Source organism: Halosaccharopolyspora lacisalsi (assembly GCF_014137975.1).
Taxonomy (GTDB): Bacteria; Actinomycetota; Actinomycetes; order Mycobacteriales; family Pseudonocardiaceae; genus Halosaccharopolyspora; species Halosaccharopolyspora lacisalsi.
This window is the reverse complement of sequence record NZ_JACGWZ010000010.1, coordinates 1-57,671: the sequence shown is the minus strand read 5'-3', so window position 1 is coordinate 57,671 and position 57,671 is coordinate 1. Positions and strand designations below refer to the sequence as shown.

Below are 57,671 nucleotides of genomic sequence, written 5' to 3'. Positions count from 1 at the left end.
CGGCCAAGGCGAGGACCGGCTCGTTGGGCCCGCTGACGTGATCCATCCGCAGTGCGCTGGTCAGACGTTTTTGCGCCCGCATCGCCGCCAGCAGCTGCTGATCGGCGAGGTTTTGCTTGCGTTGGCGAGCCTCGAGGACGACGTGATCGATGCCGGTCTGTTCGAGCTCAGCCAGCAGGCGCTGCAGACACAGACGTCGACGGCGTTCACTGCGTTCTCCGTCGAGGCCGCCGAGGCGAACGACGACCAGGTGCAGCACGTCGAACTCGGCCACGGCCGTGGCCAGCTGCGCCCGTCGCTCGGCCGACTCGTTGTGCCAGTGCAACTTGCGTTGCCCCGGCAGGCACCAGGATCTCACAGCTGTGGTGAGGGACTCGTGTTGTGCCTGTTCGACCAAGGCCGCGGCCAGCAGATACACGCCGGGATCGTCGTGGCGAGCGGGTTCGGACTCGTCGACATAGGCCGTCCAGCGGCTCATCCTCGCTCCTCCGGTTCCGCCGACGTGTTCTCTGCGGGCAGGGCCAAGAATCGATCCCGGACCGCAGCGGCATCGCCGAGGCGATCGGTCAGTTTCTTCAATCGCTGGTCCGGGCCGCGCACGAGCAGGCGACTGCCGGACTGGGACCACGCCGCAGCCAGCGGCGGCAGCGTTGCTCCCTGCTCCCGTGCGGCGACCAGCAGCCAGTCGGCCAGCCACCCCAGGTCCCGGCTTGCCCGGCGCACCTCGGCCAGCTCGGCGACGACCGCCGCGCCGTCGCACTCGCCGGATTCGATCCGGGCTTGCAGTTCGAGGACCCACTGGTGGAGTCGTTCCCGTCGCGGGACGGGGGAGTTGGGAAATGCCACCATGGCCCGGTTTATAGCAGTTATAAACATATTGGGGTGCAGGCGCACGGATTACGCATGCTGATCGGGATGATCCCTCTCGGGACTACCGGTGAGGGTACTGACCAGTTCCTGCTGCACGCGGCGGTGTTCGCGTCGGCGGCGCCGGGTTTGCCATCCGGTGTGGGCGGCTCCGAGGGCAAGGCCGAGGGCGGTCACCGTGTAGATCACGGACTGGAAGCGGTCTTGGACGGCGAACCACGGTTGAGGCCAGGCCTGCCACAGCACCCCGTAGCCAGCGGTGAAGGTGATCAGCATCGTGCCGACGAGCCAGAGCACAGCGATCCCCCAGGGCGGGATCATGCGCTTGGGCACCGGCAGTGCCAACTGCACGTCCCGCTGTCGGGCCTGCTCGGTTTCCCAGCCCTGGGTGATCCGGGCGGCCAGGAAGAACGCTGCGGCCGGGACGCAGAGCCCCCAGAAGGCGGTCAGCACCGCCCAGCGCGGGGGCTCGGGAAGGAGCAAAACGGCGAAGAGGGTCACCAGCCCCACGCCGGTCAGCCCGAGTCCAGCGGCCTCATACCGGGCCGACCGCGTCCGGTCGGCCCGGCAGCGCCAGATGCGCCACTGGGTGCGGGTTCCGGCCCCGAGCAGAGTCATGAAGAAGGCCGTGAACAGGGTGAAGGCCAGAATATGGGGCAGATCCATGCGCGGTACCTCGGATCAATCGGTGCCGGTGTTCGGGGTGTCGGTAAGGGTCGTGTCACCAGGTGCAGACGGGCCTGTGGAACCTGGTGACACGACCCTTACCGACACCCCTGTTCCGATGGCCGAACCCGAAGTGCAGCGCGGTCAGCGTGTCGCCGGCGCCGTCCTCGGCTGCGGTAGTCATGGGCAGTACAACCGCCGGATTTCGTTCGAATGTTCCTCACGTCCGGGGCGGTGGCTAAACCTGGGTACTCCCGCATAGTGGTGGGGCGCCGTGCTGGCGATGGAACGCTCGGGGATCGACGGCCGCGCCGTCGACGTTGATTTGGTAGTGCAGGTGCGGCCCGGTGGATTGGCCGCGGTTGCCGCGGGTGGCGATGACCTGACCGGCGCGGACGTGCTGGCCGGGGTCGACGGTGGCGTGGTGGATGTGGCCGTAGATGGTCACCACACCGCCGGGATGTTGGAGTTTGACCCACTGGCCGTAGCCGGAGGCGGGGCCCGCCTCGAGGACGGTTCCGGCCGCGGCGGCGGTGATGGGGGTGCCGACGGGTCCGGCGATGTCTTGGCCCTGGTGGAATTCGCCCCAGCGGCTCCCGTAGCCGCTGGAACACGTGCCGGGCACAGGGGTGGTCCAGCCCTGGTTGGGAGAGCGGTGGGGAGCGGGTTGGGCCAGGGTGCGCGCGAGGCCGCGGATGCGGCGCACGTACTGCTGGGTTTGCTGATACGGCGGGATGCCCTGGTACTCCAGCACGGGGCCGAGCCCAGCGTTGTAGGCGGCCAGCGCCAGGGTGATGTGGTCGCCGGGTAGGCCCGCCTGGCGGACCTGGGTCAGCTGGCGGCACATGTAGGCGGCCTGGGTCGGGATGGCGTCGCCGGGTTCCATGGGTGAGGTCGCGCCGTTGCCGTTGTAGTCGCGTCCGACGGCATCCCAGGTGGCGGGCATGAACTGGGCGATGCCGTGGGCGCGGGTTCCCAGGTAGGTCACGGGCCCGATGGCGTCGGGCTCCCAGTTGGACTCGGTCTGGATCTGGGCGGCCAACAGGGGCGCGGTGATCGCGGGGCAGGTGGTCGCGGCCTGTTGGATCAACCCCACGTAGCGCTGCGGGATCGTGCCGGGTTTGAGTTGCCCGGACAGGCCCACGGTGCCGGTGTTGGCGTTGTTGCCGCTGGTCACGATCACGATGAGTAGCCCGAGCAGGGCCACGACCGGGCCGATGATCACTACGACGACTGCGGTCAGGAGGCGGGCCGGGCTCATGCGGGGGCCTCGCCGAGGTCGGTGTCGACGTCGTCGACGCGCCACTGGCCCTGGTGGCGGGTCAGGGTGCAGTACACCGTCACCGGGGCCAGTTCGGCCCGCGTCTGCGGGCCGACGGCGGTGCGGGCCACGGTCGCGGCCGCGAACGCCTGCTCGGCGGTGTCGGCGGGAGGCGGGGTGCCGATGTAGGGCTGTGGGTGGGGCTGGATGTGGACGTGCTGCTGCCATTGGGCCCACTGCTCCGGCGGGCGCTTCGGCTGTCGGGTCAGCCGGTCCTGCAGGGCGGGAGTGCCGAGGTCGGTGGCGGCGCGGCGGCGGGCGTCCTGCGGGCTGCTGTCGCGGCGGGTGTCGACGGCGACCCAGGTGGCAGCGAACGCGCGGCACACGGACTTCGCGGGAACCGTGGAGGCCCGCGTGGGCCCCGTGGGGTTTGGGGCCACGACAGTGGGCTGACGGGGCGGGGGCGCCGGTGGGGCCGAGTGGGGGTGAGCGCCGAGCCAGTAGGCACCGACGGCTAGCCCGGCCAGCCCGAGTCCCGAGGTCAGGAGCGCGGCCAGCACGCGAGAGGGCATGAGGTTCCTTGGAGCGGAGACGGAGTGTCTCCGTGATCGTCACGCACACGCGTCGCTTCGGGGAGTCCTTCCGGGGCGTTAACCGCGATAGTCACTAGGTCAAGTCTTCCGCCAGCCCGTGGCGGCATCCAAGCTCAAAGGGCCCCAGGGGGATATCGGGGTTCCGCGCACATCGGTGCAGCCATGCGGGAGGACAGTGCCAGTGCGGCAGCCATGGGTGGCCGGCGTGGCCGGCGGGGTGGGTACCTCCACCGTGGCCGGTGCGTTGCAGGCCGCTGATCTGGGGGTGTATCGCGGCGGCCCGGTCGACGCGGTGGTCTGCCGCGACACCGTGTCGTCATTGGGGCGGTCCCACCAAGCCGTTCAGCACGCCGGGACGTCGCCGGTGCTGCTGGTGGTGGCCACCAGCCGGGCACCGACGAGTAAGCCCGCCGCGGCGCGGATCACCATGGTGCGTCCGTATGTGGGCGCGGTCGTGGCGGTGCCGTGGGTGGGCCGGTGGTGCGAGCTGGTGGACCCGTGGACCCAGGCCGCCCAGGTGTTGGCCACGGCTCAGCCGGACAAGCATCTGCAGCCGTTCGCCGCGGCGATGCGCCAGGCCCACCGCGAGTTGGTGGCCCAGCTGCGCGCCACGACACCGGTGGCCGCCGCAGCGCCCCCGGTCTCCCCGGCGCGGGGAACCGCCTCGCCCGTGGCCGGTGCTGACCGACCGTCGTAACCGAGAAAGGACGTCTCTGTGCTGGTGCACACGGCCACCGAGGTGCTGGCCCAACAGGCCCCCGTGATCCCGAATCCGTCTCCGGGAGTGCCTAGGGAGCTGCAGGATTTCGGTAACACGGTGGTGGCCGCGCTGAAATGGTTGCTGCTCGTGTCCGGCGTCGGTGGGCTGCTGGCCTGCTCGATCATGATCGCGATCGGACGGCGTAACCGCAACCAATTGGCGCAGCAGGGCATTTTCGACGCTGGGTTCGTCCTGATCGGCCTCGCGTTGGGGTCGATGGCTGCCACCCTGGTCGGGATTTTCGCGATCTAGAGCAGGAGGCGTCATGTCCTATGTAGTCAGTGAGACCACCGGTGCGGCGCGACGGCGGCGGTGGCCGTGGGTGGTGGCGGCCGTGGTGGTGCTGCTGCTGGTGGCGACCACGGCGTTCTGGTTGGGGCGCAGCAACAGCCAGCCTGCGGCCCGGCCGACGTCGCCTGCTCCCTCGCCGAGCGAGCAGCAGGGCCCGTGGGGGCCGCTGCAGTGGCGCCCGGTGGCGGATTCCCCGCTGCCGTTTTCGGCCGAGCACGGACCGCGCACGGTCACCGACGGCCTGGCGCGCGGGTTTTCCCACGACAAGGCCGGGGCGGTGTTGGCGGCGCTGCACATCAGTACTCGGGCATCGAGCGCGGCCGGGCCGCGGACCTACCGGGCGGTGGTCCGCGAGCAGACCTACGGCGACAAGCAGGCGCAGTTGTCGCAGTTGTCGCGGCAGTCCTCGTCGGCCTCGGCCGCGGCGACCCGGCCGCAGCAGTGGTGGTATGCCATCACCGGTGGTGATCCCCGGGGCGATTTGGTGCAGGTCTCGCTGGTGGCCTCCAGTGAACAGTCCCGGCAGATGGGCGGCTATGCGCACCTGACTCGCACGTTGTCCTGGCGCAACGGGGACTGGCGTCTGCAGGTGCCCACACCGGCGCCGGAGCTGAGGACCTCGACCGCCGGGCACACTCGCATCGGAGGGCCCTAGTGGCCGACTGCAACCCCATCAACCTGGCCTGCCAGGGCAGGCAGGCCATCGCCAATGGAATCCACAGTGGATTCGAAGAAATCGCGGAGTGGTCCAGCAAGTTCGCCGGCGACTTGTTGGTCGATTCCATGTTGTGGTGGCTGTATACGCCCACCATCAACCCGAACACCGAGGGTGTGCGGAACGCGCAGTCCTACCTGACCCCGGTCATCGCGCTCATTCTGATGTGTTCGGTGCTGGCTCAGTGCATCCGCATCGTGCTGCAGCGCAAACTGCAGCCGTTGTTGGATGTCGGGCTCGGCGTCGGCCGGTATGTGTTGGTCACCACGATGGGGCTGATGCTGCTGGCCGGGGCCGTCTCCGCGGGAGACGCGTTCACCACCTGGGTGTTGGACAGCCAGAAAACCACCGTCTCCGCAGCCTTGCAAAGCGTCCTGAACATCACGGGCACGAACAATCCGATGGGGGTGCTGTTCTTTTCGCTGGTCCTGGCGGTGTTGGGGTTCGTCCAGTGGGTGCTGGGGTTCATCCGTCAAGCCGGGATCGCGGTGTTGGCGGTGATGCTGCCGCTGGCCGCGGCCGGGACGGTGTCGCAGTGGGGCAAAGAATGGCTGACCAAGATCCTTCCGTGGCTGATCGCGCTGGTGGCGTACAAGCCGCTGGCGGCGATGCTGTATGTCATCGGGTTCCAGTTCATGGGCTCCGGTAACTCGTCGCCGTCGGGAGAGGTCGATCAGGACTGGAATGTCGCGATGGTGGGCATCATGGTGGTGTTTTTGGCCATTATCGCGCTGCCGGCGCTGATGAAGTTCTTCAGCTGGGCGGGAGTGTCGATGCCCTCCGGTGGGGGCGGGGGCTCGGCGTTGAGCAGCCTCGGACAAATGTCCGGAGGCGGGGGCGGGCCCTCCCCGAGCGGGGCCGCCCCGCGCTCGTCCGGCGAGCAGCAGGCCAACTACGTGGACGCGACCGGGCCCGGCAGCGGCCCGTCCGGATCCGGGCCTGAAGGCCCCGACTCGGGCTCCGAGAATCGCGGCCCGTCCGGATCCGGTGGGCCTGGCCAGGGCGGCCCGTCGAGCTCTCCGCCGCAGGCCAGCCCCACCGGACAGGGGAAGCAGGCCGCGCCCGTCGGGCAAGGGCAGCAGGCCGCGCCCGTCGGGCAGGGTCAGCAGGTCGCGAGCGCGGGTCAAACCACCGGTGCGGTGGGCACTGGTGTCGGCATGGGGCTCGCGGCGACCGGCGAGGCCTACACGCAGACCAGGGACACCGCCGCAGACATCGGCGGAGAGGAGCCGACGTCGTGAGTACCAGCAGCAGTCCGGACGGCCCGCGGTTGTACGGCAACTGGCGCCGTGCGCGGGGTTTCGGCATCGCGAACTGGTCGCCGGGCCAAACGCTGACCCTGTTCGTCACGATCGTGACCGCGATCGCGGCGTTCTACATCGGCGTGGTGGTCGGGCTGGTCGTGGTCGGGATCGGTGTGCTCGTGGCGGCCAGTGTGCTCATTCCCGTCGGCGGCAGCTCGCTGTGGCAGGCCCTGGCCCGCACGCTGCGGTTTTCCACCGCCCGGCGGCGCGGCTGGACCGCCTATTCCGGCGGGGTGCTCACCGACCATCCGCGCCAGCACGACCTGCCCGGGCCGATGGCGCCGTTGGTGCCGCTGAACACCGACGACGGGCGCGGCGGCAAGCAGGGCCTGCTGTGGGACCGGAGGAGCGGGCTGATCACCGTGGTGCTGCGGTGCTCTCCGGTGGGGCTGGATCTGGCCGATCAGGACCAGGCCGACCAGTGGGTGGCCTCGTGGGGGGCGTGGCTGGCGGATCTGGGCTATCAACCGATGGTGCGCTGGATCAGCGTGACCGTGGAGACCGCCCCCACCGGGGGCACGACGATCCGTGACTACACCCACCAGCGCCGCAGCCCGCACTCGCCGCAGGTGGCCAGCCAGGTCATGGACGAGCTTCTCGCCGAGACCCCGGCGGTCACCGCCGATGTGGACACCCGTGTGTCGATCACGTTCGATCCGTCGCGGGCCAATCCGCAGCCGCCGGACCTGCTGGCGGCGGTGGCCGAGGTGTCGCGCTGGATCCCCGGGCTGGAGCAGGGGCTGGCCTCATGCGGGGTGTCGGTGCTGGGGCGGGCCACTGTGCCGCAGCTGATCACCCGGCTGCGTACCGCCTACGATCCGGCCAGTCGCGGCGAGGTCGCCGTGCTCGACGCGCAGCAGCAGGTGCTGGCCTGGCGGGATGCCGCTCCCGTGTCGGCCCGCGAGGACTGGGACGCCTGGCACCACGACTCGGGGATCTCGGTGTCCTGGGCGATGCGGGAGGCCCCGCGGCAGGCGGTGACCGAGCGCGTGCTCGTGCCGCTGCTGGCGCCGGGCCCGCACCCGCGGCGGGTGACGCTGCTGTACGAGCCGCTCGGGGCCGATGCCGCCGCGGCGGCCGTCGAGTCCGAGATCAGCAACCTGGCGGTGCGTCAGGAGTGGGCGAAGCGCACCAAACGCGATACGACGCAGCGCGATCGCGACGATGCCGCGCACGCGCAGCAGGCCGCCCGGGAGGAGTCCCAGGGTGCCGGGGTCGGCACGTTTTCGCTGTATGTGACCACCACCGTGGCCGCCGCCGAGCAGATCCCGGCGGCGGTGGCCGATGTCGAGCTGCGCGCCGGTCAGGCCAAAACCCGGCTGCGCCGGTTGCGTGGGGCCCAGGCGTCGGGGTTCGCCGCGAGCTTGGGCATGGGCATCAATCCGCGTGAGCTGGAGACCCGTCATGGCTACTGACTCCCCCACTGCCGCCTCCGCCGGGCCGGATCCGGCCGGACAGGCCCGGAACCGGCCCGCGCCCCGGTCGTGGGGCTGGACCACCCCCGGCGGGGGCCGGGCGGCCACCGTCCAAGCCGGGGTGGGCTATCAGGGCACCACCAGTCAGGTGTGCGGGCTGTACCCGTACGCGGTCTCCTCGGGCGCGGCCCCGCGTGGGGTGCCGATCGGGCGGCACATGCACACCGCCGAACCGGTCGGGCTGGACCCGAGCGAGTGGCTGCACCAGGGTTTGGTGACGAATACCGGCTTGTGGGTCCAGGGGCAGCCCGGCGTCGGCAAAAGCACGATCATCAAACGGCTCATGACCGGGTTGACCTCATTCGGCTTTCTCGGGGTCGTGCCCGGCGACGTCAAGGGCGAGTACTCGCCGCTGGTCGAGTCGCTCGGCGGCACCGTGTGGCGCGTCGGCCGCGGGCTGGCCCGGCTCAACCCGCTGGACATCGGCCCGCTGCGTCAAGCGGTGGCCGCGGCCACCGGCCAGGCCCGGGCGCAGCTGCTGGAGACCGTCCGGGCCCGGCAGCTGTCGCTGCTGGAAGCGCTGATCACGATCGTGCGGCGCCAGCAGTCCCACCCGGAGATCACCACCACCGAGCGGCGCCTGCTGGGCCGGGCGCTGGATCTGGCGACCACGGCCGATCCCACTGGCGAACCGGTCATCCCGGATCTGCTGCGTATCCTCGAGCAGGCGCCCGAGGCCGTGCAGCAGCTGACCGCCTCGGCCGACGAGCGCCAGTTCCGCCGTGATGCCCGCGAACTCATCAACTCCCTCGGGGTGCTCTGCGAAGGCGCGATCCGGGGGATGTTTGACCAGCGCTCCACGGTGGCGGCCCCGCTGGATACCCCGGCCATGAGTTTGGATATCTCCGCGCTGCACCGCGATGACGACGAGGTCGTGGCCGCGGCGATGCTGTCGTCCTGGGCCTGGAGCGCGGCCGCGATCGACGCGACCCAAGCCGTCGGCCAGCGCCGCAACGTGTTCCGGCCCATGGACGAGCTGTGGCGGGCGCTGCGGGTGGCGCCGGGCCTGGTGGAGTACGCCGACCGGCTTACGCGTTTGAACCGCCACGAGGGCGAGGTCACCGCCCAATCCACCCACTCCTTCGATGATTTGGAGGCGCTGCCGAACCCGGCCGATGTGGCCAAGGCGCGCGGCATGGCCGCCCGCAACGGAGTGCTCGTCCTCGGCGGACTCGACAACAAAGAAATCGAGGCGATCTCACGGATCGCCCCGTTGACCAGCGGCGAAACGTCGCTGTTGACCTCCTGGGCGGCCCCGCCGACGTGGGTGGCCGGGATGAGCCACCCGGGCCGAGGCAAATACCTCATCAAAAGCGGGGAACGGCTCGGGCTGCCGGTGGCGATGAGCCTGACCGCCACGGAACGGTCGCTGTATGACACCGACACCGCCTGGCACACCAACACCGCCTGGCCCGATCAGGACCCGCAGTCGCCGCAGCAGGGGGTGGCGGCATGAGCGGGGCGGCTCCGGCGTCGAACGAGAAGACCACCCTGGCCATCGCCGGATCGGTGCTCGCTGCCGCCGTGGCGGCCTACGCCGACATCTGGGTGGCCACCGGTCTGTGTGGACTCCTGGCCACCGGGTCCTGGGCCCGCCCGGGCATGGCGGTCCCGCAGCTCGTCGAGACCCTGACCACGGTCGGCCCGGCCGGGCTGGTGCCCGGGGTCTCGCCGGTGCTGTTCTGGGTGTTGGTGGCGGTGTTGGCCATTGCCGAACTCGTCGGCGGCGTCCTGGGCGGGCTTGCCCTCGCGGACCGGTTGGCCGGGGGCCACGATCCGGCCCGGCTGGCCCGCAAACGCGACCTCGGCGACCTGACCGGCAAGCAGGCCGCGCAGAAAGCCCGCGGGCTGCGGCCTTCGCTGCAGCACGCGCAGGAGCTGGGCCGCGATGTCGGTATCCGGCTGATGCAGGTCGCCGGGATGGATGTGTACATGTCCTGGGAGGACGTGGCGCTGATCCTCATGGGCCCGCGCAGCAACAAGACCAGCGCGATTGCGGTGCCCACGATCCTGTCGGCCAACGGTCCGGTCGTCGTGACCAGTAACAAGACCGACGTGTGGGCGCTGACCAGGTCCCTGCGCGCGCAGGCCGGGCGGGTGTTCACGTTCGACCCGCAGCAGATCGCCTACGTGGACCAGACCTGGTACTGGGACCCCATCGCCGCGATCCGCCAAACCCCGCAGCACCGGCAGCTGGAGGCCGCCTCCCGGTTGACCGCCCACTTCACCGGCACCATCTCCGGCGAACGCGCCGACCCGTTCTTCTCCCAGGCCGCCGAGCGGGTGCTGTCCGGCTCGATCCTGGCCGCGGCGGCCAACCCCGACGGCACGTTCCGCGATGTGCTGCGGTATCTGCGCGACCAGCGCCGCGACGCCGTCGACGCGCTCGATAACCACGGGGCCACCGTCGACGCCGAAGAACTCGAATCGACCCTCGGCGGGGCCGACGTCACCACCGAAGGCATCTACGAAACCGCCCGTACGGCGGTGAAATGCCTGCGCAGTGAGGCGCTGCTGCGGTGGGTCACCCCACCGTCGACCTGGTCGAGCCCGCCGGAGCACGAGCTGGCCAGCTTCGACCCGTGGGAGCTGGTCGCCGGCGGCGCCGACACGGTGTATCTGCTGTCCAAAGAGGGCGGCTCCTCCTCGGCACCGGTGGTGACCGCGCTGGTCGACCGCATCACCGAAGTCGCCGAGTACGCCGCCCAGGCCCGCGGCGGCCGGCTGGACCCGTCGTTGGTGCTCATGCTCGATGAGGCCGCCAACATCTGCCCCCTGAGCAGCCTACCGAGCCAGTACTCGCACTGGGGCTCACGCGGGATCCAGGCGCTGACGATCCTGCAGTCCTACAAGCAGGGCGCGCGCGTGTGGGGCCGCGAGGGCATGGACAGTCTGTGGAGCGCGGCCACGGTCAAAATCGCCGGAGCCGGTCTCGACGACGTGGACTTTCTGGGATGGCTGTCCCAACTCATCGGCGAACACTGGGTGCGCCAGCCCGTGTCCGTCTCGACGAGCTCCTCGGGCAGGTCCGACCAGTACAGCGCCACCAAGGAATCGATCATGCCGGTGGCCCGGCTTCGGGCGCTGGCCAAAACCGAAGCTCTGCTGATCAACCCGGGCCGTCCGGTCGCCCACGGCACGCTGCTGCCCTGGTACCGCGAGTCCGAGCAGGCCGACGACATCAGCGCGGCCGGCGACGCCTCCGTCCAGCAGGTCCAGCACGCCGCAGCCGCCTACCTCGGTCCCGACAACCCCGTGGCCGCCCGCCTGAACCGGGGCGACGATTCGCCATGAGCTTCGACTTCTTCCCCACCGCCGCGGACACCGCCCCGGCCGAGGAGGCCGTCCCCGGCGGCGAGCCCGTCCCGGACGAGCAACCCCCCGCCGCCGAGACCGGCGACGAGTCGGCCGTGGACATGGACGAGCTCCTCGGCTGGGTCCACGGCCTCGTGATCCCGCTGTATCAACGCAGCCTCAAATACGCGACCTGGTGCCCGGCGTGGTTCGAACACCCCGAGGCCGTGTTTCGGCTGGAACTGGTACGGCGCGCGTGGGAGGAAGCCGTCGTCGCCGACGAGGGCTCGGCCATGTCGACGTGGATGCTGCACCACCTCGACCCGCACATGAGCGTGCTGACCAGCCCGACCGGGCCGTTCGGCGAGTGCGAGTACAGCCAGCGGCACGGGTTCAAACACACCGGGCACGGCAGCCGGGTGGAGCTGCCCGTCCTCGATCCCGACACCCACCATGCCGATACCGAATCCGAGTGAGGAGATCGTATGCCGCAGACCGACCCCACTGCCTATCTCACCGCCGTTGCCGCCGCGCTGCAGGCCGACGAGATCGCCGTGCTGAACCAAGAGATCGACAGCCAGCCGCCGCGCTGTGGGCGCATCCGCCTCGACTGCGACACCGACGAGATCGCCGGCACCGACCTGGAGTCGGTCACCGTGGACTGGAGTGAGGACACCGGATGGTCGGTGACCGTGCGGTATCAGGCCGACATCGACATCGTGCCGGACCCGATCGAGCGAGGTCTGGATCTCGTGCCGACACCGGAGGTCGTGGCGGCCTGGGTCGGTCTCGTGCTGACCAGCCCCGAGGCGATGCCCAGTCGCCCGGCCGCGGCGTTGCCAGCCACCACCACCGGGAGCGATCTCGACACCGCGTTGCAGCGCTACGCCACTCACCACGACTGACCTGATCCGCATCGTGTGTTCAGCAGGGGGATTGCATGTCCAGCGAAACCAGCACGCCAGAGCCACCGGGACCGCCGCGGGGAGAGATCAGTCGAGCCCGCGCCGGGATCGCCGCGCTGCAGACCGCCCAGCGCCTGTCCCAGCTCGGGGCCACCAGTACCGCCGAGGACTGGGCCGCATTGCGCACCTGGCCCGGCTGGGGACCGTTGGCCAAGGCCCTGTCCCCGGAACCGTCGGGCACCTGGGCCGATCTGCAGGGCGAACTGCTGGGGCTGCTGTCGCCACACGAGTACCAAGAAGGCTTCTATGCCACCCCGAACGCCTTCTACACCCCACCGGTGGTGGCCGATGCGATGCACCGGCTACTCGGCGATCTCGGCTTCGACGGGGGGCGGGTGCTCGAACCAGGCTGCGGAGCCGGGCAGTTCCTGGCCCGCAGCCCCGAGGGCACCGACATCGACTGGGTCGGCATCGAGCGCGACCCCTCCACGGCCCGCATCGCCGCGTTGCTGCATCCCCACGCCACGATCCGCAACAGCCCGCTGGAAGAGACCGCGCTGCCACTGGCCGAGGCCGCCCTCGGCAACGTGCCGTTCGAAAACACTCGAGTCCATGATCCGAATCCGCAGGTGCCCCAGCACGTCAAACGCAACCTGCACAACTATGTGCTCTGGCGCACTGTGGAGGCGTTACGGCCCGGCGGGGTCGCCGTCCTGCTGACCTCGCGGTACACCCTGGATGCTCAAGCTCGGAACGGGCGCGCGGCGCTGGCGATGCAAGCCGATTTGCTCGGCGCGATTCGGCTACCGAGTGGGGCCTTGGCCGACGGGGGCACCGACGCGATCACCGACGTCATGGTGCTGCGCAAACGCCTGCCGACCGAGCCCACTCCCACCGACCCTGACGAAGTGCCGTGGCTGCACGCTGAGACGCATCCACAGCTGGATCAGCCCGTCAACCGGATCTTTCTCGACCACCCCGAGTGGGTGCTCGGGGAGATGACCACCACCCATGGTCACAAGTACGGCCAGACCCTGCACGTGGAACCGCACGCGGACTCTGACCTGGCCAGTCAGTTGTCCCAGGTCAGCACCCAGATCGTTGCCCAGTCCCGGAAAGCCGGGATGACCTTTCAGGCAGCCCGTCATGATCCCGCCGCCGAGCTGGCCTCGGTGCCGCTGGCCGATGCCGACGGGCGCCCGGAGGGCTCGTTCCACGTCTTCGATGGCACCGCCTACCAGGTCACCGGGGGTGCGCTGGCCCCGGTGATGATTCAAGATCAGAAAGCCAGCAAGGAAGCCACCCAGCAGGCCAAACAGCAAGCCCGCGACCACGGCCAGGACCCTCAGGCGGTGGCCGAGGTGCGCATCGACAAGGGACCGTTGTCCGGCAAACCCTTGCGGGAACTGGCCACCCTGACCGAGCTGCGCGATGCCACGGTGGAACTGCTGGAAGCCGAGGCCGACCACAGTCGCTCGGACGAGGAACTGGTGCCGCTGCGCGCACGACTCAACGAGCGCTATGACGCCTACGTCGCCGAGTTCGGCTACCTCAACCGGGCCACCGTCACCACCACAACCACCTCACCCAAATCGGCCTCCGCCGGCGAGGAGACCGCGGACGGGCAAACCGGGCTGCCCAAGGTCACCCGCAAGCGCCCGTACATGGGGGGATTCGCCGCCGATCCGGACTATCCGGCGGTGCTGGCCCTGGAAGATTTCGACGATGCCACCAACACCGGCCAGAAAGCCGCGATCTTTCACCGGCGCCTGAATGTGCCGCCACGGCGAGCCGAACACGCCGACTCGCCGGACGAGGCGGTGCGGATCAGTCTGGACGAGACCGGACAGGTTGATCTCGACCGTATCGGCGGGCTGCTGGATTGTCCCACCGAACAGGTCCCCGGCCGGCTCGGTGAGCTGGTCTACTACGACCCCGCCCTCCAACGCTGGATGGCCCGGGAGGACTATCTCGCCGGGGACGTGGTCACCAAGCTCGAACAGGCCCGGGCCGCGGCCGAACAGGCCCCCGAGCACTACGACCGCAACGTCGCCGCGCTGGAGCACGCCCAACCGCGGGCGTTGACCCCGGAGGAAATCACCGCCCCTCTGGGCGCTCCCTGGATCCCCCCGGACGTGGTCACCCAGTTCTGCGCCGACGTCCTCGACGAGAACGTCGAGATCACCTACACCCCTGAGCTGGCCAAGTGGCAACTTACCCGCCGGGATGCGCAGCGCAGCGTGGCCGCCACCTTCGAGTGGGGCACCGATCGAGTCGATGGGGTGCGGCTGGTGGAGTTGGCCCTGGACGGCAAAACTCCCACCGTCAAAGACGACGGGCCCGATCCCGACAGCAAACCGGTCACCAACCAGGGCGCGACCCAGGCTGCCCAGGCCAAGCAGGTCGAGATCGGCGAGCGCTTCTCCGACTGGGTTTGGCAGGACCCCGCCCGCGCCGAACGGCTGGTCACGCGCTACAATCGCCGGTTCAACTCCTATGTCAACCGCGTCTACTCCGGCCAGCATCTGACCTTCACCGGCCTGGACGCCGACTTCCATCCCTACGATCACCAGCGCGAGATGGTGCATCGCATCCTGGCCAATCCCACCGCGCTGTGCGGGCACGCCGTCGGTGGCGGCAAGACCGCCACCATGTATTTGTCCGCGTTAAAGATGCGCGAGCAGGGCCTGGCCCACAAGCCGCTGATCGTGGTGCCCAACCACCTGCTGGAGCAGGTCACCCGCGACGGCAAGCGCTTCTTCCCCGGCGCGAAGATCCTCATGGCCGGTGAGCAACAGCTCGGCACGAAAAACGATCTCTCCCAGCGCAAACTGTTCGCCGCGCGGTGCGCCACCGGTGACTGGGACGCGATCGTGATGACCCACACCGCGTTCGAGTCCATCCCGGTCTCACCCGAGACCCAGTCGCGCTACCTCGCCGAGAGCACCGCCGAGCTCGAAGACGCGCTGCGCGCCCACGGCGGCGAGGAATCCAAACAGGCCAAGGCCCTGGCCAAGGCCCTCAAGCGCAAAACGACCACGCTGAAAGACAACCTCGCCGCCAGCCGCTCGGATACCGGCATCACCCTGGAGATGCTCGGGGTCGACTATCTGCTGCTCGACGAGGCCCACTACTTCAAAAACCTGCACCTGAGTGCCTCCGACCGGGAGATCTCGCTGCCCAAGGGCTCCAACCGGGCCACCGACCTCGACAACAAGCTCGCCCACCTCCGCCGCACCAACCCCACCGGCCGGGTGGCGACGTTTTTCACCGGCACCCCGTTGTCGAACAACCTCGTCGAGATCTACGTGATGCAGCACTATCTGCAGCCTGAGCGGCTCAAACAGATGGGCGTGGGGCAGCTGGACCCGTGGCTGCGCACCTTCGTCCGCGTCGAGCCCCGACTGGAGATCGGGCTCGACGGGGTCTCGTTTCGGCAGAAGAACCGGCCCGTGGGGTTTCACAATCCGGCCGACCTCATGGCGGTGTTCAACGAGATCGGCGACGTGCGCGGCCAGGACGATTTGGGGCTCAAACGTCCTGAGGCGCGTTCGGAAACCGTGGTGGTCGAGCCCAGTGACCGGTTGACGGGCTATGTCGCCGGGATCGCCGAGCGCATCGATAAGATGTCGAGCACGTCGCCTGATGTGGACAACATGCTCAAGGTCTGCAGCGACGGCCGCAAGGCCGCCGTCGACCTCGACCTGGTGGGCGTGTCCGACCCGGAACCGGGCAAGGTCGAATCCGTGGTCTCCCGGATGGCCGCGATCTATCACCGCACCAAAGACCAAGTCTTTCCCAACGGTCAGCGCGGCGGGCTGCAGCTCGGGTTCTGCGACCTCGGAACACCGAATCAACAGCGCGGCGACCAGGTCTACGGCAAGATCCGCGACGGGCTCGTCACCGCCGGGGTACCCGCCAACAAGATCCGGTTCATCCACGAGGCCACCACCGATGGCCAAAAGGCCACCCTGTTTGCCCAGGCCCGCTCCGGCGAGGTGGCCGTGCTGCTGGGCTCGACCGACAAGATGGGGGTGGGCACCAACGTCCAGGACCTCATCGTGGCCATGCACCACATCGACGCTCCGTGGCGTCCGGCCGACATCGAACAACGCAACGGCCGCGGGCTGCGGGTGGGCAACCAGATGCTCGAGCTCGACCAGCCCGTCGAGGTCCTCAAGTTCGTCGCCGAGGGCTCATTCGACTCCTACATGTGGCAAACCTTGGAGCGCAAAGCCTGGGCAGTGACCCAACTGTTCGGCGGTAACCCCGGTCGTGAAGACCTCGATATCGACCTCGACGACACCGTCATGGACATGTCGGAGGCCAAAGCCCTGGCCACCGGCAACCCCCTGCTGGAGCGTCACGCTAAGGCCAAGCAAGAACTCACGCGGCTGCAACGACTCTCGACCAGCCACGCGCGCACCCAAGCCGACCTGGAACACAACATTGAGACCTGGCAGCAGCAAAGCCAGGAACTGTCCCGGCGGGTCCGCCGGTTGCGTACTCTCGCCGAGACCGCCGAGGCCAGCACCCACCACTGGGTGCATCAGGACAGCGCCCTACCCGACGACAAGACCGTCAACGAGACCCTGGGCGGCATCCTCACCCGCGCTATGGCCGGGACCTCCCGGTATCACGGCAGGCTGTCCTACCGCGATGTCCGTGTCGAGATCCGCGCCCGCCAAGACCTGTCTGCGTGGCGACTGGAGGCCACCCTCGGTGGATCCGAGACCGTGTCGTTGAAAAACGAATGGGTCTCGGCAACCAACCAATACTGGCGCATCACCCAGGCCATCACCGACCACATCGACCAAGCCCGCGACCATACCGCCGAGCTGCAAAGCAACGTCGACGACCTTCAAAACCGCATCGACTCCGGCCGTGGCCAGCTCGGCGCCCCGTTTCCCCAAGCTGAGGAACTCCGCCAAGCCCGTGTCCAGCTCACCCAAATCGAAGCGGACATGGACAACGTCGAGACCGACACAGGCACCTCGGCCGCCCCTACCGAACACGACCCCCCGGGCGATTCTGACCACACGGTCATCGACGCCACCGCAGACGGCGATGCCGCCCCCATTGCCCGCGAGCAGCCGGCCGGCGCGGCCACACCGGGTCAGGACCGCCCCGGCGAGATCATCGGGGTGGCCATCGGCGCTGACGGCAGTTCCCGCCGTGTCGATGTGGCGGAAGCCATGTCGACCCCCGAGCAAGCCACCGAGCAGGCACCCGAGGCTGGCGAGTCTTCCGCGGCGGTGATGAGCGCCGAACACGCGCAACGGCTGGCTGAGGACCTGATCGTGGAGGATCTGGTGCCCGCCGAGAGTGCGGGCCCGCTGCGGCAGGCGGCGTGGTGGCTGCTCATCGACGCCGAACTGACCCGCCTGGCTCGCGAGGACACCGGCGAGCAGGACCTGGCCAGCGCAGTCCAGGCCCAGACCCGCCAGTACCTGAGCCAACTCCGCGACGATGCCGACTCGCAGCTGCTCAGGCCGCTGCTCCGCGATGAGGACTTCCGCAACCAGGTCCTCGACCGGCTGACCCGATTCACCATCGGTCACTTGCGCCCGACCCTGGCGGTCGAGGATCCGTCCACACCGGATACCGCCACACTGGTGGAACATCCGCTGCACGCGCCGATCACCCGGCTACTCGACCAGCACCAAATCACCGCCTCCGAGACCGACCTCGCAGGTCTGCTGCGCGGACTGGACCAGCTCACCGAACAACCCCGCATCATTCAAGCCGCCCGAGCCAACGCCCTCGACAACTACGGCGACGTGATAGGCAAGTGGGTCAAGGACCTGATCGTCGACATCATCGAGGCCGCCGAGCCCGAGGGGCCCTCCACGGCCTTCCTGGCCCACTGGATCAACGACAGCGCGCTGTTGCAGCAGCTGACCATCCTGTACCAGCGGCACTCCCACGCCGTCCTCAACGCTCCGCCTGACGAGACAGACGCCCGTGCCTCCGCCCCAGCAGGTACGGCCAGCCCCTTCTCCGGGGAGGCGCCCGGAACGCCTCACGAGACGCAGCAGGAGCAGGCAGCAGCACATGCCGCGACCGCGGAGGCATCCCCCAGCCCGGCCGTCGAGACCACGCCCGGTGAGCAGGCTGGTCCTGGAGGTGCTGATGCGGGTCCGGCGGAGACCAGCGCGGAAGCTCCTGCTGCGGTCGGAAACGACGCGTCCACGGCCACGACACCCCCTTCCGGGGGCGGTAATGAGACAGGCGACGTCGCGGTCACCACCACGGCCGAGCACTTGTCCGGCAACGCAGCACGGCTGCGGGAGCTGGCCGACACACTGGACCAGCTCGCCGAGACCGCCGCCGGCGCTGCCGAAGACGGTTTCTACGACCGTGACGGCATCCTCATCCCGGAAGAAGAGACCCTGAATGGGGTCGCTGGCGACGGTGGCCGCAAACGCCCGTTTTTCTGGCGCGGTCTGCAGATCAGCACCGTGAGCTATGCCGGGTCCCGCTGCCAAGCAGTTATCAGCCTCCCGCACGGCGATCACAGCACCAGCGTGCTCTTCGACGCGGGCTGGCTGCGTACGGGGCAACAACCTGTGCTGCGCCAGGCGCTGACCGCGTGGCTGGCGACCCTGCCGAACACCGCCGCCCAGGCCCGCACCGACGCCGACCAGCATGACCAGGCCGATCTGGTCATCGCCCACGACGAGACGGGCACGGCCGTGCGGGGCACACAGCGCGGTGACCGACAGCTCACCGAGACCTTGAAACGGCACAGCTTCCGTTTCTCCACACGCCAGCAACTGTGGTATCTGCCCCGACCGTGGAAATACCCCACGCGCTCCAATCGGGTTCGCGACCTCACCCGCGACCTGCAGGACCAACAACGTCTGTTCCGTCTCGACGACGGCCAGCCTGGCCCGGCCCCGACGAGCTCGCCCGAGAAGGGTGCTGACCCCACGACAGAGCCTGCACAGCAGCCGGTCACCGACACCGACGCACAGTCGGATGTCCGGAACGCGGACACCGCCAGCGCCACGTTCTCGGACTGGGCCAATGATGCGCCGGAAACCGGCGTGATGACCACGCTGCGGCAGCTGGCCGACGAGCACGGGCTGCAACAGTCGGTGCTCCAGCTGGACGGGGTCCGGTATGTGACGCTGTCCGAGCCGGGCGCGGCGGCGATGCCGCTGGTCAGCTACAGCGGCGGCGAGTCCGTGACCGTCGCTCGCGGTGACCACGAGCTTGCCATCCAGCATCTGGCCGCGACGGTGGGACTGTACCGGGACGCGGTTCGCCCTGGCGTGTTCACCCTGGATACGACCGTGCCGCAGTGGCCGCTACGGGTGGCGCAACTGGCCGCCCACACCCAAAACGGCCCGCACTTTCACCGCGCGGTCCGCGACGAGCTCAACACCGCGATCCGCCTGGCCGGCCAGGGCCGTAGCGAGGAGGCGCAACGGTGGCTGTCCCAGGCCGAACAGTCCGCACCACCACTGGTGGTGATGCCGCACCGTGCCGCGCAGCTGCGCCAGAGCCTGACCGGCCTCATCGAGCAGGGTGACGTGCCGACCGTGGCATCCGCCGCCGAGCGGGTCGCAACGGAGACCGGAACGGCGGTCACCGAACGGGAACAACCGACCCTGGTCGAACTCGTCACCCAACACACCTCCGCCAACCCGGAACTACGGGAAGCCACCCAGGAAGCGTCACGACAGGACCGGCCAGGCGACGGCACTCCTGCGGAGGATCCTGCTTCCGCCGACAACACCGACGCCGAGATGCCGTCGGTGGCGGCGTTGCCGACCGCCGAGCCCTACACCAGCACTTCGCAGGCCCTCGACGATCTGCACCAGGCCGGGCGCGCTCGCAGCGACATGGACCGAACGGCAGCGGGGCAACGCTTGTCGCCGTCGCGGTCGGATGTGTCCGCGCTGTGGGAAGCCGAACGGGACGCTCGTGGTCTGCGGAAGGCTTCTGCGGGTGAGTCGGTGGCCGGGTATGCCCGGTGGGCGCAGGCCGCTCGCATGCTGGCGGCCAATCTGGAAGCCGAGGGCCTGCGGGCTCCGGCGTTCTGGCCACTGCTGACGCGTTACGTGGAGACGGTGCAGCGTCTGGCCGCCCGGACCAAGGCCACCAGCGAGCAGGTTTCTCTGTCTGAGGAGCCGAGCACCCGCAATAGTGACCGCGATCCCGACTCCCGCACAATGGTCCCGGACAGCAGCGAGACTCCTCAGGCCGAGGACCCTGATCAGACCGTCACGACGGCCGCCAGTGCGGCTCCTGGCGACGTGCCCACCACCCCTGCTCCGGCCGAGGAAGAGCTGTTCGCGGTCATCCCCGAAACACCGCAGCGGTTTTCCGGAGTGCCGACCATGGCGGCGCTGACCACGACGCTGCAGCAGGCACTGCCGAATGCGGGCACTCCCAGCGGGATCACGAACACAGTGACGGATCCGGCGACGGCGCGGGGGGTGTTGTCTCGTATTTGGGCTGCCTCCGTGGATTCGCGTTTTGCGGCTGCGGCCGACTCGGCGCACACGCTGCTGGTCAGCGACACGGCTGTGTCCCCCTATGACCGCGGTCGGCGCCTGCGCGCGGATTCCTCGCTGTCTCGGCAGGAGTTCGAGTACCGGCTCCGGGTGGCCGAAGCGGTTGCCGAGGTCCTGGACGCCGAGAGCGTGGGGGAGGCGGCCACGGTCCGCGCCACGGGGCGGGGCGCTGCCGGGGAGACGCTCAGCGCCAGTGTGCGCGCCATGGTCGCCGCCGCTCGCGGCACTGTTCCCGCCGAGCAGGCACCGTCCGAGAAGAAGACGGCGCAGCAGTCCGCCACGGACAGCGACGCAGAGCACGCTGTCACCGACGAGCACGGGCAAACTATCGCGGATAGGCTACGGGCCACCCGGCTTCGTCACAAGCAGACGGGAAGCCCGCCGGTGTGGACCGCTCCCGCACCGCAGGTCCGTGGGGACATCACCGTCACCGCCGCCGAGAACGTCCGGATCGGGCAGGTGGTCTCCTATTCCCCGGTCTCACGGGCCGTTGAGGACTCCGAACCCGACCAGCAGGCGCCAGCGGGGCGTCGGGCCGCGGCGGCACTGCTCGACGACGCCCGTGCCGAGTTGGCCGAGAGGTCTCCGGCTGCGGCCCAGGCGCTGCAGCAACGCACTACCGGCACCGGACTCGCTGCCTCCCAGCAACACACGACGACAGCCGGTGCGCCGGAGCAGCGCGAGACCGTCGAGCGCACCAGCGCTGGCGACGGCGAAATCCCTGGTCAGATGGCTATCCCGGTACCTGGGGAGTCTGCGGGCACGGCAATCCCCGGGGAGGCTCCTGCGGAGGCGCCCGCCTCTGAGGCCGTCGACGCGACGGCCGGGCAGACCAGCGGCCAGCCGGTCAGCACGGTCCTCGCTTCGCCCGCTCCGGTGCGGGCCGACGTGCTCGTGGCCGGGTCCGCACGCGGCCCGATCGCGACGGTGGCCGCGTACACACGGCTGCAGACTCCAGACTCCGTGCCCGGAACCCGGGCGGACACGGTCCCGGTCGAGGACGAGGAACCCACCCCGGAGCCGCTGACTGACCAAGACATCGCCGAAACGCTGTTCCGGCTGGCTCCGCATGATCTCGTCGATCTGGTGGCCACGCTGGATGTCAAGCACACGCAGCGCCGCATCACCGCCGGGTGGGGCCACCACAGCTGGCGTCCGGCGACCGCACCGGATGCCGGAGCCAATGAGGTCATCCAAGCCGACCGGACCGGACTGCACATCCGGGTCAGCACCCCCACCTTTATCCGGCAGGGTCACCGCAGCTGGACCGAACTCCAGACGTGGCTGCGCTCCGGCCTGACCCCGGGCCGCGAACGCGTGCTGCTGCACACGGCCAGAACACTGCAGCGCTACGAACAAAACCGCCTCGGGTTCACGATCACCGACCAGAAAGACGCCTGCACACACATCCTGCGCGGGCTGGCTGCCCAGCAATCCTCGACGATCACCGCGATCGTCGAAGCGGCGCTGTCCTCGCGCCAGCGGGGAGAGCCCACCCCGGCGCGACCGACCAGCAGCAGTCAGGAGGCGGGACTGTTCGACGTCGCTGACGTCGCCATCAGTGAGCACGAGGCGGCCCTGCTGGCCCGTCTCGACCAGCTCGCCACCGTCCTGCCCGCCACCTCGACCTCCCACGTGGCGATATCGCAGCTGCAGCCCGGATGGGTGCTCACCCGGGGGCAACTCGGCCTCTCCAACCCGCTCACGGTCACCGAGCCCGCCGAAGATCACGGCGACTATCTGGCTCTCCACGGCCAGTATCTCGGGGGCCTCAGCACGGAACCTCGCACCAAACACGTCTACAAAAACGGCCGCACCGAACCCCCGGTCGCGGTCGTCAATCACCCCGGGCGTCTCGACGCGCTCACCACCACCGAGACCAGCCCCGCCTCCGCCCAGGACCGGCCCGTCACCGCCGCCGAACGCGACGCCAACGACACCCCCTCGGCACCGGCCGAATCGGCTCAGCAGGACCACCAACCACGTCCGGAAACAACCCCGCCGGAGCGGCCGGACTTTGCCACCGTCACCCGCACCGACACCGTCCTCGCCATCGCCCCGGCACATCCCCGGGACGTGTCGGTCCGCGTGAGCCGCACGGGGGCGGGCCCCGCACGGGCCGACCTGGTCAGCTACGTCCGTCATGCGGCCACCACCCCAGCGGTCGCAGAGCACCGCTCGGTCGTCGTGGCGGATCCGGGCGTGCCACGCGGCGAGATTCGGATGGGCGACTCCCCGCGGGAGGCCGGTCCCGTGCCGGCGGTCTCGGGCTATGTTCGGCTGTCGTCCTCGCTCGGCGGCACGGATCAACCCGCCACGGCCCCGGGCACGGAAGCGGAGCAGGTGGGCTTGTTCGCCGCCCCCGAGCCCGCCCGGTGGCCCCTCATCTCTCCGACTCCCGGGGTGCAACCGGCTCCTGCGGCGGAACGGGCACACGCCGCGGACCTGCTGGCGCTGTCGGACGACGAGGTGATCGCACGGTGGGAGAGGCTGCTGGAGCTGGCCGACCAGCGCGGATTCGCGGTCTGGCGCACCGGTGGCGGCAATCCCGTGCCCGAGCCCGGGGTGCTCGACGTAGCCTACGGTTTGACCAATCGGGCCTCGGTGGCCGACCTCGAAAGACTGTTGGCCTGGCAGGAAGCCGGAACCGAGCAGCGCCAGTTGGACCAGGTGCCGCGTGCACTCGCCCAGGGCAGTCTGCCGCCGCTGCAACTGGCCACCGCCGACGGGCAGGCAAACCTGCCGTCGCGGGAGGACCCCGACGCCCTGATCAACTGGGTCGTCGAGCTGTTGGACTACACCTGGCAGCCGAGAACGACCCGCTCAATCACCACCCCCTGGGGCCTGCACCGGGCGCTACAACTGGGCATGGCCCGCACCGGCTACGAGGTCTATCTCCACCGCCGGCCGAACATCGTCGTCGACGAGGCCACCGGCGAGATCACCCTGCCGAGACGGGACGAATCCCCGGACGGGGAAGCCACCCAGATCGTCGAGCTCGCCGAAACCCTCGTCGACCGCCTGCGCAAGCGGCGCAGCGCCCTGGCGAACCAGGCCGCCGACGCCACCAGCGCGAGTATCGAACCGCTCCTCGCGCGCCACCGGGCGCGCAAGGAGGCCTTAGCTGACCATGCCCCCGGCCACGACCGCGAGCACGCTGCCGAGTCCACCGGCGACGGTGCTGCCCCACAGCCCCACGCCGAGTCGGGACCAGACACCGCCGCCCCCACGGAAGGATTTCCGCCGGAACCGACGGCGGTGCAGGTGCGCTACACCCGCCAGCGCGGGGTCGAGCTGCTCGGCGCCCAGCAACTACAGCTGCCGCAGGATCTGTCCCGCCCGAGCGAATACAGCACGCTCACCGACCACGATATCGGGGAGTGGGACTGGATTCCGCCCCAGCAGGGCGATCCGGGCCGGTGGCGGATGCGCGGCACCCAAGGGGCCGCCCTCGATGAGCAGCAGGTGCTGCGGCTGGTGCGGTGCTGGCACGGACTGCAGTTCGGCGACCTGGATACCGACCCGCCCCAGGTCACGATCTCCGACTTCGCCGATACCCAAGCGCGCTCGACCTACCTGTCGCTGGTGCACGAGCCGCCCGCCCCCGTCGACGGGCCCGCACCATCGGGGACGGGCACCGGCACCCTGGCCGAGACCGATGTCGCCATGGCTCTGGTGTTCCTGCACCAGCAGGGAGCAGGCACGTTTGCCACGCTGCTGCGGTCGCGGCAGGACGAGCAGGCCCGCACGGACCTGACCCAGCAGCGCGGTGAGGGACCGGCCCGGCAACACCCGCAGGGCTTTCCCGACGAAGGGGCGTTGAGCCGGGTCGATCTGCGCGGTCGGGGACTGGGCATCACTGTGGCCACCCCCGACGGGGCGGTGCGGGCGGGCGAGCGCACGTGGGCTCAGCTGCGGACGTTCCTGCAGCCGGTCACCGACGGCCAGCAGCAGCTGTTCGAGGCCGTGTCCGCACTCGCGCAGCGCTGGCAGTCCTCGGAGGTCGCCGGTCCGGACGATCCGCAGTGGCACCACCGGCGGCACGACGTCCACGCGCTGCACGCCCGGGTCGTGCGGTTTCTGATCGGCACCGCCCTGTACCCCCCCGCCGACAGCGACACGACCCCGAGGAACTGGGAAACGCAGGCCTGGAACCAGCTTCGAGAGCTCGACGCGCTCCTGCCAACCACCGCCACCCCGGAGGAGACCACGGCGGAAGGGGCTACAGCGCCTGAGCGCGGCGAGGACACTGAGCAGACCCTGCTCACCGACCCCGACAGCCCACAGGACCCCGCGGCGGCACCCCCCGCCGCGGAACTCGAGGACACCGAAACCACCGCGCTGCCTGCCTCCACGACGAAGGACACCGCCACGGGCGACGAGACGGCACACCCGCCCGTCGACCAGCTCGGGCTCACTGACACTCGCGCCGGTGAGCACACCGGGGTGCCTGTCGAGCAGGAGTGGCAGGCGTGGGCCGACGCGGAAGAGCCTGACTCGGCAGCCCAGGAGCCCCTCACCGGGCAGGAATCGAACGAGCACGGCGAGACCGCAGCACCGGCACAAGCCCGCCCATCCGGGTGGGTACTGGCCGGGCCACCCCCACACCCGCCCCGCGACGTTCGGGTTGGTGCCCCGCACGCTGACAGCCCCGGGCAGGTGGCCGACTACGTGCGTCTGACCACCGGACAGCCAGTCCCGCAGGCCCTCGACGTCGACCTCGCGACACGGCGCGCCCACCCCGCCACGTCGTTGCCCCAGCCGAGAGGGTTCATCGTGGGCCGACCGGGATCACCGGCCACTACCCGGGCGATCGGCGAGCCGGTGCCATCGCGCGACCAGCCTCCAGCCGCCGAGGCTGCCGCGTCCCCGCCAGCACCCGTCACAACGGCTCCCCCCGCGACCACAGCCCCGGCCGAGCAGACGGCGCCGCCGGACGAGCCGACCTCGACCAAGGCGAACACGGCCACCACGGTCTGGCCCGCACCGGCCACCGGCGAGCCCGAGCTGGACCGGCTGGCCGCGGTGAACACGCTCGCGGCCGCGTGGTTTGCCGACCAGCTCGACCAGTCCCGGCGCGTCCAGACCTACCTGGCCAGCAACACGCGGTTGGGCAGCCACGAGGCGGTCGCGGCCGTCCGTGAGCGGACCCTCGTCGGCTACGGACCCCGCGACTGGACGGGGCTGATCGAGCATCTGCGCCAGGCCGGGTTCTCCGAGGACGACATGCTCGACGCCGGGGTGGCCACCCGCTCGTCCCGCACCGGTGATGTGATCACCGCCTTCTACGACCGGATCACCTTCGGCATCCGCGACGAGTCCGGGCGTCTGGCCGGGTTCACCGGCCGCGACGTGTCCGGGCGTGCCTCGGCGAAGTACCGCAACACCAGCACCACCGCCTTGTTCCACAAGGGACAGTTGTTGTTCGGTGCTGTCGAGCAGCGCCAGCAGCTGGCTCGTGCCGAGCGGGTCGTAGTGTGTGAGGGGCCGTTCGACGCGGCCGCGATCACCGCCACCGCCGCGCTGGCCGGGCGCAGTGATCTCGTGGCGGTGGCCGCCTGCGGCACCGCGGTCACCACCGCGCATCTGCAACAGCTCCAGCGGGTGATGGATCCGCAGGCCACGCTGGTCATCGGTGCCGACAACGACGCCAACAACGCCGGCCGCCAGGCCGGGCTGGCCACCGTCGAGCAGGCCCTGCTGGTCACCAGCCTGTCGGTCGACTACGCCCAGCCTCCCGAGCGGGGCCACGACCCGGCCTCGTGGGCCCTGCGCAAGGGGGGCGAGTCGCTGCGGCTGTACACCACCGACGCCCAGCACGGGCTGGACGTGCTCATCGAGGAGCGGGTCCGCGGCCGCGAGCGTGCCGACGCGAACGCCTCGGTGGAGGACTCGGTCGCCGCCGCCCACGCGGTGGCCACGTTCGCCGCCCAGTTCGATCTCACCGCGGGGCCACGCCGCAGCGAGCTGATCGTGGCCACGATGCAGGCGGCCCACCGCACCCTGGTTGATCCCACCACCATGCCGGAGCTCATCGCCCACTACCAAGCTCCGGAAGCCCCCGCTGCTGCGCAGCCATCCCCACAGCCCGTCGAAACCGCCTCCCCGGCCGCCTCGCCGCCGGACAGCACCTCGGGCACCGCCGTCGACCACGCTTCCCCGGCACCCGAGACCCCTGCGGGCTCCTCGGAGGCGGAGGCTGTGCCGGACAGCCAGTCTGCGCAGGCAGCCACACCGCCCCCGCCCGAGCCGGAACCGACTCCCGCCGCGGATCAGCAGCCCGTGGCGGCCTACAGTCAGGCCCTGGCCACGATCACCCCAGCCGCGGTGCGCCAGTACCTACAGGAGACCGGTTGGGCCGACACCGGCGCCACCACCAGCGGCGCGGCCGCGGTGTTCACCCGCGTCGTCGACGGCCAGCCCTGCGACGTGCTGGTGCCCAGCAGCAACCAGCAGCGCGACTGGCCCCGTCGGATCAGTGAGCTGCTGTCCACGCTGGAGGAGGCCGAAACACCCCAGGGCCGGGACTGGCGCGTCATCCTGCGCGAGCTCGCCGAGGCCGACACCACCCCCTCCGCGGCCGAACCGGGCGCTGCCACCACCGAGCACACTCCCGTACCTGCCGCCGCCGAGGCCGGGCAACAAGCCCCTGCCGAGCCCACCAGCACCAGCACGGACCCGTCCCCGGCCGGGGGGAACGCCTCGGGGCCCGAGTTCGCGCCGCAGCCCACCCACGCGGCGACACCGGCCTCGGCCGACGGAACACGGCAGCTGGTGCTGCACCACTCCCGCCACCACGGGCTGCTGCTGTACGGCACCCAGAACTCCGACCACATCGGCGACCTACTGCATCTGCAGCGGCTCCGCGGCCACGCCATCGGCCAGTGGCGCTGGGACCCCAGCAAACCCACCCCCGACGGCGGGCACGGGGCCTGGCACGTGTCCGGCAGCGCCGGACGGCTCGCCACCCCCGCCACGGTCCACGCGCTGCACCACGTGCAACAGACCCTGACCGAGACGGGTCTGCAGGCCCGTATCGACCTCGCCGAGACCGACGCCGATCCCGACGCCTGGACCCAGCACACCGCCGACCAGGCCCCGGCCGACGAGACCCCCAACACCGCGACCACCACGCCCGAAGACGAGCCGGTGGCCCGCTGCTGGACCAGCAGCGAGACACACCAGTGGAGTCAGAGCCGCCTCACCAGCTACACCAGCGCCGACCGCACCACCCGCGTCGACCTCGCCGAACTGGACGGCCGGTGGGCCCTGCAGGTCTCCACGGAGCTGGACGGTCACCAGCTACAGATACGCACGAGCCTGCGCGACCGGGAACGCGCCGACGGCGTCTCCCGCCAGGCGACCACCCAACCGGCCAAAATTCCCCAGCTGGCCCGGGACACGGTCACCGTCGGCGCCGCCGACGTCTGGGTCGACGACACGCCACTGCCCAGCCACAACCCGCTGCAGACGCTGCAACAGACGCTGTCGCAACCGGCACCGCAGTCGCCCCCCGCCGCCTCGTCGCCCCGCTCGGGAGCGTCGCGGACCACCACCGCGGCCGCCACGGCCGCCGCCGCAGCACCCGCACCGCGTTCCGGCACCGGCCAGCCACCCTCGTCGCTGTCACGACCCCCTACCCCGCCTCCGGCCACCACCACAACCACCCTGCCCCCGCGCAACCAGAGCCGCTACGCCCCCTGAAGGACTCGCGATTCCTGCCGACCCGTCCCCGCCCCGCGACCACGGCGGTTACATCTCCGCCGTCGCCCGCGCCCTGGCCGCCGAAGACCTGCCCGCCACCGAAATCCACAGCAGCACCACTCCCCTACGCCGGGCACGACTGCTGCTGGGCACCGACCAGATCGCGCTGGCCTTCGGCGAGCTGCAGAGCGTCACCCTGTACTGGCAGGACGACGTGGGCTGGTGGCTGACCCTGATCCCACACCCCTCGTGGGGCATGCGCCCCACCCCGGTCTACCGCGGGCAGGATCTCGTGCCCACCCCGGCAGTCGTGGCCGCCTGGACCATGCTGGTACTGACCCACCCTGAGACCACCGAAAGCGCAGACGGCGCCCGGCTTCGCCACCCCGGCGACCATTCTCCCGAGCTCGACGCCCAACTCGCCACCTACGACGTCGCCTAAGCAGAGATGAGGGACTTTCCCCTCTCTCCTCGGAAGCATCGCGCCCCCGCGGGAATCCGCGGGGGCGCGTATGCAGGCCTGGTGCTCCTGAAACTGGCCCGGGACGCAAAGTGGAACGTTCTCGCAGCTCAGCGAGTTACCAACCCGATGGTTACGAACAGGGACACCCGCTGAGCAACTACCGATAGCAGCCAGCGTCACCAGCGGTAACGTCATACTTGGCACTCTGGAGCAGGTTCAGGAGTACCAGGCCTACGAACACGGCACCATCTAACTCGCTGAGATCACCTCACTCTCGCAGGGCCACTCCTCAACTGATCGACTGACGTCCGGAGTCAGCACCGCGGTACGTGTTCTCTGCACTCTTGCGCCCTCGAACCGAGGTGGGACGATCACGAAAAGTAGTCTTCCAGCCCCCCGTCACGAACAGTGTCCAGGGTGAAGCAGTGGAGGCCGCCGCCGAACAACCGCCGATGGCGATGGCGTACGGGCACGACGTCAAAGCCGTGCTGTTCTAGCACACGGCCCAGCTCCGGGCAGGAGTCGTTGATCATGACGGTGTGCTCGTCGATCGACAGCACGTTCAGATCGATGAACGGACTGGTGAGGATGACGTCGTCCTCGTCGTACTGCGGGAAGTTCTGCACTTTCGGCTCCGGCGCCTCGATCACGTCCCACTTCTGAAGTGCGACGGGCAGGTAGTCGAGGAACTGCCGGGAGCGGATCAACAGCGTGCCCGGCCGCAGAGGGAGCACCACGCTGTCGATGTGGCTGTCGGTCAGCCGGTGCATCCGGTGGATGGTGTAGCGGCCCTCTAGGTGGCGCTCCAGCCACTCGACCGCCAGGAGGTGGTTCTCCGTCGCGATGTTGACCAGGAGGTCCCGGCCGAACCGCAGGCACTGCGCAGCGTCGAAGAGCATCTCGATGCCGACGTCGTACGGGGAGTCGTTGACGGTGGGCACGAACTCCATCCCGCCGGCCTGCTCGGCGTAGGAGAGGTCGAAGGAGTGGTCGGTCATCCACGGCCTGGGCATCACCGTCCATCGGGCGCCGTGCTCGAAGTACTCCATGAAAAGCGGCTTCAGAAGCTGCGTCTCGAAGTAGCGCGAGCGCATCATCGGTGGCGTCTCGACGATCTCGTTGCCCAGGATCAACGTGTTGTCCCGGACGTTCAGGGGTGGCAGGGCGGCGGCCGACCACGCGAGTGTGGAGAACTGCGTCGCGCCCTCGTAAATGTCTATCGGCCGGCGAACGCGCACGCCGAGAGACTCGAGCGCCTCGGCCATCCCTTCCACGTCCTCGTGCAACTCGTCCACGTAGCGCTTCTTGATGGACACCGTCGACTTTTCCTCATCCGCCGGCTCGTCACCGGTGGCGAGCCGCGGGTAGTAGCCGCGGTGCGTCTTCGGGTTGTCGTGGACGAGGTTGTCGTAGAAGAAGAGGTGGAAGGAGAGGTCACGGGCCTGTTCTCGGTAGCCCGAGGCCGAACCCAGGACGATCTCCCGCAGCGGCGACCACTCGTCGAAACTGTGCAGCTTCACATCTTCTCCTCAGGGCAGGTGTCGTTTCGCGATCATTCAGGGCTGTGGCACCGGGTCGCGCAGGATCGGGCAGCTCATGCACCGCGGCCCGCCTCGCCCGCGGCTGAGCTCCGCGCCTGGCACCTCCAGCACCTCGATGTCGTTGCGGCGCAAGTAGGTGTTCGTGGCCACGTTGCGCTCGTAGGCGACGACGACACCCGGCGAGATGACGAACAGGTTGCACCCGGCGTCCCACTGTTCGCGTCGCGCGGAGTGCACGTCCAGCTCCGCGGTGAGCACCCGGATATTGTCGAGGCCCATCGCCTCGGCAATAGCGTCGTGCATCCGATCCGGCGCATGCTCGGCCACGTGCATCGTGCCGAGCGATCCGCCGGGGCGCACCGTGTACGACGGCAGCATCTCGAGCCCCGCAAACTGCACGAACGTCTCCGGATCGGCCATGGTGAGCACGGCGTCCAGGTGCACCTGCGCGCGGCTGCCCGGCAACCGCAGTGCGACGATTCGGTCTACCTCTCCGTCGGCGAACAGCGTGCGGGCCAGCCGTTCCACCCCGGCCGCGGTGGTCCGGTCGGAGAGCCCGACCAGCAGCGCGCCATCACCGAGTACCAGCACGTCCCCGCTCTCAACGGTGGCGAGGCCACTCGCGATGTCCGCCGACCACGTCGGGAACCGGTGCTGGGCGAACATCGGGTGCCAGCGGTAGATCGCCTCGTAGTGCAACGACTCCCTGCGGCGAGCACTCCTGCGCATGCTGTTGATCGCGACGCCGCCGTGGATCCAGGCCGACGTGTCACGCGGGTACAGGTGGTTGGGCAGCGGCTCCAGCACGAACGCGTCCGGGCTCAGGGCGTGAAACGCCATCGACCGCGGCATTACGACCCGGTCGAGCACCTCCCGCTTGGTGATGCCGCCGACCAGGTGTTCGGCGAGGGTGCCGGCGTCCATCGCCTCGAAACAGGCGCGCAGCGCGTCCACCGCGAGGGGGCCGAAGACCCGGTCGTCGAACACCCGGTCCAGCACGTGCTTCCGCGCCTCGTGGACGGCCAGCGTCTCGCGCAGCAGCGTTGCGAACAGGTGCACGACGACGCCGCGCTCGCGCAGGACGCCCGCGAAGCGGTCATGCTCCTCCTGCGCGCGCTCCACCCACAGAACGTCGTCGAAGAGCAGCTGTCCGGCGTTGTTCGGGGTCAGTCGCTGGAACTCGAGGCCGGGCCGATGCAGCAGGACCTCGCGCAAACGCCCGACCTCGGAATCGACCCGGTACATACCGCCATCCTTCTATCGCTGTCTTTGTCGTCCAACACGTCTTTCACGCTTTAACCACGACGGCGACGCAGCACGTCGGCGATCGTCTCGAGCGATTCTTGAAGAAGGGCGGTTTCGACGCCGTACGGTATCCGCACGTGATTGTCGAGGGCCGGGTAGAAATTAGCTCCCGTACTGATGATCAGACCGTGGTCGGTCATCAGCTCGTCGGCGAGAACTTCCGCGTCGCCGACCAGAAGATCCGTCCACAGGTGCGTGCCTCCCTGCGGCGGCGCGACCACCGCGCCGACCTCCTCGGCCCAGCACGACACCAGCTCACGACCGGCCCGCACCCGCTCGACGAGCGGCGCGTTGCCCAGTGAACACAGGCTGGCCGCCTGGTGCTGCGCACTGCTAGACACGGCGATGCGCTCCCACTCGATCCGCGCGGTGAGAGCCTCGATCTCTTCGGGGGCCGCCATCAGCCACCCGACACGCAGGCCCGGAGCTCCGTAGTTCTTCGAAAAACTGTTCACGGCATAGACGTTCCGCCAGTCCGGCACCGATGCGATCGGCGAGACCGCCGCGGCCGGGTCGTGCACGAACGAGTCATAAACGAGGTCGACCACGAGAGTGAACCCGAATTCGAGTTGAGCCTCGAAAATGGCGCGCACCGTCCGCTCGTCGAGGCAAGCCCCGGTCGGGTTATGCGGAGTGTTGATGTAGAGGAGGTCACTCGGGCCGAGTTCGAGGGAGAACAGGGACTTCCCGCCGGCTGCGACGGGAAAGTCCTCGATGACCGTGCGCAAACCGACCGCGTTGAACAAGTCGAACACGTTGAGCAGAACAGGGCCACCGCACACCGCGCGGCGGACTCCCCTCGCGGCCAGGTGGCGGGCGATCAGACCGAGGCCGTCGAAGGCGCCGTTGGTCACCAGCAGGCACTCCGTGGTGATGGTGACGTCCCGTCGGCGCTCGCGCTCACAGAGGACGTCCAGCAGCGCCTCGACACCTTGACTAGGTGCGTACTGGGCGTGGTCGTCCCAGCCTGCGACCGGCATCGGCGGATCCGCCTGCCACACTGGGATGTTCTCGGCGAGGATCCGCCAGTCCACCCCGGGCGTACCGGCGGCGACGGCGCGTCGCGAACTGAGCGGTGTGAGTCGCATCAGTGCTCGTTCCCGGCAGGGGCGAGAAGAAAGCCGATTTCCAGCCCTGTCGAGTCGACCTGCGAGTTCACCGTGCGCCGTGCCACGACCACGGCTCCTGCCTCCTCGAACAGCCGCAGCCAGAACTCCTCGGGCTCCAGGCGCTGTTCGGTGATCGCGTGCAGGAGGTTGTACGGGTTGTAGTAGCCGAGACCCAGGCCGTTTTTCATGATCGACGGGTCGGTGGGCTTGTAGTCGACTTCGACAACCGCCAGGTGACCGTTCGCCAGGGCAGTGCGGACCAGTTCGACCACGGCCGGCCTGCCCTCCTGCTCGAGGACCTCCTGCAGGAGGAACACGGCCAGAAACAGTGTTTCGCCACGGTCCGCACCCGTCGCGGGCACCAGGGAGCGCGCGTAGTCGGTGGCATTCTTCATCAGGAACCTGATCCCGTCCACCGGGGATTCGGCCGGCGCGAACAGGTCGACACCGAGCCCGGACACGGACGGGTAGCTTTCGAGGAGGCCGGTCAGAAAGGCCCCGTCCCCGCACCCGAAGTCCGTGATGAACTTCGGCGGGGCCGGCAGCTCGGCCATCAGCTCGTGGACGAGCGGGAACGCGTCATACTCGCTGATTCCACAACTGCCGACACCGATCATCGGCCCGTTGCGGGTCGCGTAATCGGGCCCCCGCAGTGCTTCGGTGATTTGCTGGAACGTCTCGGCGTAGCCTCCGACCAGCAGTTCGTACCACGGCCGGAAAGGGGCCAGCTCGCGCCCTGCCGCCGTCAGCGAAACACATTCGTCCTGCAGCAGCACGATGCCCTCGTTGGCGAGATACTGGAGGAAACCCGTCGCGCGCTGCGGATCGAAAGCGAGCTCCTCGGCCAGCTCGATCACCTTGATGGGGCCGCTCGAAACGCGCTCGTACAGGCCGCTGTTGAACAGATGGTAGATGCCTTGAGCCAGAGCGAAGTTGCGGATCGGCTGGAGAGCCTCCACCAGTCGAGCCTCGAACGTGCCGCCCACCGAATCACCCTCCGATAGTGCTCGAGCGTGGATGGAAGTCAATCCGCACGACCTCGAGATCGCAGTTTCCTTGAAGTATTCGACGAAATCGTTCGGCTCGGTCGGCCGAACGGGTGCTCACGCGAACGAACGGGTGGGACCGGCCCTGCCGGTCGACGACCTGGGATCGAGCAGCCCTAACGAACACGCAGTCGTCTCGGAAGTCGTCCTGGGAGAGCTCTTCGAGTAGGTACCGCTCGAGTTTCTCCTGTTTGTCGTTGTCCATGCCGAAGAATTCAACTGTTGGCATTTACCGGTCCTGTTTCCGTCTCCGGATTCCCTTACGGCCAGATGATGCCGGGCGTGCAGTTGAAGGTCAGCACAGCACAAGAAACGCGCGTCATGGAAATTCTCCCGAATGGACTTCGCAGACAGTTTCTGCGTACTGGAATCGATGGTTGTTCAGAACGTGTGGAACATCAAGGCCAGGACACTGTCCGGTTCCTGCCTGTCCGGATCCGGACAGCTCGCTCCGTCGCGCTAGCCAACGGGGTTGTTCCGGCCGCCAAAGCGGAGATCGACGGTCACCCCCGGCGGGCAGGTCTGCTGGATGCCGGCGGTTTCGGCACCAGGGTTGTAGAAGTTCATCTGGGTGGTGTCCGACTGGACGTGGCCGATCTCCACAAGCTCCCGGGCGGGGTGCGACCGGGCGCCGGTCCACACGTAGCCGTTGCACATGTCGGTGATCTCGGAGACCTTGCCGTAGACGAAGCCGGGGTCCAGCCGGGTGTTGGCCACCAGGTGGGCGTCGGGGAAGGCAAGCCGCAGGTTGGCGCAGATCTCGAGGTACATCTCGAGAGAGACCGTGAGTGGTGGGTCGATGTCGAACCCCTCGGGCGCCGAGGATCCCGCCGGAAGGGTGATCGTCTGCTGGACCGGGGTGGCCACGAAGTCGAAGCCGCCGACCTCCTTCGACCACGCCACGAACTGCTCGAACTCCGCCTTCCAGTCAGGCGCCAGGCCCCAGAGCAGCGCGTTGCCGACGGCCATGCCCGCATCGCGGATCCGCTGCGGTGCCTCCAGGCGCTGCGCCTGGTCCGCCTTTAGCCCTGAGCGGTGCTTCTGGGCGTAGATGTCGGGCGACATGACCTCCATGAAGGTCCAGACGGCGTCGGCGCCCACCTCCTTGAGGCGCCGGTAGCCGTCCGGGTGCAGTGTGTCGCAGTTGACGATCAGGTAGCTCTCCGGATGAGCGGCCCGCGCTCGTTCCACCCAGCGGACAACCCGTTTGGTGAGCAGGTCCTGGTTCTCGGCGACCGTGCCGAACACCAGCTCGTGGACCTGGTAACCGGTGTCGGCCAGCTCGCGGATGAGCCAGTCGAACGTCTCCGGCCGCATCCCTCCCCGCACGCCGTGGGCGCCTTCCTTGGCGAGGAGCGTGCTCAGCCCGCAGTACGTGCAACCCGATGTGCAGAAGTCGATCGGATAGATCACGGAGTGGAGGCAGAGCGCGTCGCCGAAGTTCTTGGTCCGGATCTGACGCGCCTGCTCGATGATGCTTGACGTCATGCTTCCTCCTCTTGGGGTCCATGGCGGTCTGGGCCGGAGAGGCCCGCGGGGATGGCGGAGTCAGGCCGGGCTTCGGTGAACAACGACTCGACCTTGTCCTTCAGCTGGGCCGCGCCCACGAGGTTCTCGGCGATGGCGCAGTACCGGACCGTGCCGTCCGGGCTGGGCGCCTTGGTCAGCACGACACCGCTTTTCGTCGCCGGGTCGTACGCGAGACTGGATTCGGTCAGCCGTTGCACGGCCGCCTGGAAGGACGGCACCTTCCAGTGGATGTACTCCGCGACCACCACGGACTCGCCGAAGTTCGGTCCGACGATCTCGTTGCCGATGACCGCGTGGGCGTGGGTCGATCCAGTGATGCGGCCGTTGTACTCGGTGAACAGGACCTGGCCGTCCGGGACGAGAATGGCGTCCGCGGAGATCGGCCCCCGGTAGCCAACCGCGTGCAGGGCCTCACACAGCCGGACCGTGGAAGCGATCAGTTGCGTGAGCGCGCTGCGCGGGAGGTCCGGCGCCGGGATGACCTGCGCGTCCGCCACCGGGGCGAAGTACAGCGCGCCCTGTTCGAGGAAGACGGGACCGCGGTCGGTGATCTGGAACTCGGCGAAGATCGCCCGGCTGCCCTGGACGTACCGTTCGACCACCACCGCGTACCGGCCGCCGACGGACAGCCAGTCCCACCGCTCCTGCAGGTAGGCCTCGATCGCGGCGCTGTCCGGCAGCACCACCGTCCGGCCGGCTCCGACCGGCTCGATGCCAGGCACGCTGCTGACGACCTCGTTGCCGAAGCCGCCGCTGGAGAAGTCCCGCTTGAGCATCGCCGGCAGGCCTTGGTCGAACAGACGGGAGATCGCGAGATGTGCGTCGGTCTGGTTGGTGCACACGCCACCGGCCGGGATCGGCACGCCGGCGCCCGCGGCGACGGTGCGGAAAATGGCCTTGCTGTTGACGAAGACGCTACCGCCCTGGCTGAAGAACGCGTGGCCGGGCAGGGCGGCCTCCAGACCGAGGTCGGTGGCCAGCGTGGCCACCGAGGCGTCCGGGGTCATCGGGAACACGTTCTCCACGGTCACGCCGTCCAGCGCCGCGGCCAGTTCGTCTCGGAAGCTCTTGTTCGCCAACCGGTCCGCTGTCAACAGGCCCGTGCCGGACACACCCGGCGGAGGCACGACGACCCGCAGAGTCGAGCGATCGGTGCCCGTCATCCCGGTGATGTAGTCGAGCACCGCGTCCTCGGGCATCGCGGGGAGCAGGACGACGTCGCTGTCCTTGGCGAACCACAGCACCATCTGCGCGCCGAGGGCGGCGTTCTGCAGGTATGCGGCGGGCAGGAGCCGCGGGTCGCCGGCGGTCTCGTCGGTGAAGAGGTTGCCGATGATGAGCCTGGGCATGGGTTGGTTCCCTTCTGCGGTTTCCTGGACGGCTAACCGACGTAGATTCCGGCGGACTCCATGGCTCGGATCTCGGCGTGGTCGCGCTCGATGTCCTTGAGCGAATCAGCGGCGAGGTAGACGTGGCCGGGGATGCTGACCAGGTCGACGGTCTGCGGCACCGGTGCGCCCGGTGTGATGTTTGTGCTCAGCGCGACGAAGGTGTCCAGCGATCGCAGGCTTTCCTGCCAGTCGTCCGGCTCCGCCACCCCGGCCCGGTTGTTGAACAGGTAGACCTGCCGGAGCACGTGTGACCACCGGACGGCTTCGTCGTCGAATGCGAGGAACGCGTCCGGATCAGTGAGGGCGGTCGCGTAGAGATGCACATGTGAACTGCCGGAGTACTTGGCGTGCACCCAAGGCAGGACCGTTCCCATCAACCTGGCACCGGTCTCGACGAGCACCGGGCCGGTGGATGTCATCATCACTTCGCTGTGACCGGCGCCGTGCTCGATGCCGAGCGCGGTGATGGCTTGCTTCGTGTACGCAACAACGGCTTCGCCGACGGCGTCGCCACGCGGCACGGCCTGGTGGTGGTCGTAGATCGGCGAGCCGGCCTGGTCCTGGTACTTCGTGCACCTCCAGACTTCGACCACTTTGTGCACCCCGCCCAGAGTCACCGTGTTCACGATGTACTCGTCGCCGTCCAGGTAGTCCTGCACCAGGGCACGGTGATTGGTGGCACCGAGCAGGTCGACGTGGCCGAGGACGTTCTCGCAGGCGTGGCGGGCCTGCTCGGCCGTGCGGCAGACGCGCACGCCGTCGGTCCCCGCGCTGGCGAGCGGTTTGACCACCACAGGCCGGGAACCGTTGGCGGCGAACCATTCCGCGGCCTCACCGGCGGATGACACGAGCCTCCCCGACGGCGCCGCGAGACCGGTGTCGTGAACCACCTTCGCCATCGCCACCTTGTCGCGCCGGGCGTGCGACCGGGTGATGCCGTTGCCCACCAGCCCCAGCGCTTCGGCGATCTTGTCCGCGAGGATCACGCCAGACTCGGCGCCGGGGATGACCGCGTCGACGCCGAGGGCGCGCACGGCCTCGGCCGCGGCCGGCGCGTCGCCGGCGTAGCCGAGGTCGGCCGCGTAGACGGTCGGGTCGAAGCTGCGGGTGTGGAACTCGCTAAAGTTCGGTCTGGTGCACACGTGGACGCATTCCGCACCGCGCTGCGCGAGCTCCTGCACGAGGACCGGGGACATCGAGAAGCCGTCGACGACTGCGATTCTCACGGCACAGTTCCTTCACTGGTCGCTGGGAGTGGCCTTGTGAGTTTCTGCGTGCACGGAGTCGATGATTGTTCACAACCTGTGACAGAACAAGGCCAGGCCACTGTCCAGTTCCTGCCTGTCCGGATCCGGACACATCCGAGCACGCGCACCCGCGACACCGAGTCGCCAGCAAGGCTTGATTCGTTCCAGGAGTTTCCCTAGCATCAGCGACCAGTTAATCACGTGAAAATTCGCGAAGCCGCGTCACGCGGATCCTCGGATTTTTCGGCTGGAAATCTCCCTCGTCCACTGAGGTGATCTCAGCGAGTTAGATGATGCCGTGTTCGTAGTGGGTCAGGGTGAGAGCGGCTGCGACGATGTCGCCGATTTTGCGGGGCTGGCGGTGAGATGTTGCAGGGTCTGCCAGCGTTGGGTGAGCAGGGCGAATCCGCGTTCACCGAGGCCGCGCAGACTCCGCAACAGAGCGTTGTAGGTCCGGTTGTCCGGGTCCAGCCGTTGGGTGCCGGCGGGCTGTTTGACCGGTGTGTGTACCCCGATGCCGGCTCTTTCATAGCCGCTGTCGGCCAGGGTCGGCAGCCCCTGGGACGCGGTGGCATAGCAAGCCCCGAGCACGTGCTGGCGGGCGCAGCTCATGTCGTGAGTTGAGCCGGGTTCGACGTCCGAGGTCCACAGCGGGGTCCCGGTCGGGGCGGACAGCGCCTGAATGTTCTCGCCGTGCTCGCCGGCTTTGCCCGAGTACCACAAGTCGATCGTATAGCCGTGTGCGCTGGTGGTTTTCTCGCTCATACGGTCGGACGAAAGCACACTGCCGTCCTCCGATCACATACTCCAGCTCCTGGTCTTGGGCACGTTGCAGGGCTTGGTGCACGTCCGGAGCCTCGGCGGCCAGCACCGTGATGACCTCATCCAGGTAGCGATAACTCGTCGCTCGTGAGACTCCGTGATCACGGCCGAGTCGGGCTGGGGCCAGGCGGTCGCGGAACCAGCGCAATCCCAGCACTGCCTGCCAGAAGCACGTTAACGCCCGCGTACCGCGGCGGCAGCGTTCGGCGAACAGCAACCAGGCCACGTACTGGGCCACCTCGACAGACACATCCAATGTGGCACGATGAGTAATCACGCAGAGCCTCCACGGCGGACTTCGTGCTGTAGCAAGACCAGTCTTACCAGGGGCTCTGCGCCTACCTCCTCTCCAGAAACTACGCCAGCACCCACCGTTGAGATCACCTCACTACCCGTCAACCTTTCACGGGAATGACTGATGGGAAGCGCACAGTTGGAGCATGAAGAGATGGATGACGCCGTGCAGCTCCGCTCCGAATGGGGCGAAAGCTTGACTCGCTACGAAGTGATTGGATTGGGTGAAGAGTTCAACTTCGCGGATGGCCACGCCTACCACCCAATGCCCGCAATGTACGCGTCGGTCGAGTCACGTCTCACGGAGATATGGCGGGAGACAGCATCGAAGAACATCCGAGATCTCGAGGTCGAGTTCAAAGATGCGCTGGCCAGGCTCATCTGCTCCGACGCACTGCGCAAGTCCACCTCTTTCTCCATCTCGCCGACCGCATCGAGCTCCATCGACATCGTGTCCGCATATCTGGTATCAGAGGGTGTTCGCGTCGGCCTCATCACGCCCGCATTCGACAACCTAAATCTCATGATGCGGCGCCGCGGAGTGCACGTCACACCCATTCCGGAGGCGGAGTTCGTCGATCTGGACAGGCTTCGCGCACGAGTGATTGAGGATCGCGTTGGATGCGTTTTCCTGGTTTCGCCGAACAATCCCACAGGATTTCGCCTGAGTCGTGCCGAGTTCACTGATCTGTGCACCCTGTGCGCGAAGCTGGACAGGTTCCTCGTGGTGGACCTGACATTCAGGTTCTACGCAGAGGAACCGTACGATGAGTACGATATCCTGCGTTCCTCCGGAGTCAAGTACTTCACCATTGAGGACACCGGAAAGACATGGCCGACGCATGACATGAAGGCCAGCCTGCTCGCGTACTCCCCGGAGGTGGCGTCATTGACGCGGCAGATCTACGAGGAGATCTTCCTGTGCTCGAGCGGATTCGCCTTGTCGCTCTTCGCGGAGCTGTTTCACATCACCCGCCAAGAAGGTGTCGAGAAATGCATTCTCGATGAGGCACGTAGGCGGCGGACGCAAGTAGATGCCGCGCTTGCCGGAACCAAGTACCAGCCAGCCTCCGGACGGGGCGCCGTCGTTCTGCCGCTCGCATGGCTCGACTGCGAGAATTCAGGGCTGAGCGACCTGGAAGTGTCTGACGGGCTGAGGAGCACCGGTATTGCGGTGCTCCCGGGAAGGCATTTCTACTGGAACCACCCCAGCCGCAGCTCGAATTTCATCCGCCTCTCGCTGTTGCGGCCGGACGATGTGCTCAGGGACGGCCTGGAGGCGATCGGACGGCACTTGCCGATGTTGAGCTCGTGATGCGTCAGACTTCGCTGCTGACGGGGTCCTGACGCCGCCACCGTCGCAGCGCGGGATGCGTTCCCGCGATCACTGCGACCGCCAGCATGCACGCCAGTCCGCCGGTGATGGCGGTGGCCGAGGCAGACAGCAGGCTGGCAACGAGACCGGCGCGCGCGTCGCCGATTCCCGGTGCACCCGCACCAACCGCGTACTGGGCCGAGGTGATCCGGCCGCGGAATCCGTCGGGGGTCTCCAGTTGCACAAGCGTTCCGCCCGATGTCACCGACACGTTGTCCGCGGCGCCCGCGATGGCCAGGCACATCAGTGTGGCGGCGAGGCCGTCGAAAAGACCGAAACCGGCCATGGCCAGCCCCCAGACCCCGACCGCGCCGAGTATCAGCACGCCGGGCCGGGTGGCGCTGGTGACCGCGCCGGACAATAACCCGGAGGCCGTGCCGCCGACCGCGACCGCGGTGAGGAACAGTCCGAGGGTGTGCGGGTCGCCACCGAAGCGCTCCTGATTGATGATCGGGAACAGGGCGACCGGGATCGCCAGGACGGTCGCGGCCATGTCGCTCGCCAGCACCCCGCGCAGTACCGGACGCCGCCAGAGGAAAACGAGTCCCTCCCCGGTGGCGCGCAGTCCTGCCCGTGCCGAACCGTCCTTCGGGCGCATCGAGGGCAGCCGGGCCACCCCGTAGAGCGCAAGCAGAATCGCGAGGGCGTCGACGATGTAGACCCAGCTCGGACCCCAGGCGGCCAGCACCACCCCGGCCAGCGCCGGGCCGCCCAGCATCGCCACCTGGAACGCGAGGAGGTCGAGCGCCACGCCGGCCGGGACCTGGGACTCCGGCAGCAACCGGGGTGTGAAAACCCGCCTCGACGCCCAGCCCAGCGCGGTGCAGGACGTCTGCGCGGCGACCAGTGCCAGCACCAGGAGCGCGGACTCGATCCCGGCTACCGCCTGCACGGCCAGCAACACCGCTGCGGCGATCGCCCCCAAGCTGGTCAGCAGCACCACACGACGGCGATCGAACATGTCGGCGATCGTTCCGCCGTAGAGGCCAAGCACGATCGTCGGAGTGGCCGTCGCCACACCGATCATGCCTGTCCACAACGGATTCTGCGTCAGCTCCCACACCTGGTAGAGCACCGCAACGACGGCCATCTGTCCGCTGAACCGGATCGCCACCGTCCCGATCCAGAGCCTGCGGAACGCCGGTGACGTTCGCAGCGGGCTGATGTCCAGAAGTCCCGTCCGCACCATGGCTCCTTCAAAGATGAGAGCACGGCCGTGTCCCGTGGGTGTGTCGGCCTCGGCACATCCCACCCGGCCGAATCTGAAACGCTTGGACCGCAACGGGTCGGCGCCGCTGGTGCCGACCTCGGTGCGGTCAGGTGTTCACCCCGAGCCCGAGTCGTTGTCGTCCGGTGGCTGGGGAGGCGTGGCGGCTCCGATGATGTCCGAGATTCGATCTTTCATGCCGCGGCGGCGCAGCGCCTCGGTAGTGGCGGCCACCGCTCGGCTCAGGGAGTGCGGCATTACCTCGTCGTCGAGCTCGGCAACCGCTTGTTCGGTGGCCCGCCACTCCGCCTCGAGGAACGGCACCAGCGAACGGGCGCGCTCGGTCAGCATGATCCGCCGTGTGCGGGCGTCCTCGCCGGGCACGGAGTCGATCAGCCCTTCCCGGCGCATGCCCGCCAGGGTTTGACTTGTCGCTGAGTGGGTATGACCGAGCGATTCGGCGAGCTCGCGGATCGTCATCGGTCCGCTGTGGGCCAGGCGGATCAGGGGATAGACGTACCGCGAGCGCATGTCATGCAGGCCGCGGGCTTTGTAAACGTTCTCGATCTCGGCCTCGACCTCTGCGAGCAGTTCCCGCAGCACCTGCCAGCGACCTCGGAGTCTCGTCGGATCGGAGGATGCCACAGCGCTAATATAACAGCACTGTCAGAATTATCTGTCGACGGACAGGTCGTCGTCCCGCCGTCATTGGTCCACCCATCCCTTGAGCGTGGCGAGCACACCTGCCTCGAACCGGCTGCGCGCGCCGAGTCGAGCCATCATCTCTGCGGTGATCCGGCCGACGGTGCGGGTGGACACGCCGAGTCTGCGGCCGGCTTGCTCGTCGGTGCAGCCTTCCCTCAGCAAGCGCAGCAATGCCTTCCACTCATTTGGGAACTCCGGCTCGCACCCTTGGTCGCCGGTGTCCTTTTCGACCGTGAAGAGTGCGGCGTCGCGCCAGAAGTGGTGGAACAGCTCGGTGATCGCGGTGGCCACACCCGATCCGGACAGCAGCACCGCCTTGCCGGGCACGCGGCCGGAGTCCGATGGCAGCATCACGTGCTCGCGGTCGAAGACGATCATGCGCATTGGCAGCATGGGCACCGTGCGCACTTCCGCACCCCGCGCGCACAGCCAGCGCAGGTGCGCGGAGGTCGCCTTGTCGCGGCGGGCCGAGTCGAGGTATACCGAGCGTATCTGCACGCCGCGAGAAAGAACGTGGTGGTTCAGCGTCTTGCTGGCCGCGATGGACTCACGTTGCTGCAATCCGCCCGGCCCGAACGCGAGCACTTCGCGCTGGACCCTATAGGCCAATTGCTCCAGCTGCCGCCGGATGCTGGCGAGCCCGGTCAGCTCGGTCACGTGATGCGAGCCCGACGGCGACCTGATCGGCGCGGCCCGCATCACTTCGACCTCGTTCCGCATGCGCGTCGGCGCGGGGGGCGCTCGCGGGCCAGCGGCAAATGCAACCCTGTCTCCGGTTCACACGCGCACAGCGCCTCCGGCAGTCCCCATGACTGCCGGATCAGGCCGAGTTCGCTGAGCTTGTCCACTTGCGCCACCGTCCTTCCCTCGTCCCAGCCGAGCGCGCGCCAGTTCGTCGACACTGGTATGAGGACGGTCGAGCATGGTTCGGTAAACGCGTTCGCTCTCCGCCGAAAGACCGAAATGTGTGAGCACAACTTCCCTTCCACAACCGCGCCGGCGAGTGGGCAACAGTGACTACCGGTCTGCAATGGACCGGAAAGGCCGAGCGGAGGCTTGCGACGATCACGTAGGGCGTCAGGTATCTGCACCGGCTTGTTCGAGGGCCCTGTATGGTGTCTCATGGGGCTCCCTGCCTGAGCTTGGTCGCGAGGTCCTGCCAGACCTGGGCGTACATCTCAGCGAGTTCGGCGACCGACCCGGCGCAGTGGGCCGGCACGTTGTCAACGAGACGCACGCGCTCGGTCTCATCGACAGGGCAGGCATCGAGCGACCGGATCAGACCTCGGCCCACCTCGTTGAAACGAAGTGACGGATCACCCTTCAGATTCTGCAAGAGTGCAGCATGTCTCGTGACCCGCACTGACGCACGGCTGCCCCCCTCCTCCTGGACGACAGCCCGGTTGACCGGTTGCGCCGCAGGTATCAGGCTTCGTTGTGCCAGCACTGGATTTTCACCGCGCCGCAGCCGATCCCGGACATCGCGCGCCGTACCTTGCGAGATGCCCGCGCGGAGGGCGATCTGCCGGATGGAGGCATCCGGGTTCGCCTTGATGAGGTCGCCGGCAAGTTGGCGACCGTCTGCGGAGTCCACTGGCCGGACCCGCCCGTCCCTACCGACCCGGGTGTGCAAATGAGGAATCTCAGCAGTTGAGCACCTGCGCGTCTTGGCCACCGTCTTCGGAGAGAGACCGGTGACCCGCGCAATGGCACGGTCGGACCAGTGCGGACGCAGAACGATGATGCGTTCTGCAGCTGTCGTGCGGTCGGCGAGCGACAACGGCAATCCGTGTTCTACGTTCGCCTGAACAGCGATGATGAACGCGTCTTGCTCACTACCGTCGTAGAACACCACCGATATCTCGGTATCGCCTCGTAGTTCCGCCGCAGCGAGGCGATGCATCCCATCGATGACATGCCTCGTCGACCGGTGCACAATAATAGGAGGTAACGCCGCTTCAGATTCAGCCAGCATGTAGGCGTGTTCTTTGTTCTCCCCAGCCAGCCGCAGTGATCCAGATTGCACCAATGATCCGATCGGCACCATCTCGGCCGGACCCTTGCGGAGCAAGGGAGGATCGTCCTGCCTAATCCTCACTTGTCGTTGCGACATTCATGCCCCTGATGATGAATTAATAGCCAAAGAAGTCGGCCCGATACGACGGGAACGCATCCACAGCTATCGGACCACTCCGATTCAAGTCCGGATAACGCACGTCCTCCTTGTTTGCCGTTCCGCACGACTGCGTCGCTTCAAGCCGGGCGCTGCTACCGCCTTCCAACATACAGCTGCGTATATCATCAATTAAATACATCATGCCACAAAGCCGGGTCGTGCCAGTACCACCAGATGGAGCAGGCCCGGCGAGCATGACGGAGAGGAGCACGCGAGAAACCGGCGTTGTTACGTCCTTCAGCTTTCGGGCCGGCTCAAATCTGGTGGATAGGGCCCGGCCGAGCTGGCAGGGCGCCCTGCCAGCCAGCGCACAGAAACCCTCACGAGCGGGCCCAGACCGCAAACGCGGATCGAAAAACGCCCACCGCGCCACCCGACACACCCAGGGCGTGAGCAAAGTTGATTTGGGGGCTGCGGCGGTGCTGTCACCAGGCAAGATGAGGGCGCGATTTCCGGTGGGAGATCACCGGGGTGTTGAGTCCTTGACGGTCTACCCAGGCCTGGTACTCCTGAACCTGCTCCAGAGTGCCAAGTATGACGTTACCGCTGGTGACGCTGGCTGCTATCGGTAGTTGCTCAGCGGGTGTCCCTGTTCGTAACCATCGGGTTGGTAACTCGCTGAGCTGCGAGAACGTTCCACTTTGCGTTCGAGGTAGTGCGCTACCGGGATCCCATAGTGCTGTGCGTGCCGTTCGGCTAGCCGGGCAGCGGCGGGGCCGAGCGGGATGGATCCGTCGCTAGCGGTCCCGCGCTCCACGACACAGGCACCATCGAGATACTCCTCGGCGACTGTGCTTGCGCAGTCGCCTGCACACAGTTCATGCCTGCGTCGCTTCTCAGACGAGCTTGCTGCCATAGACGGCCTCCGATGCTTGCTCTCGTTGTCAGTGTGTGCCGACGATCAGATCAACCAACGAGCACGCCCTTAGTCCAGCACCCTACCGAGATCGCTCTACTCTGCCCCTCAGGACAGATTCAGGAGTATAGGGCCTAGTTACCCGACAGCCACGCCTGTTCGGCCTCGTCGGGAGTGGCATACATCGGCGATTCCTGGGTGTACCACCACTGGCTGCACCGGCACAGGGTGGCGATACACCACCCGCCCGGGCAGGCGACCACGGCCTCGGTGCCGCCGACCCTCGCCAGACAATGCCGACAGCGCGGAGGTGCCGTGCCATCCGTGACCGTGCGGCTGCCCTGACGCGGCATGCCGGATACCACCGGCAGCTCCGCGGTCCCGTCCTCCGCCGCAGGGGCCGAGTCGCCGTGAGCCGCGCTGTCAGCCTCCCGGGCCCGCTTCGGCGGGGTGAGTGCTGCGCCCGCCTCGCGGGCGGCCCGCAGTCGCTCCTGCGGCGTCAACGGCACCACCCGCGGTACGGGATCAGGTCGAGCGCTCACCGTTACCGAGACGGCTGCTGCGGCGGCTGCTGTGTCGGAGCGGGCTGCTGCTGCGGTGGTTGCTGCTGCTTCGTCGGAGCACCCTGGCCACCGCCCCCGCCGCTCTGCTGGGCGGCCTTCTTCGCCGCTGCCTTCTTCGTGGGACTTACTCCGGCGCCTGCGGCCGCCTGAGCACGTCCCCGCGGCGTGGAGGCGTTCTGCGCCTGCTCCTTCTGCTGCTCATGCGCATTCCCCGACTGTGTCTGCTGTTGCGCGGCCAAGGCGGCTTCCCGCTGCTCGGCGTAGCCGTTCATCGCGGTTTCCAACCCGGGGAACTGCTGTTTCAGCGCCTCGTTGAGCTTGTCATCACCAGTTCCGTACAGCGCGGAGCCCATCTTCCGATGGCTTTCCTGGGTGTAGTCCAGGCCCTGTACAAACGACACGCCGTCATCGTCCGTCAACGGACGAAGATTCCCGTCGGCGTCGCGGATCTCGATGCCCGTGTTCTGCCCCGGCTCCGGGTACAGCTGCATGGCCTCCTCTTGAGACACGACGGTGGCCCGGCTGCCATCCGGCCCGGTCACCGTCGTGCCGATGGACGGTGCCTCAGCGGGCTGCTCGGCCGCCCCAGCAGCCTCCTCCGCCGCGCCGTGCTCGGCAGCAGTGGCGGTGCTGGACTCGGACTGCGCAGCCGGCGCGGGAGTCGGAGGCGCGGGAGCCGGAGGGGGCGTATCGAGGGAATCACCGAACCGGGAGTGAATCCGTTGCCTCAGCTCCTCGTCAGCGCCGTCGCGCAAATGCCGCGCGAGCGCTTTGCTCTCCTCCGAGTTGTCCAGGGTGGCCACCAGGTCCGTGTAGTCCTGCCGCAACCGTTCCTGCTCGGCTTCGCGGGTGAAGCGCCGCTCCGGCACAATCGGCTCGCTCGTCAACGCCAACGACCCGAGCTCCTCGGCCGGCGCGGTCCGCATGTGCTCATACATCGCCTGAGCCTGCTGTTGGCTGGCGACCTCGATGCCCACGTCCCCGATGGTGGGAATCGTGCCGGTCACCGCCCAGGTCGACCGTCCCAGGCGCTCCAGCGAAACCGGCTGATTGATGACCCGCTCGGACTCCTGCGTGGCCAACTCGGCGGCCTGCTGGAACAAGCCCTCGTCCATCGGACGAGGAACCTCATCCGTGGCCGCATCCTGATCCCCGGAGGCCCTTTTCAGCCCGTCCTTGCCGGCCTGCACGTCACGGGCCGCCTTCCACGCCCGGCTCGAGTCCCGGTTCTGCAGATGCCGCTGCAGACGTTTCAGACCGCGCGTGGCAAACATCGTCAGCATCGCGATCTCTTGCATCTTGTCGGAGCGCAGCGCCAACGTGGGCGGCTCGTCCGGTTGACTCATCGTCCTCGTCCTCTCCCCGAATCTCGTCCTGGAGCGGGCCCTGGACGCCCACCCCAGCCTGGCGGTGGCGTCGAGGGCTGCCGTGATGATCGCCCACGAGTCGGAGCGACCGCAGGCATTTCCCGCGAACGGTGCCGCCCACCGGGCCGCCGGCCCGCACGCTCCACCGGCTGACTCGGCCGCGGCACCGGCCGCGACGGCGGGCGCGTGGCAATCCGCGACGTCTGCCGCGCCGCCCGCGCCTGCTGCGGCGCCCGCCCCGACTCCGACAGCAGACTGGCGATCTGCAACGCCAGCGCGGCCAACGCGGCCGCCAACTGCATCGCGGCCACACTCGGCACGTCCGTGGAGCCGATACCGCGGGCCAGCCACCGCAGCTCGTCGGCCAACCGGCTGGTCTCCGGCACCGGCTGGTACGGCTGCCGCGCGGCGCGGTCCCACCGCGCCCCCGGCCCGCTGATCAACCGGCCCTGGCTGTGATCCAGCACCGCCCACACCTCACTGACCGCGTGGGTGATGCCGTGGACCTGCTCGGGGTCCTCCAGCAGCAACCGGCGAGCCCGCTCGGCGAGCGCCTCACCGTGCTCGACCCACGCCTGCCCGGACACGCCCGCTCCGTCGAGCGCGGTCTCCGGCCTGCGGCCCCGCCTCGCCTGGGACCACCGGCGCGCCAGTTTCGGCCACGACAAGTCCGACGCCAGCTGTGACCCGGAAAACCAGATCGGATTGCCCGCCGCATTGACGTCGCCTTTCCGGGCGACCTTGTAACCGGCCACGTCCCCACTCGGCAGATACCGCAGCGCCACCTCGTAGTTCGCCGCCGTCAGAGCCGCCTGGAAATCCTGCAGCGTCACCACCGACGAGGCCGCCTGTGACACCGCCTCCCGCAACTCGGTCCGCGCGGCCACCTGCCCCGACCGGGCGGCCTTCTCCTCCTCCGCCCGCGACGGAGTCGCCGCCGCCGTCTGATCCGCCGGCGCCGTTGACGTCACTCCGTACAACTGCTCCATCGCCTCGGCCGCCTTGCGCAGCCGGGTGTAATCATGACGCGGCCACATGCGCTTGCCGGTGTCCTGACGCACCAGCACCGCCACGATGTGGATCCCCTCGTCGTCATGGCGCACCGCCGCCCACCGGGCCGCCCCCGGATCATCCCGACGCGCCCACCCCGAGCGATGCATCATCTCCTCGGCAATGTGGGCCCACTCTTCGTCCGAAAGCGGGCGATCCGTCGCCTCATTGCGCAGGGTCAGATGCCGCACCGTGCCGTCCCGCAGCGCCTGCGACCCATCCGGCAACGTCTTGAAAAACCGGCGATGCGTCGGATCCTCCACCGTCGGGGTCGTCACCGGAAGCCGCGCCGCCTTCAACGGAGCCTGCATCGCCGCGACCAACGCATCGGTGTCGTAGTCGAACTCCCCCGGCCCGACGTGTTCGGGCTGCCAGACCTGCGGGCGGTTGTCCCACGTCGCCACCACCCGCGGATTCTCATGCTCGGAGTAGCGACCCGGCCCGAACAAGTACCAAATCAACCCACCCGGGTCCCAGCCCTTGTACACCCGATCGATCATCGCGACCGCCGCACCCGCTCGCCGGCCTCTTCGGTCGCCGCATCGATCCGTTGCAACAACCGCTCGACCAGCGCCATCAACCGCTCAGCACCGTCTTCGAACTCGCCGGTCGCGTTCGCGTGCCGAGCCACCTGATTGATCACCGTGCCTGCCCGCTGCACGTCCACCCGGTACCGCACAAACTCCGCCGCGAAGTCGCGCCAATCCGCCGGAAGCGGATCCAACTGACCCCGCGCATACCGCACCGCCATCTCACCGACCCACGCACCAGCGCTCAAGCCCGTCCGTCTACTCACCTCGTCGATGGCAGCCAACTCCGCATCTGAGAACGACACCACGAGCTGATTCGTGCGCTTGCCATCCTCCGCCGGAGCCCGACGGCGCCCACTTCGCTCGCGCCGTCCCCCAGATGCTGCCTGATTCAACCGGCGATCCGACGACGACAACTCACCAGTCACCCGACCGTCGCTGTCATCGTCCGCCAACACCCTCACCTCACACCAACGGCAGAATGCCTGCTCTTCACAGCCTGCCGATCGCCCTCGATCGCAGGCGCTAGTCTCGCACGCCGCCCTCGGCGAGCGAGAGCAACAAACTATGTTTGTTGCATATCTTGCTCCGGTTTGACCAAGCAAGCGAGGTTTCGTTCACCCCCCGAGGTACACGGCCGCAAGGCGCCGCCTTCGGCGGGTGGTGCCCCGTCGCTCCTCCGTCGCGTCGGAGCACTCAAACCGCCCGAACGGGCGGGTGTTCGGGCGCACCGAACACCGGCAAGGACCGCACACGTAGCGCACGGACAACGCGGAATCCACCCGCAACAACGGGACGTATGCGTGCGCTTCCCGACATGGACAGGACGCCGTGCGTGCTCAGGCATCCGCAAGAAAGCTGCAGAAGAGGAAACGGCGAAGTATCCGACGCCCGCGAACTCGGCGCCGGCGGTGGCAACAATCAGACGACAGGGGCGGCCGCATCAACGCGCTTGAGGCGTAGTCCGCCTGTCCCTGTCGTTTCGGCCGGTGCGGCCTCCGGGCATGACCACGTTGGTCCTTCAGGGCGCGTGCTGGCCCGGATGAGCTGGTGGGTTCAGTCCTGGACGTCGGCCAAAGCAGCTCGCACCGTCATGCGGCTCACGCCAGTGGCGCGTACCAGCTCAGCCTGATTCGGCTCGCGTTCTTCGGTCTCGCGTATGTGGCGCAGTGCGGTGAGCACGCGGTCGCGTTTGGACTCTTCTGTCCCCGCGGGTCGGCCTCCACCGCGGGCAGGATCGTTGGCGGACTCCTGCACTACCGCATTCAGACTGCGGCGTTGCCAGTGCGGCACCTGGTGGTCGCTGCACAGTTCCGGAGTGAGGGTGATGCGGCCTTCGTGACGCGCTCGGTCGAAGCTTTCCAGTTCTAGGCCCAGCAGGTTCGCGGCTTCCACACGGTCGAGCAGATCGGCGGCGGCGTCGACGGCAGGGATGTTCGGTATCGGGTCGTCGGCGAGTTCGGCCCGGACCTGATCGGCATCCCACAGGGCCGGGCGCGGCCGACGGTTGCCGACCAGAGAGTGCGGGGGCGCGTTCACCGGTGCAAGCCCACGTCGGTGCAGGCGACGCCGCATCGCCTGGGGATCCATGCCTGCCGCATGAGCGGCCTCGTCGAGGCCCATGACGTCGCGTCCGGCTCGGATGACCATGGGTTCTCCCTCTCTCGACCACACTCCCGATGAAACTATACAGGAGTTTTTTTCATCATGCTCGGGGAGAATCCTGCACACGCTTCCGGGGCTGTGCTCGCGTCCAGGACGCGAGCACAGCCCCGGAGAAACAGGCACACCGGATCCGTCAGCTGGTGCGCAGCCGCACCGCCCGCAGCGATCGAGTGCCAGGTGCGCCCGCGATCGTCAACTGCACGCTGGCCGCCAGCGCGCCGCATGCATTGCAGCGGCACAATCCCGGCTGTGACACCGGTGAATCGACACAGGGAGTGAAACCTGCTTTAGTGCCGCACGCACACTCCAGTGCCTGGTTACTGTCCTCGGGATTACCGACCAGTCCTGCAGTCTGGGCCACTGCCGTCAGGTGGTTGTCGACACGGGCGGAGCGATCGGCAACCGCTTCGAGATCATGCAAAACTCCGGGGCTGCGAACATATCCCTTGGCGGCACAGAGTCCCTGATACCAGCTGTACAGCAGCTCCCTTACAGCCATGACCGCATCGGAGTTCTCCTCCCGTACTTGGATCCAGGCTGGATGCCGGTGGCCATGCTCGGTGAACAGGTTCTCGGCGGTGCAGTCGACCGCCGCATCGAGCTGCGCGAGATCCTCGGGAGCCTCAACCAGCGGGGCAGGGAGCTGAATCCCCACCGTGTACTCAACGAAGTTCACCAAGCCCGCAACCCGGCCGGCCCGGAGGTGCAAGAACTCGGCGGCAGCGGCAAACCGCTTCCTCTGTGATGGCATACTTGCCAGTCCCTTTCCATGTAGTCGTGTGGAAGCAAGGGGCCGGGTGGAGCGGGGCGGTTCCGGCATGAGCAGCACCGCTCCACCCGGGCGCGGTCAAACCGTGACGCCTGCCCCTGGAGAGGGGATGAAGCGCACTGTCCGCACGGCTGGGCTGTGCCCGAGCAGACGCTGCCCGAACGTCAGTTCTTGCTGGAAGTGCACAACCAGCGCAGATTGGTCAGCACTCCCCGGTGCCAACTTAGTGAACAGGCCGCGAACCACGCCCTGCATAGCTTGGGGACCATCCTGGTTTTCCGAGACGACGGTGCGCCCGCCACTCCTGCAGACCTTGTCGCCCGTCCCCTCTGCCAGTGCACGGACGTGGGCAACCAAAAGCTCACTGGCCTGCTCATACGTCAGACCCTCGAAGGTCACCCCGAAAGCTTGCCGCGCCGCTCCCTCCAACAGGGATGCATGCGACTCAGGCAACGACACGGTGGTGCCGTTCTCGATGATGTCGTTCTCGGTCATAACTCTCCTTCGTCGACCCAGTGGCCTTCCAGCACCCTTAACTATACCGTATTTTTTTTCATAGTCAAGTGGGTTCACACCTCTCGCCTTCGCACGCGCACCAGGTGCCACACACTGCGGACGACAACCAGCCCCACACTCGTGATCACGCGAGTTAGTCTCACGCCATGACCGCGAAACGCACCACCACCGGTGGCGGCAAGCAAGTTCGGGAGAACGCGCGCCAAGCCGCCTTCAACCTCATCCCGCCCGCGCAGGTGCAAGCGGCGGAAGATTTCGGAGAAGCCGCGGCCGTCGTCGCAGCGGGGCGGGAACACCAGCGCCAGCTGGAAGAGACGTACCGCTCGGCCACCGAACACGCCCGCGACACCAATTGGAACTCTGACCAACTGCGGCAGCTACTCACCGAACTCGGACTCGACCTGGAGCTGCCGAAACGCAAACCCCGCAGCACTTCCTCGGGAGCAACGTCGCCACCCCAATCGACCACCGGGCAGTCGCCCAACGGCGGCTCCGTCAACCACGAGGCCACGCCACCCCGCGACGTCTCCTGACACGAGAGAGCACCGATCGAGACAAACGTGCCCGACTGGACACAGTCCAGTCGGGCACACTCTCCTGCCGGAATCAGGGGAGCCCCTGGAAGTCCTCCCCTCCCATCACACTGGCGCGCGTAGCCCGCCACGTGGCGTGCACCACTGCCTGGATTCGCTCCTCCTCGGCGGGAGCGAGCTCCTCCTGTGCAATCGGCAGGGTCGCCGCGAGCCACACCGCGCTTGGGACTTCCTCCATGGTTACCTCCTGAGCCTTCACGCCGAACCCTCCCCCAGCAAATCCTTCTCCCACTCGGCCAGAGGCTCCGTTTCCTCCAGCGATACAGCGGACACGTCCATCTCCTGGATCGCTCCCTCCAGCCCCCGGAGAGTTTGTTCCATCCCCAGAAGTCGAGTACGTGTCTGACTGATCAGCTTCTCCAGCTCGTCCCGCTGGCGCTGGTCCGTACAGCGACGCTCGAAGTCCTCGCGCCCCTGCTCACACTCGGTAAGCCGGTAGAACACATCCCCGTAGCGGGACGGCTGCCCGTTCTCCTCGTAACGGAGGAGCACCGCCTTCTCTGCCAGGATCGCCTGCAGCCGGGCCCCCGTGCCCGCACTGGTCCAAGTCACCACCAGGAGATCGTCCGGGCGGACTCTCGGAATCCGGCGCCGATCAGCACCGGATCCTCCGTGGCGCCGGGGCAACGTTCAATGTTGCGACCACCCATTGAGTGCGGCGAGACCCAAACGCGGTCTCTGGTCAACCCCGCACCGTCGGACTCGTTGGTCAACTCGATCGACAGCCGAATCAGCGTGTCGATGTCGATCTCGGCATCGGCGATGATCTGCATCGGTGATGCTCCCTCCAAAAGTGGATTGCCACTTTATGGTGACATGCGTCGTCGACAAGTGGCAACCCACTATGTGATGCTGGTGGCATGAGCAGCCAGCACCGCGACCCCGCGATCACCTTGCGCGTCTCGCGGGAGATTCACGACGCTGCTGCGGCACGACTCGACGAGCTCGGACGCACGAAGAGCGCCTTCGTGCAGGCGTGCATGACCGCCCTCGTTGCCGACCCGGACACGGTGCTGCCGCTCCTGGAGCCCCACTGGCCCGAGCCCAAGAGATGGGGCCGGCCACGACGCTCGGCCGGATCACCGGATCACCGCTGACCGCGGTCGCTCAGTCCCGGCTCGTCCCTGGTGCCTTACGTCAGACCACGGCAGGACGGGGTAGCGGAGTCATCCCACCGCGTCCAGCACAAGCTCGCCGTGCCCGTCATCGGTGGCGACCGCCACCGATCCGTAGGCCGCGATGGCTTCCTCCAGCGCACCGAGCTTGGCATCGAACTCGCCCGGCTTTTCCTGGGCATCGGGAAGTACCCAGTGTTGACCGCCGAAGCGGATCCCACGCTGCCGCGCCGCGGCGGCATAGATCCGACACACCAGGTCGGCCTGCGCCCACGCGGCGATATCCTCATCGCTGGGCCGCTCTTCCGCGAGGGTGATCCTGCCGGTGAGGTCGAGCCCATGCTCATCGGAGAACGCAGCCAGCTGCTGCTGTAACCATGTCCGCACCGCCGCGTCACCCACACCGGGCGCGGGGGGCCACACGATGCGCCACCGGTAACCGTGAGTGACGAAATCCCCCAGGATCTCGCTCGGACTCACACCAGCAGCATCGACCTCGGCAGCACTGCGCACCCGGCCCGCGAACGGGCCGTCCAGAACAACCACATGCAGCATGCTGCTGGCCTCTCCTCCGACGACAGGACTTCCCGAACGCCGTGTCACCCACGATTTCCGATCACGATCCTACCCACTCCTCGACCCCCACCGGTCAAGACACAGCGCGCGATCGATCGTCTGCGCAGTCAATAGAGGGTCAGCTGCTGCCGTGCGGCGGGCGGTGGATATTGCCGGGGTGGGACGAGCCAGCCCGACAGCTATGGCTTCCTGGCATGGCTCCTGGAACAGGATCTGTCCCAACCCAAGCGTTTGGATGACTTAGCCGTCGCCGGACACGGCCGAGACTCCATCCGCCGCTTAGCGGGCAAGCTGGAACGAGCTGGCTACCTGAAGCGTCGCCAGGTCAACCTCAGCTTCGGCATCGGAACGGCATGGCACTGGGACGTCTACGTCAACGGCGACGCCCCAACCGACTGAGCCAGCCCCACAAAAGGGCGGCGAAGACCAGGTCTTCGCCGCCCTTTTATTGATCGACTTACGCGCTCGGGCGCGCGAGTACCGGGCGCGCGAGCGCGTAATTTGGCCCGCTCTCGACCTCGGATACGCCCATGCGGCAGGCTCTGTCCTGACCCCCGAATGGAAGGAGCTGTACCGCATGTCTAATGCGTTGACCGTGGCCGTGTGCAACCAGAAGGGCGGGGTCGGCAAGACCACCTCGACTGGCCATCTCGCACGCGCTGCTCACGTACTCGGTCTGGCCGTGCTCGTGGTCGACCTCGATCCGCAGGGCAACATCACGAGCGCGTTGTCCGCCGACGACCTCGGCGACACGATCGGGGTCGCCGACGCACTTGCCCCGAACGCGGAGTACGCCCTGGCCGACGTGCTCGTCCCCAGCATCTGGGACGGGGTGACGCTGGCGCCGACACCGATTACGGAAGCGCTGGCCGACGCCGGAACACAGGTCGAGTCTCAGCGGTTCGGCCGGGAGCACCGGTTCACTCACGTGCTGCGCCCGGTGCTGAGCGCCTACGACGTGGTGCTGGTGGATACCACGCCCGCACTGGGGTTGCTGCTGACGAACGCGCTCGTTGCGGCCGAGCAGGCATTGATCGTGTCCCAACCGGAGCAATGGAGTGCGGACGGGCTCAACGAGCTGCACAACACCATCGATCTTGTGGCCGCGTATCACAACCCGAAGCTGACCGCTGTCGGCCCGCTGATCAACGGCAAACGCAAATCGCAGCACCACGACCGGGTGCTGACCGAAGACATCTCCCCGTACTACGGCGACCAGGCCTGGACCTCTCCAGACGAGGTCATCCCGCTGTGGGCGCCGATCTCGGACTACCTGCTGGCCGGCATCGGCCTCGATGAGGCCAAGGAGACGCGGCTGCGCCATGTCGCCAGCGTCTACGGGCGGTTCGTCGAGCGGATGTTGACCACAGGAGGGCGTCGCTGATGCCACCACAGCCGCGCAAGCGCACCAAACTCGGTCGACACCCGGCCGAGCCGTCTGAGCAGCATGAACCCACCAAGGATGAGCAGCACGCGCGCGGGCGCGCGGGTGACGGGCGCGAGAGCGCGCGGGTACCGAGCGCCCCGGACCCGGAAGGCGAACACGCGGGTGACGGGCGCGAGAGCGCGCGGGTACCGAGCGCCCCGGACCCGGAAGGCGAACACGCGGGTGACGGGCGCGAGAGCGCGCGGGTACCGAGCGCCCCGGACCCGGAAGGCGAACACGCGGGTGACGGGCGCGAGAGCGCGCGGGTACCGAGCGCCCCGGACCCGGAAGGCGAACACGCGGGTGACGGGCGCGAGAGCGCGCGGGTACCGAGCGCCCCGGACCCGGAAGGCGAACACGCGGGTGACGGGCGCGAGAGCGCGCGGGTACCGAGCGCCCCGGACCCGAAAGGCGAACACGCGGGTGACGGGCGCGAGAGCGCGCGGGTACCGAGCGCCCCGGACCCGAAAGGCGAACACGCGGGTGACGGGCGCGAGAGCGCGCGGGTACCGAGCGCCCCGGACCCGAAAGGCGAGAATCGGGAGCCAGCTGTTGAGCACGGGGAGTCCAACCGAACGGAACCCGATACCCGAAACCCGAGTGCCGAACAGACGGATGTCGGGCGTGTGGTGCGCTGGACCCCGGAAGCGAAGGCTGTGCGCTCCGCACTGACGGCGTGGGCTGCGGCCCGCAGGAAAACGATCCAGCGCGCGGCCGAAGCTCGCGAGGCAGCCGGCCGTGGTCAGGTCACGATGGCCGAGCTGACCATCATCGCCGAACGGGTAGCCGCTACATCCGGAGAACCACTCGACGAAGTACGCCAGGCGCTCGGAATGAAGCCCGATTGATCATGCCGTGTCGAACAAGGAAACCTCACGCGAAGCCGTGCAGTCACTCGAGTGCACGATCGCCAGCGCGCTACCCGCGTGATTTTGAGCGCTGAGATCACCTATCCAGCTTCCGGGGTGTATGACCTTCGACCGCGGGCCTGCGTCGCTGTGTGGCGACGCTGGGCAGCAAAACGGCCCCATCCTGATCTACTCAGGATGGGGCCGTTCACGGGGCGGCAGAGTCAGGTGGGCAACGGTGACGGGGCGTTGAGCCGGTCGGCGACGGACATGTCTGCCCGGTCGTTGTCGTTCAGCGCCCTGAAGTGCGCCTTGTGGCGCTGCTCAGCGATGGTCACTGTCGTTCCTGACACGCCCTTACGGACCTTCGGCAGGGACACTTCGACCTCGCCAGCCCGCGACTCGTCATCCTTGCTGGGGTCGATCATCATCCCGACCACGTCGGCATCCTGACCGAGCGAGCTCGACCCCTTCAGGTGGTAGGTCTGCGGGGCGGAAGACTTCGCCCCTTCGTTGTTGAACTGGCTGATGCAGATCACCACGCATCCCAGATCCATCGCGAGTTCCTTTAGCGCACCGGTCATCGCGGCCAACGCGAGGTCATCGCGTTCGGTGGAGACGTCTCGGGGGCGCTTGGCGATCTGGAGGTAGTCGAGCACGACCAGGCCAATCCCACTGTCGCCGCGGTGCTCGTGGTTGAGTCGCTGCGCGTTGCGGGCGACTTCGGACACGCTGGCCTTGCCCTCGACGTAGTGCAACCGGGACGCCCATTCACGATAAGCGGGCAGGTACTCGTCCTTGATCAGGTCATAGTTGCTTGGTTCGAGGTCGTGTACACCCGTGATCTTGGACAGGGCCACGCCGGACACGGCCGACATGTCCCGCTCAACCATCTCGTCACGGCTCATCTCCAGGGAGTGAAACAACACCCGTTCACCCCGGTCGCGGGCGTAGTGCCGCGCGATTTGCGCGGCCAACAGCGACTTACCGACTCCGGTATCCGCGCTGAGCAGGATCAGAGCGCCGTTCCGGGCGATCATCGCTCGGTCCAGGTCATCGATCCCGGTCGAAAACGCTGAAGTAGGGCGCTTCCCGAGATTGGTGACGAACTCGTCCATGAGCGCGTCGTCCTCGCCGACTGGCCGGGCTTCGTCGGCGTCGGGATCAGACAAAGCCGACATGCACTCTTCGTACGACTTCGCGACTCGCTCTTCGAGGTCGTCGAC

47 protein-coding genes (1 of these 47 running past the window's edge) are annotated in these 57,671 nt (G+C 68.1%); 17 read left to right on the top strand and 30 right to left on the bottom strand.

Annotation, left to right across the window (positions count from 1 at the left end):
- From FHX42_RS25155 to FHX42_RS25135, 5 genes are all read right to left on the bottom strand, one after another.
- Positions 1 to 478, bottom strand: partial view of a DUF3800 domain-containing protein gene (locus FHX42_RS25155; protein ID WP_182546958.1) — the 5' portion only. Its footprint begins 110 nt before the window's first position; 478 of the gene's 588 nt are visible here — the first part of the coding sequence; its start codon is at positions 476 to 478; the stop codon falls past the left edge of the window.
- On the bottom strand, positions 475 to 849 hold the full coding sequence (locus FHX42_RS25150; protein WP_182546957.1) for a hypothetical protein: 375 nt from the start codon (positions 847 to 849) through the stop codon (positions 475 to 477). The genes FHX42_RS25155 and FHX42_RS25150 overlap by 4 nt, the downstream gene beginning before the upstream one ends.
- 48 nt (positions 850 to 897) lie before the next feature.
- Positions 898 to 1,533: a hypothetical protein gene (locus FHX42_RS25145; protein ID WP_182546956.1), complete on the bottom strand. Its 636-nt coding sequence runs from the start codon at positions 1,531 to 1,533 to the stop codon at positions 898 to 900.
- Between the two features lie 238 nt (positions 1,534 to 1,771).
- Complete coding sequence (locus tag FHX42_RS26900) at positions 1,772 to 2,794, bottom strand: peptidoglycan DD-metalloendopeptidase family protein (protein ID WP_235987966.1); 1,023 nt, start codon at positions 2,792 to 2,794, stop codon at positions 1,772 to 1,774.
- On the bottom strand, positions 2,791 to 3,366 hold the full coding sequence (locus FHX42_RS25135; RefSeq protein WP_182546955.1) for a hypothetical protein: 576 nt from the start codon (positions 3,364 to 3,366) through the stop codon (positions 2,791 to 2,793). The genes FHX42_RS26900 and FHX42_RS25135 overlap by 4 nt, the downstream gene beginning before the upstream one ends.
- A gap of 202 nt (positions 3,367 to 3,568) precedes the next feature.
- Here FHX42_RS25135 and FHX42_RS25130 point away from each other — a divergent pair, with 202 nt between their 5' ends.
- From FHX42_RS25130 to FHX42_RS25085, 10 genes are read left to right on the top strand one after another with little or no spacing between them, the layout of a single operon-like run.
- Complete coding sequence (locus FHX42_RS25130) at positions 3,569 to 4,084, top strand: hypothetical protein (RefSeq protein ID WP_182546954.1); 516 nt, start codon at positions 3,569 to 3,571, stop codon at positions 4,082 to 4,084.
- A gap of 24 nt (positions 4,085 to 4,108) precedes the next feature.
- Positions 4,109 to 4,399, top strand: a complete 291-nt coding sequence (locus FHX42_RS25125; protein WP_220480881.1) for a hypothetical protein — start codon at positions 4,109 to 4,111, stop codon at positions 4,397 to 4,399.
- Between the two features lie 13 nt (positions 4,400 to 4,412).
- Positions 4,413 to 5,093: a hypothetical protein gene (locus FHX42_RS25120; protein ID WP_182546952.1), complete on the top strand. Its 681-nt coding sequence runs from the start codon at positions 4,413 to 4,415 to the stop codon at positions 5,091 to 5,093.
- Positions 5,093 to 6,394 (top strand): hypothetical protein, encoded by a 1,302-nt coding sequence (locus tag FHX42_RS25115; RefSeq protein ID WP_182546951.1) that lies wholly within the window; start codon positions 5,093 to 5,095, stop codon positions 6,392 to 6,394. Before FHX42_RS25120 ends, FHX42_RS25115 begins: the two co-directional genes overlap by 1 nt.
- Positions 6,391 to 7,872, top strand: a complete 1,482-nt coding sequence (locus FHX42_RS25110; RefSeq protein WP_182546950.1) for an SCO6880 family protein — start codon at positions 6,391 to 6,393, stop codon at positions 7,870 to 7,872. The genes FHX42_RS25115 and FHX42_RS25110 overlap by 4 nt, the downstream gene beginning before the upstream one ends.
- Entirely contained in the window at positions 7,862 to 9,388 is a 1,527-nt protein-coding gene (locus tag FHX42_RS25105; RefSeq protein ID WP_182546949.1) for an ATP-binding protein, read from the top strand. Before FHX42_RS25110 ends, FHX42_RS25105 begins: the two co-directional genes overlap by 11 nt.
- Positions 9,385 to 11,226 (top strand): type IV secretory system conjugative DNA transfer family protein, encoded by a 1,842-nt coding sequence (locus tag FHX42_RS25100; protein WP_182546948.1) that lies wholly within the window; start codon positions 9,385 to 9,387, stop codon positions 11,224 to 11,226. Before FHX42_RS25105 ends, FHX42_RS25100 begins: the two co-directional genes overlap by 4 nt.
- A complete protein-coding gene (locus tag FHX42_RS25095; protein WP_182546947.1) occupies positions 11,223 to 11,702 on the top strand; it encodes a DUF4913 domain-containing protein in 480 nt (159 codons plus the stop codon). Before FHX42_RS25100 ends, FHX42_RS25095 begins: the two co-directional genes overlap by 4 nt.
- Positions 11,703 to 11,711: 9 nt before the next feature.
- Positions 11,712 to 12,131: a DUF6292 family protein gene (locus FHX42_RS25090; protein WP_182546946.1), complete on the top strand. Its 420-nt coding sequence runs from the start codon at positions 11,712 to 11,714 to the stop codon at positions 12,129 to 12,131.
- A gap of 35 nt (positions 12,132 to 12,166) precedes the next feature.
- The gene (locus tag FHX42_RS25085) at positions 12,167 to 28,360 is read left to right on the top strand and encodes a helicase-related protein (RefSeq protein WP_182546945.1); all 16,194 of its coding nucleotides are present in this window, start codon (positions 12,167 to 12,169) and stop codon (positions 28,358 to 28,360) included.
- A gap of 48 nt (positions 28,361 to 28,408) precedes the next feature.
- Here the strand turns inward: FHX42_RS25085 and FHX42_RS27575 are convergent, their stop codons facing one another.
- Positions 28,409 to 28,555: a hypothetical protein gene (locus FHX42_RS27575; RefSeq protein WP_328796737.1), complete on the bottom strand. Its 147-nt coding sequence runs from the start codon at positions 28,553 to 28,555 to the stop codon at positions 28,409 to 28,411.
- Between the two features lie 19 nt (positions 28,556 to 28,574).
- On the opposite strand from FHX42_RS27575, the gene FHX42_RS27570 reads away from it, so the two are divergent.
- Positions 28,575 to 28,802, top strand: coding sequence for a hypothetical protein (locus FHX42_RS27570; RefSeq protein WP_328796736.1), 228 nt, complete (start codon positions 28,575 to 28,577; stop codon positions 28,800 to 28,802).
- Positions 28,803 to 29,194: 392 nt separating this feature from the next.
- Here FHX42_RS27570 and FHX42_RS25070 read toward each other — a convergent pair whose 3' ends face one another.
- From FHX42_RS25070 to FHX42_RS27990, 8 genes are all read right to left on the bottom strand, one after another.
- Positions 29,195 to 30,343: a glycine amidinotransferase gene (locus FHX42_RS25070; RefSeq protein ID WP_182546942.1), complete on the bottom strand. Its 1,149-nt coding sequence runs from the start codon at positions 30,341 to 30,343 to the stop codon at positions 29,195 to 29,197.
- A gap of 36 nt (positions 30,344 to 30,379) precedes the next feature.
- Positions 30,380 to 31,609, bottom strand: a complete 1,230-nt coding sequence (locus tag FHX42_RS25065; RefSeq protein ID WP_182546941.1) for an arginine deiminase — start codon at positions 31,607 to 31,609, stop codon at positions 30,380 to 30,382.
- Between the two features lie 50 nt (positions 31,610 to 31,659).
- Positions 31,660 to 32,757, bottom strand: coding sequence for a beta-methylarginine biosynthesis bifunctional aminotransferase (locus FHX42_RS25060; RefSeq protein WP_182546940.1), 1,098 nt, complete (start codon positions 32,755 to 32,757; stop codon positions 31,660 to 31,662).
- The gene (locus tag FHX42_RS25055; RefSeq protein ID WP_182546939.1) at positions 32,757 to 33,764 is read right to left on the bottom strand and encodes a 2-ketoarginine methyltransferase; all 1,008 of its coding nucleotides are present in this window, start codon (positions 33,762 to 33,764) and stop codon (positions 32,757 to 32,759) included. Before FHX42_RS25055 ends, FHX42_RS25060 begins: the two co-directional genes overlap by 1 nt.
- Positions 33,765 to 34,283: 519 nt before the next feature.
- Positions 34,284 to 35,312 (bottom strand): radical SAM protein, encoded by a 1,029-nt coding sequence (locus FHX42_RS25050; protein WP_182546938.1) that lies wholly within the window; start codon positions 35,310 to 35,312, stop codon positions 34,284 to 34,286.
- Positions 35,309 to 36,703, bottom strand: a complete 1,395-nt coding sequence (locus tag FHX42_RS25045; RefSeq protein ID WP_182546937.1) for a preATP grasp domain-containing protein — start codon at positions 36,701 to 36,703, stop codon at positions 35,309 to 35,311. The genes FHX42_RS25050 and FHX42_RS25045 overlap by 4 nt, the downstream gene beginning before the upstream one ends.
- Before the next feature lie 32 nt (positions 36,704 to 36,735).
- Positions 36,736 to 37,971 carry an ATP-grasp domain-containing protein gene (locus FHX42_RS25040; RefSeq protein WP_182546936.1) on the bottom strand — a complete coding sequence of 412 codons (1,236 nt, stop codon included), beginning with the start codon at positions 37,969 to 37,971 and terminating at the stop codon, positions 36,736 to 36,738.
- Between the two features lie 333 nt (positions 37,972 to 38,304).
- Positions 38,305 to 38,757, bottom strand: coding sequence for a transposase family protein (locus tag FHX42_RS27990; RefSeq protein ID WP_220480880.1), 453 nt, complete (start codon positions 38,755 to 38,757; stop codon positions 38,305 to 38,307).
- 475 nt (positions 38,758 to 39,232) lie between these two features.
- On the opposite strand from FHX42_RS27990, the gene FHX42_RS25030 reads away from it, so the two are divergent.
- On the top strand, positions 39,233 to 40,423 hold the full coding sequence (locus tag FHX42_RS25030) for a pyridoxal phosphate-dependent aminotransferase (RefSeq protein WP_182546935.1): 1,191 nt from the start codon (positions 39,233 to 39,235) through the stop codon (positions 40,421 to 40,423).
- A 4-nt stretch (positions 40,424 to 40,427) separates the two neighbouring features.
- Here FHX42_RS25030 and FHX42_RS25025 read toward each other — a convergent pair whose 3' ends face one another.
- The 11 genes from FHX42_RS25025 to FHX42_RS24975 form a co-directional block, all read right to left on the bottom strand.
- Positions 40,428 to 41,672, bottom strand: a complete 1,245-nt coding sequence (locus tag FHX42_RS25025) for an MFS transporter (RefSeq protein WP_182546934.1) — start codon at positions 41,670 to 41,672, stop codon at positions 40,428 to 40,430.
- A 135-nt stretch (positions 41,673 to 41,807) separates the two neighbouring features.
- On the bottom strand, positions 41,808 to 42,335 hold the full coding sequence (locus FHX42_RS25020) for a MarR family winged helix-turn-helix transcriptional regulator (RefSeq protein WP_182546933.1): 528 nt from the start codon (positions 42,333 to 42,335) through the stop codon (positions 41,808 to 41,810).
- Positions 42,336 to 42,395: 60 nt separating this feature from the next.
- Positions 42,396 to 43,052 (bottom strand): LuxR C-terminal-related transcriptional regulator, encoded by a 657-nt coding sequence (locus FHX42_RS25015; RefSeq protein ID WP_182546932.1) that lies wholly within the window; start codon positions 43,050 to 43,052, stop codon positions 42,396 to 42,398.
- A gap of 463 nt (positions 43,053 to 43,515) precedes the next feature.
- Positions 43,516 to 44,466, bottom strand: a complete 951-nt coding sequence (locus FHX42_RS25010; protein ID WP_235987964.1) for a ParB/RepB/Spo0J family partition protein — start codon at positions 44,464 to 44,466, stop codon at positions 43,516 to 43,518.
- Between the two features lie 1,095 nt (positions 44,467 to 45,561).
- Positions 45,562 to 45,939 (bottom strand): hypothetical protein, encoded by a 378-nt coding sequence (locus tag FHX42_RS25005; protein WP_182546930.1) that lies wholly within the window; start codon positions 45,937 to 45,939, stop codon positions 45,562 to 45,564.
- 32 nt (positions 45,940 to 45,971) lie between these two features.
- Positions 45,972 to 47,336 carry a hypothetical protein gene (locus FHX42_RS25000; protein WP_182546929.1) on the bottom strand — a complete coding sequence of 455 codons (1,365 nt, stop codon included), beginning with the start codon at positions 47,334 to 47,336 and terminating at the stop codon, positions 45,972 to 45,974.
- Positions 47,333 to 48,907, bottom strand: coding sequence for a relaxase/mobilization nuclease domain-containing protein (locus tag FHX42_RS24995; RefSeq protein WP_182546928.1), 1,575 nt, complete (start codon positions 48,905 to 48,907; stop codon positions 47,333 to 47,335). Before FHX42_RS24995 ends, FHX42_RS25000 begins: the two co-directional genes overlap by 4 nt.
- The gene (locus FHX42_RS24990) at positions 48,904 to 49,392 is read right to left on the bottom strand and encodes a MobC family plasmid mobilization relaxosome protein (protein WP_182546927.1); all 489 of its coding nucleotides are present in this window, start codon (positions 49,390 to 49,392) and stop codon (positions 48,904 to 48,906) included. The genes FHX42_RS24995 and FHX42_RS24990 overlap by 4 nt, the downstream gene beginning before the upstream one ends.
- A gap of 601 nt (positions 49,393 to 49,993) precedes the next feature.
- Positions 49,994 to 50,587, bottom strand: a complete 594-nt coding sequence (locus FHX42_RS24985; RefSeq protein WP_182546926.1) for a hypothetical protein — start codon at positions 50,585 to 50,587, stop codon at positions 49,994 to 49,996.
- A gap of 148 nt (positions 50,588 to 50,735) precedes the next feature.
- Positions 50,736 to 51,278 (bottom strand): hypothetical protein, encoded by a 543-nt coding sequence (locus FHX42_RS24980; RefSeq protein WP_182546925.1) that lies wholly within the window; start codon positions 51,276 to 51,278, stop codon positions 50,736 to 50,738.
- 171 nt (positions 51,279 to 51,449) lie between these two features.
- Positions 51,450 to 51,866, bottom strand: a complete 417-nt coding sequence (locus tag FHX42_RS24975) for a hypothetical protein (RefSeq protein WP_182546924.1) — start codon at positions 51,864 to 51,866, stop codon at positions 51,450 to 51,452.
- 167 nt (positions 51,867 to 52,033) lie between these two features.
- Here FHX42_RS24975 and FHX42_RS24970 point away from each other — a divergent pair, with 167 nt between their 5' ends.
- Positions 52,034 to 52,420 carry a hypothetical protein gene (locus FHX42_RS24970; RefSeq protein WP_182546923.1) on the top strand — a complete coding sequence of 129 codons (387 nt, stop codon included), beginning with the start codon at positions 52,034 to 52,036 and terminating at the stop codon, positions 52,418 to 52,420.
- A 73-nt stretch (positions 52,421 to 52,493) separates the two neighbouring features.
- On the opposite strand, the gene FHX42_RS24965 is transcribed toward FHX42_RS24970, so the two are convergent.
- Genes FHX42_RS24965 through FHX42_RS24955 form a run of 3 tightly spaced genes read right to left on the bottom strand, consistent with a single transcriptional unit; the run spans position 52,494 to position 53,253 of the window.
- On the bottom strand, positions 52,494 to 52,658 hold the full coding sequence (locus FHX42_RS24965) for a hypothetical protein (protein ID WP_182546922.1): 165 nt from the start codon (positions 52,656 to 52,658) through the stop codon (positions 52,494 to 52,496).
- Positions 52,659 to 52,675: 17 nt separating this feature from the next.
- Positions 52,676 to 53,035, bottom strand: a complete 360-nt coding sequence (locus FHX42_RS24960; RefSeq protein WP_182546921.1) for a hypothetical protein — start codon at positions 53,033 to 53,035, stop codon at positions 52,676 to 52,678.
- Entirely contained in the window at positions 53,029 to 53,253 is a 225-nt protein-coding gene (locus FHX42_RS24955; RefSeq protein WP_182546920.1) for a hypothetical protein, read from the bottom strand. The genes FHX42_RS24960 and FHX42_RS24955 overlap by 7 nt, the downstream gene beginning before the upstream one ends.
- A gap of 87 nt (positions 53,254 to 53,340) precedes the next feature.
- Here FHX42_RS24955 and FHX42_RS24950 point away from each other — a divergent pair, with 87 nt between their 5' ends.
- Positions 53,341 to 53,577 carry a hypothetical protein gene (locus FHX42_RS24950; protein ID WP_182546919.1) on the top strand — a complete coding sequence of 79 codons (237 nt, stop codon included), beginning with the start codon at positions 53,341 to 53,343 and terminating at the stop codon, positions 53,575 to 53,577.
- Between the two features lie 69 nt (positions 53,578 to 53,646).
- Here the strand turns inward: FHX42_RS24950 and FHX42_RS24945 are convergent, their stop codons facing one another.
- Positions 53,647 to 54,150, bottom strand: a complete 504-nt coding sequence (locus FHX42_RS24945; protein ID WP_182546918.1) for a hypothetical protein — start codon at positions 54,148 to 54,150, stop codon at positions 53,647 to 53,649.
- Between the two features lie 252 nt (positions 54,151 to 54,402).
- Between FHX42_RS24945 and FHX42_RS24940 the strand changes: the two genes are divergently transcribed.
- The 3 genes from FHX42_RS24940 (at position 54,403) to FHX42_RS24930 (ending at position 56,445) form a co-directional block, all read left to right on the top strand.
- Positions 54,403 to 54,570, top strand: coding sequence for a hypothetical protein (locus FHX42_RS24940; protein ID WP_182546917.1), 168 nt, complete (start codon positions 54,403 to 54,405; stop codon positions 54,568 to 54,570).
- A 178-nt stretch (positions 54,571 to 54,748) separates the two neighbouring features.
- Positions 54,749 to 55,555, top strand: coding sequence for a ParA family protein (locus FHX42_RS24935; protein ID WP_182546916.1), 807 nt, complete (start codon positions 54,749 to 54,751; stop codon positions 55,553 to 55,555).
- Positions 55,555 to 56,445, top strand: coding sequence for a hypothetical protein (locus FHX42_RS24930; RefSeq protein ID WP_182546915.1), 891 nt, complete (start codon positions 55,555 to 55,557; stop codon positions 56,443 to 56,445). The genes FHX42_RS24935 and FHX42_RS24930 overlap by 1 nt, the downstream gene beginning before the upstream one ends.
- A gap of 224 nt (positions 56,446 to 56,669) precedes the next feature.
- On the opposite strand, the gene FHX42_RS24925 is transcribed toward FHX42_RS24930, so the two are convergent.
- On the bottom strand, positions 56,670 to 57,671 hold a 1,002-nt coding region (locus FHX42_RS24925), incomplete at its 5' end, for a DnaB-like helicase C-terminal domain-containing protein (protein WP_220480879.1).

Bases quoted from the DNA above. Each gene is read 5' to 3' on its own strand.
- FHX42_RS25030 (WP_182546935.1), top strand. From the start codon at position 39,233: ATGGGAAGCGCACAGTTGGAGCATGAAGAGATGGATGACGCCGTGCAG.
- FHX42_RS25090 (WP_182546946.1), top strand. From the start codon at position 11,712: ATGCCGCAGACCGACCCCACTGCCTATCTCACCGCCGTTGCCGCCGCG.
- FHX42_RS24950 (WP_182546919.1), top strand. From the start codon at position 53,341: ATGAGCAGCCAGCACCGCGACCCCGCGATCACCTTGCGCGTCTCGCGG.
- FHX42_RS25000 (WP_182546929.1), bottom strand. From the start codon at position 47,336: ATGAGTCAACCGGACGAGCCGCCCACGTTGGCGCTGCGCTCCGACAAG.
- FHX42_RS25150 (WP_182546957.1), bottom strand. From the start codon at position 849: ATGGTGGCATTTCCCAACTCCCCCGTCCCGCGACGGGAACGACTCCAC.
- FHX42_RS26900 (WP_235987966.1), bottom strand. From the start codon at position 2,794: ATGAGCCCGGCCCGCCTCCTGACCGCAGTCGTCGTAGTGATCATCGGC.
- FHX42_RS25135 (WP_182546955.1), bottom strand. From the start codon at position 3,366: ATGCCCTCTCGCGTGCTGGCCGCGCTCCTGACCTCGGGACTCGGGCTG.
- FHX42_RS24945 (WP_182546918.1), bottom strand. From the start codon at position 54,150: ATGCTGCATGTGGTTGTTCTGGACGGCCCGTTCGCGGGCCGGGTGCGC.
- FHX42_RS24955 (WP_182546920.1), bottom strand. From the start codon at position 53,253: ATGCAGATCATCGCCGATGCCGAGATCGACATCGACACGCTGATTCGG.
- FHX42_RS24935 (WP_182546916.1), top strand. From the start codon at position 54,749: ATGTCTAATGCGTTGACCGTGGCCGTGTGCAACCAGAAGGGCGGGGTC.
- FHX42_RS24930 (WP_182546915.1), top strand. From the start codon at position 55,555: ATGCCACCACAGCCGCGCAAGCGCACCAAACTCGGTCGACACCCGGCC.
- FHX42_RS25085 (WP_182546945.1), top strand. From the start codon at position 12,167: ATGTCCAGCGAAACCAGCACGCCAGAGCCACCGGGACCGCCGCGGGGA.
- FHX42_RS25060 (WP_182546940.1), bottom strand. From the start codon at position 32,757: ATGCGACTCACACCGCTCAGTTCGCGACGCGCCGTCGCCGCCGGTACG.
- FHX42_RS25120 (WP_182546952.1), top strand. From the start codon at position 4,413: ATGTCCTATGTAGTCAGTGAGACCACCGGTGCGGCGCGACGGCGGCGG.
- FHX42_RS24985 (WP_182546926.1), bottom strand. From the start codon at position 50,587: ATGGTCATCCGAGCCGGACGCGACGTCATGGGCCTCGACGAGGCCGCT.
- FHX42_RS25065 (WP_182546941.1), bottom strand. From the start codon at position 31,609: ATGTACCGGGTCGATTCCGAGGTCGGGCGTTTGCGCGAGGTCCTGCTG.
- FHX42_RS25050 (WP_182546938.1), bottom strand. From the start codon at position 35,312: ATGACGTCAAGCATCATCGAGCAGGCGCGTCAGATCCGGACCAAGAAC.
- FHX42_RS24995 (WP_182546928.1), bottom strand. From the start codon at position 48,907: ATGATCGATCGGGTGTACAAGGGCTGGGACCCGGGTGGGTTGATTTGG.
- FHX42_RS25045 (WP_182546937.1), bottom strand. From the start codon at position 36,703: ATGCCCAGGCTCATCATCGGCAACCTCTTCACCGACGAGACCGCCGGC.
- FHX42_RS25105 (WP_182546949.1), top strand. From the start codon at position 7,862: ATGGCTACTGACTCCCCCACTGCCGCCTCCGCCGGGCCGGATCCGGCC.
- FHX42_RS24965 (WP_182546922.1), bottom strand. From the start codon at position 52,658: ATGGAGGAAGTCCCAAGCGCGGTGTGGCTCGCGGCGACCCTGCCGATT.
- FHX42_RS25100 (WP_182546948.1), top strand. From the start codon at position 9,385: ATGAGCGGGGCGGCTCCGGCGTCGAACGAGAAGACCACCCTGGCCATC.
- FHX42_RS24975 (WP_182546924.1), bottom strand. From the start codon at position 51,866: ATGACCGAGAACGACATCATCGAGAACGGCACCACCGTGTCGTTGCCT.
- FHX42_RS25095 (WP_182546947.1), top strand. From the start codon at position 11,223: ATGAGCTTCGACTTCTTCCCCACCGCCGCGGACACCGCCCCGGCCGAG.
- FHX42_RS25145 (WP_182546956.1), bottom strand. From the start codon at position 1,533: ATGGATCTGCCCCATATTCTGGCCTTCACCCTGTTCACGGCCTTCTTC.
- FHX42_RS27990 (WP_220480880.1), bottom strand. From the start codon at position 38,757: ATGAGCGAGAAAACCACCAGCGCACACGGCTATACGATCGACTTGTGG.
- FHX42_RS24970 (WP_182546923.1), top strand. From the start codon at position 52,034: ATGACCGCGAAACGCACCACCACCGGTGGCGGCAAGCAAGTTCGGGAG.
- FHX42_RS25025 (WP_182546934.1), bottom strand. From the start codon at position 41,672: ATGGTGCGGACGGGACTTCTGGACATCAGCCCGCTGCGAACGTCACCG.